The sequence below is a fragment of the Gimesia maris genome, assembly GCF_008298035.1.
Classification (GTDB): domain Bacteria; phylum Planctomycetota; class Planctomycetia; order Planctomycetales; family Planctomycetaceae; genus Gimesia; species Gimesia maris.
In genome coordinates this window covers 6488358-6546028 of record NZ_CP042910.1, presented here as the reverse complement: position 1 = coordinate 6546028, position 57671 = coordinate 6488358, and the positions used below count along the sequence as shown (strand labels likewise).

Annotated in this window: 51 protein-coding genes (1 of these 51 only partly in view); 22 read left to right on the top strand and 29 right to left on the bottom strand. The window is 49.7% G+C overall.

The annotated features are described in order from the left end of the window. Window positions 1-51 carry the end of a SufE family protein gene (locus GmarT_RS24395; RefSeq protein WP_002647128.1) on the top strand. The gene continues 420 nt to the left of window position 1, outside the view, so 51 of the gene's 471 nt are visible here — the last part of the coding sequence; its start codon lies beyond the left edge, outside the window; the stop codon is at window positions 49-51. A gap of 23 nt (window positions 52-74) precedes the next feature. Here the strand turns inward: GmarT_RS24395 and GmarT_RS24390 are convergent, their stop codons facing one another. After that, window positions 75-1430 (bottom strand): hypothetical protein, encoded by a 1356-nt coding sequence (locus GmarT_RS24390; protein WP_149303367.1) that lies wholly within the window; start codon window positions 1428-1430, stop codon window positions 75-77. 283 nt (window positions 1431-1713) lie between these two features. On the opposite strand from GmarT_RS24390, the gene GmarT_RS24385 reads away from it, so the two are divergent. Beyond that, window positions 1714-2898, top strand: a complete 1185-nt coding sequence (locus GmarT_RS24385) for a DUF1570 domain-containing protein (RefSeq protein WP_002647130.1) — start codon at window positions 1714-1716, stop codon at window positions 2896-2898. Here the strand turns inward: GmarT_RS24385 and GmarT_RS24380 are convergent. Both GmarT_RS24380 and GmarT_RS24375 read right to left on the bottom strand, forming a co-directional pair. After that, window positions 2895-3917 carry a disk-shape morphogenesis protein volactin gene (locus GmarT_RS24380; protein ID WP_002647131.1) on the bottom strand — a complete coding sequence of 341 codons (1023 nt, stop codon included), beginning with the start codon at window positions 3915-3917 and terminating at the stop codon, window positions 2895-2897. The two genes, GmarT_RS24385 and GmarT_RS24380, sit on opposite strands and share 4 nt — an antisense overlap. Continuing rightward, on the bottom strand, window positions 3914-5632 hold the full coding sequence (locus tag GmarT_RS24375) for a hypothetical protein (RefSeq protein WP_002647132.1): 1719 nt from the start codon (window positions 5630-5632) through the stop codon (window positions 3914-3916). The genes GmarT_RS24380 and GmarT_RS24375 overlap by 4 nt, the downstream gene beginning before the upstream one ends. A 432-nt stretch (window positions 5633-6064) precedes the next feature. Here GmarT_RS24375 and GmarT_RS24370 point away from each other — a divergent pair, with 432 nt between their 5' ends. Both GmarT_RS24370 and purB read left to right on the top strand, forming a co-directional pair. Then, window positions 6065-6745, top strand: a complete 681-nt coding sequence (locus tag GmarT_RS24370; RefSeq protein WP_044238478.1) for a metal-dependent transcriptional regulator — start codon at window positions 6065-6067, stop codon at window positions 6743-6745. A gap of 76 nt (window positions 6746-6821) precedes the next feature. Then, window positions 6822-8252, top strand: coding sequence for an adenylosuccinate lyase (gene purB, locus GmarT_RS24365; RefSeq protein WP_044238538.1), 1431 nt, complete (start codon window positions 6822-6824; stop codon window positions 8250-8252). 95 nt (window positions 8253-8347) lie between these two features. Here the strand turns inward: purB and GmarT_RS24360 are convergent, their stop codons facing one another. From GmarT_RS24360 to GmarT_RS24355, 3 genes are read right to left on the bottom strand one after another with little or no spacing between them, the layout of a single operon-like run. Further along, complete coding sequence (locus GmarT_RS24360; protein ID WP_002647135.1) at window positions 8348-9787, bottom strand: DUF1501 domain-containing protein; 1440 nt, start codon at window positions 9785-9787, stop codon at window positions 8348-8350. A 4-nt stretch (window positions 9788-9791) separates the two neighbouring features. Beyond that, window positions 9792-9986, bottom strand: a complete 195-nt coding sequence (locus GmarT_RS29760; protein WP_002647136.1) for a hypothetical protein — start codon at window positions 9984-9986, stop codon at window positions 9792-9794. Next, the gene (locus tag GmarT_RS24355; protein ID WP_198139423.1) at window positions 9965-12178 is read right to left on the bottom strand and encodes a PSD1 and planctomycete cytochrome C domain-containing protein; all 2214 of its coding nucleotides are present in this window, start codon (window positions 12176-12178) and stop codon (window positions 9965-9967) included. Before GmarT_RS24355 ends, GmarT_RS29760 begins: the two co-directional genes overlap by 22 nt. 381 nt (window positions 12179-12559) lie before the next feature. On the opposite strand from GmarT_RS24355, the gene GmarT_RS24350 reads away from it, so the two are divergent. From GmarT_RS24350 to GmarT_RS24330, 5 genes are all read left to right on the top strand, one after another. Further along, window positions 12560-13540: a threonine ammonia-lyase gene (locus GmarT_RS24350; RefSeq protein WP_002647138.1), complete on the top strand. Its 981-nt coding sequence runs from the start codon at window positions 12560-12562 to the stop codon at window positions 13538-13540. Between the two features lie 271 nt (window positions 13541-13811). After that, entirely contained in the window at window positions 13812-14579 is a 768-nt protein-coding gene (locus GmarT_RS24345) for a glucose 1-dehydrogenase (protein ID WP_044238540.1), read from the top strand. An 83-nt stretch (window positions 14580-14662) separates the two neighbouring features. After that, on the top strand, window positions 14663-15427 hold the full coding sequence (locus tag GmarT_RS24340) for a 3-keto-disaccharide hydrolase (RefSeq protein ID WP_002647140.1): 765 nt from the start codon (window positions 14663-14665) through the stop codon (window positions 15425-15427). A gap of 74 nt (window positions 15428-15501) precedes the next feature. After that, entirely contained in the window at window positions 15502-17034 is a 1533-nt protein-coding gene (gene xylB, locus GmarT_RS24335; protein ID WP_002647141.1) for a xylulokinase, read from the top strand. A gap of 461 nt (window positions 17035-17495) precedes the next feature. After that, window positions 17496-18659 carry a sulfotransferase family protein gene (locus GmarT_RS24330; protein ID WP_002647142.1) on the top strand — a complete coding sequence of 388 codons (1164 nt, stop codon included), beginning with the start codon at window positions 17496-17498 and terminating at the stop codon, window positions 18657-18659. A 19-nt stretch (window positions 18660-18678) separates the two neighbouring features. Here GmarT_RS24330 and GmarT_RS24325 read toward each other — a convergent pair whose 3' ends face one another. The 5 genes from GmarT_RS24325 to GmarT_RS24305 all read right to left on the bottom strand — a co-directional run bounded on the left by GmarT_RS24325 (window position 18679) and on the right by GmarT_RS24305 (window position 23682). Next, entirely contained in the window at window positions 18679-19074 is a 396-nt protein-coding gene (locus GmarT_RS24325) for a hypothetical protein (protein ID WP_149303364.1), read from the bottom strand. 337 nt (window positions 19075-19411) lie between these two features. Continuing rightward, window positions 19412-20452, bottom strand: a complete 1041-nt coding sequence (cydB, locus tag GmarT_RS24320) for a cytochrome d ubiquinol oxidase subunit II (protein WP_002647144.1) — start codon at window positions 20450-20452, stop codon at window positions 19412-19414. Between the two features lies 1 nt (window position 20453). After that, window positions 20454-21806 carry a cytochrome ubiquinol oxidase subunit I gene (locus GmarT_RS24315; RefSeq protein ID WP_002647145.1) on the bottom strand — a complete coding sequence of 451 codons (1353 nt, stop codon included), beginning with the start codon at window positions 21804-21806 and terminating at the stop codon, window positions 20454-20456. A gap of 69 nt (window positions 21807-21875) precedes the next feature. Beyond that, on the bottom strand, window positions 21876-22823 hold the full coding sequence (locus GmarT_RS24310; RefSeq protein ID WP_002647146.1) for a M28 family peptidase: 948 nt from the start codon (window positions 22821-22823) through the stop codon (window positions 21876-21878). A 55-nt stretch (window positions 22824-22878) separates the two neighbouring features. Continuing rightward, entirely contained in the window at window positions 22879-23682 is an 804-nt protein-coding gene (locus GmarT_RS24305) for a sulfite exporter TauE/SafE family protein (protein ID WP_002647147.1), read from the bottom strand. Between the two features lie 310 nt (window positions 23683-23992). Between GmarT_RS24305 and GmarT_RS24300 the strand changes: the two genes are divergently transcribed. Further along, entirely contained in the window at window positions 23993-24520 is a 528-nt protein-coding gene (locus GmarT_RS24300) for a TlpA family protein disulfide reductase (protein ID WP_157158960.1), read from the top strand. Here the strand turns inward: GmarT_RS24300 and GmarT_RS24295 are convergent. Continuing rightward, a complete protein-coding gene (locus GmarT_RS24295) occupies window positions 24510-25262 on the bottom strand; it encodes a DUF1614 domain-containing protein (RefSeq protein ID WP_149303361.1) in 753 nt (250 codons plus the stop codon). The genes GmarT_RS24300 and GmarT_RS24295 overlap by 11 nt on opposite strands. A 228-nt stretch (window positions 25263-25490) precedes the next feature. Here GmarT_RS24295 and aroC point away from each other — a divergent pair, with 228 nt between their 5' ends. Both aroC and GmarT_RS24285 read left to right on the top strand, forming a co-directional pair. Further along, on the top strand, window positions 25491-26639 hold the full coding sequence (gene aroC, locus GmarT_RS24290) for a chorismate synthase (RefSeq protein ID WP_002647150.1): 1149 nt from the start codon (window positions 25491-25493) through the stop codon (window positions 26637-26639). Between the two features lie 14 nt (window positions 26640-26653). Continuing rightward, window positions 26654-27073, top strand: a complete 420-nt coding sequence (locus tag GmarT_RS24285) for a secondary thiamine-phosphate synthase enzyme YjbQ (protein ID WP_002647151.1) — start codon at window positions 26654-26656, stop codon at window positions 27071-27073. 27 nt (window positions 27074-27100) lie between these two features. Here the strand turns inward: GmarT_RS24285 and GmarT_RS24280 are convergent, their stop codons facing one another. From GmarT_RS24280 to groL (GmarT_RS24225), 12 genes are all read right to left on the bottom strand, one after another. After that, the gene (locus GmarT_RS24280; protein WP_002647152.1) at window positions 27101-28459 is read right to left on the bottom strand and encodes an outer membrane protein assembly factor BamB family protein; all 1359 of its coding nucleotides are present in this window, start codon (window positions 28457-28459) and stop codon (window positions 27101-27103) included. 159 nt (window positions 28460-28618) lie between these two features. Next, complete coding sequence (locus GmarT_RS24275; RefSeq protein ID WP_052301257.1) at window positions 28619-29323, bottom strand: EF-hand domain-containing protein; 705 nt, start codon at window positions 29321-29323, stop codon at window positions 28619-28621. Between the two features lie 352 nt (window positions 29324-29675). Continuing rightward, window positions 29676-31007 (bottom strand): Gfo/Idh/MocA family protein, encoded by a 1332-nt coding sequence (locus GmarT_RS24270; RefSeq protein WP_002647154.1) that lies wholly within the window; start codon window positions 31005-31007, stop codon window positions 29676-29678. Between the two features lie 143 nt (window positions 31008-31150). Next, entirely contained in the window at window positions 31151-31783 is a 633-nt protein-coding gene (locus GmarT_RS24265; RefSeq protein WP_002647155.1) for a gamma carbonic anhydrase family protein, read from the bottom strand. Beyond that, a complete protein-coding gene (locus GmarT_RS24260) occupies window positions 31773-32861 on the bottom strand; it encodes a DMT family transporter (RefSeq protein WP_002647156.1) in 1089 nt (362 codons plus the stop codon). Before GmarT_RS24260 ends, GmarT_RS24265 begins: the two co-directional genes overlap by 11 nt. Next, the gene (locus GmarT_RS24255; RefSeq protein WP_044238489.1) at window positions 32848-33054 is read right to left on the bottom strand and encodes a DNA gyrase inhibitor YacG; all 207 of its coding nucleotides are present in this window, start codon (window positions 33052-33054) and stop codon (window positions 32848-32850) included. Before GmarT_RS24255 ends, GmarT_RS24260 begins: the two co-directional genes overlap by 14 nt. A gap of 79 nt (window positions 33055-33133) precedes the next feature. Continuing rightward, on the bottom strand, window positions 33134-33430 hold the full coding sequence (locus tag GmarT_RS24250; RefSeq protein WP_002647158.1) for an FmdB family zinc ribbon protein: 297 nt from the start codon (window positions 33428-33430) through the stop codon (window positions 33134-33136). 37 nt (window positions 33431-33467) lie between these two features. Beyond that, the gene (gene grpE / locus GmarT_RS24245; RefSeq protein ID WP_002647159.1) at window positions 33468-34016 is read right to left on the bottom strand and encodes a nucleotide exchange factor GrpE; all 549 of its coding nucleotides are present in this window, start codon (window positions 34014-34016) and stop codon (window positions 33468-33470) included. Between the two features lie 94 nt (window positions 34017-34110). Further along, entirely contained in the window at window positions 34111-35241 is a 1131-nt protein-coding gene (gene dnaJ, locus GmarT_RS24240) for a molecular chaperone DnaJ (RefSeq protein ID WP_002647160.1), read from the bottom strand. Between the two features lie 181 nt (window positions 35242-35422). Next, window positions 35423-37042, bottom strand: coding sequence for a chaperonin GroEL (groL, locus tag GmarT_RS24235; protein ID WP_002647161.1), 1620 nt, complete (start codon window positions 37040-37042; stop codon window positions 35423-35425). A 160-nt stretch (window positions 37043-37202) separates the two neighbouring features. Next, window positions 37203-37493: a co-chaperone GroES gene (locus GmarT_RS24230; RefSeq protein WP_002647162.1), complete on the bottom strand. Its 291-nt coding sequence runs from the start codon at window positions 37491-37493 to the stop codon at window positions 37203-37205. A 153-nt stretch (window positions 37494-37646) separates the two neighbouring features. Then, on the bottom strand, window positions 37647-39356 hold the full coding sequence (gene groL, locus GmarT_RS24225) for a chaperonin GroEL (protein ID WP_044238496.1): 1710 nt from the start codon (window positions 39354-39356) through the stop codon (window positions 37647-37649). Window positions 39357-40070: 714 nt separating this feature from the next. Between groL (GmarT_RS24225) and GmarT_RS24220 the strand changes: the two genes are divergently transcribed. Both GmarT_RS24220 and glpK read left to right on the top strand, forming a co-directional pair. Then, window positions 40071-41444, top strand: a complete 1374-nt coding sequence (locus tag GmarT_RS24220) for an ammonium transporter (protein WP_002647164.1) — start codon at window positions 40071-40073, stop codon at window positions 41442-41444. Window positions 41445-41717: 273 nt separating this feature from the next. Then, window positions 41718-43205 carry a glycerol kinase GlpK gene (gene glpK, locus GmarT_RS24215; protein WP_002647165.1) on the top strand — a complete coding sequence of 496 codons (1488 nt, stop codon included), beginning with the start codon at window positions 41718-41720 and terminating at the stop codon, window positions 43203-43205. 27 nt (window positions 43206-43232) lie between these two features. Here glpK and GmarT_RS24210 read toward each other — a convergent pair whose 3' ends face one another. Next, window positions 43233-43922 (bottom strand): potassium channel family protein, encoded by a 690-nt coding sequence (locus GmarT_RS24210; RefSeq protein ID WP_002647166.1) that lies wholly within the window; start codon window positions 43920-43922, stop codon window positions 43233-43235. 76 nt (window positions 43923-43998) lie between these two features. After that, a complete protein-coding gene (locus tag GmarT_RS24205; RefSeq protein ID WP_002647167.1) occupies window positions 43999-45822 on the bottom strand; it encodes a TrkH family potassium uptake protein in 1824 nt (607 codons plus the stop codon). A 164-nt stretch (window positions 45823-45986) separates the two neighbouring features. On the opposite strand from GmarT_RS24205, the gene GmarT_RS24200 reads away from it, so the two are divergent. The 5 genes from GmarT_RS24200 to GmarT_RS24180 all read left to right on the top strand — a co-directional run bounded on the left by GmarT_RS24200 (window position 45987) and on the right by GmarT_RS24180 (window position 50720). Continuing rightward, on the top strand, window positions 45987-47315 hold the full coding sequence (locus GmarT_RS24200; protein WP_230682420.1) for an HD domain-containing protein: 1329 nt from the start codon (window positions 45987-45989) through the stop codon (window positions 47313-47315). Between the two features lie 301 nt (window positions 47316-47616). Beyond that, window positions 47617-47907: a hypothetical protein gene (locus GmarT_RS24195; RefSeq protein WP_002647169.1), complete on the top strand. Its 291-nt coding sequence runs from the start codon at window positions 47617-47619 to the stop codon at window positions 47905-47907. Window positions 47908-48272: 365 nt separating this feature from the next. Next, a complete protein-coding gene (locus GmarT_RS29615; RefSeq protein ID WP_155367793.1) occupies window positions 48273-48725 on the top strand; it encodes a hypothetical protein in 453 nt (150 codons plus the stop codon). Between the two features lie 380 nt (window positions 48726-49105). Beyond that, window positions 49106-49996 carry a dihydropteroate synthase gene (gene folP / locus GmarT_RS24185; protein ID WP_230682421.1) on the top strand — a complete coding sequence of 297 codons (891 nt, stop codon included), beginning with the start codon at window positions 49106-49108 and terminating at the stop codon, window positions 49994-49996. Window positions 49997-50036: 40 nt separating this feature from the next. Then, complete coding sequence (locus GmarT_RS24180; protein WP_002649693.1) at window positions 50037-50720, top strand: SGNH/GDSL hydrolase family protein; 684 nt, start codon at window positions 50037-50039, stop codon at window positions 50718-50720. Window positions 50721-50747: 27 nt separating this feature from the next. On the opposite strand, the gene GmarT_RS24175 is transcribed toward GmarT_RS24180, so the two are convergent. Then, window positions 50748-51710 carry a carbohydrate kinase family protein gene (locus tag GmarT_RS24175; RefSeq protein WP_002649694.1) on the bottom strand — a complete coding sequence of 321 codons (963 nt, stop codon included), beginning with the start codon at window positions 51708-51710 and terminating at the stop codon, window positions 50748-50750. Between the two features lie 78 nt (window positions 51711-51788). Next, entirely contained in the window at window positions 51789-52340 is a 552-nt protein-coding gene (locus GmarT_RS24170) for a DUF2062 domain-containing protein (protein ID WP_157159013.1), read from the bottom strand. A gap of 564 nt (window positions 52341-52904) precedes the next feature. Here GmarT_RS24170 and GmarT_RS24165 point away from each other — a divergent pair. The 3 genes from GmarT_RS24165 to GmarT_RS24155 are packed head-to-tail and all read left to right on the top strand — an operon-like array spanning window position 52905 to window position 55137. Next, a complete protein-coding gene (locus GmarT_RS24165; protein WP_002649696.1) occupies window positions 52905-53276 on the top strand; it encodes an STAS domain-containing protein in 372 nt (123 codons plus the stop codon). 34 nt (window positions 53277-53310) lie between these two features. Continuing rightward, window positions 53311-54117 (top strand): biotin--[acetyl-CoA-carboxylase] ligase, encoded by an 807-nt coding sequence (locus tag GmarT_RS24160; protein ID WP_002649697.1) that lies wholly within the window; start codon window positions 53311-53313, stop codon window positions 54115-54117. A 15-nt stretch (window positions 54118-54132) separates the two neighbouring features. Continuing rightward, window positions 54133-55137 carry a D-2-hydroxyacid dehydrogenase gene (locus GmarT_RS24155; RefSeq protein WP_002649698.1) on the top strand — a complete coding sequence of 335 codons (1005 nt, stop codon included), beginning with the start codon at window positions 54133-54135 and terminating at the stop codon, window positions 55135-55137. Window positions 55138-55876: 739 nt separating this feature from the next. Here GmarT_RS24155 and GmarT_RS24150 read toward each other — a convergent pair. Beyond that, the gene (locus GmarT_RS24150; RefSeq protein ID WP_002649699.1) at window positions 55877-57244 is read right to left on the bottom strand and encodes an IS4 family transposase; all 1368 of its coding nucleotides are present in this window, start codon (window positions 57242-57244) and stop codon (window positions 55877-55879) included. Window positions 57245-57671: the final 427 nt, after the last annotated feature.

Genomic DNA, 57671 nt, shown 5'->3' with positions numbered 1-57671 from the left:
ATGGTGGAACGTGTCCAGAGTGAAGCGAGGCAGGTGGTTGAAAGAAACTGATCTGGATTCCCAGGTTGTGGAAATCACGGTGTGTTTTTATCACCGTCCGCCGGGAGTTTGAGTTTCTCGAAACGAAAACTGATCGGTGCAGCTGTGATCAGTGTGGGAGCGAGATAAGTAAACCGCAGGCTGTTCTGTCGCAGAGGCAGATCTGTGAATTGATACGAAACTCCGATCTTACCCGCGCTTTCCAGCGTTGTGTGCGAAGCGCCGTTCAGCCAGTACTTTTGACCTTCCGGGTTTTCCAGGTACGCCCGATTGTGATAGATCCAGGTGCGGTGAGATTCAAATGCAGGGCCGCCATAGTCATAACTTAGAGCGATTCTCACATTGCAAGTCTGACTGGTGAGAAGATTTTTCTGCTCCACATTGACGAGTTCAACGGAAACATTTCCCCGTCGGCGAATCGCGCCTTTTGATTCCAGTAGATTATCAAACGTGATCGGAAGAGTCTCCGCCGCGAGTTCCATCTGCATTGTTCCCTGGATATTGAACGTCGAATGCTTCTGCTCGTTGTTGAGGACCCACGTCATCGTGAAATTGACGTTTTTTCCCCCTTCTCCTAAAGGGAGTTCCAGGTTTGCCTGTGGGGTAAATGGAGAGAGCTTTTTGGATTGACTGGTACTGCAATGGATCTCTCTGGCTGCATAGCTGAGAAACAGCGGTCGCAGGCGGGGTTCTACTTCGACTTGAAATTTCACAGACAGTAAGTCTTTGTTTGAACTTCCTCGCAAGGGACGATTCTGGATGTCCAGAATGGTAATTTTGAAGGGGCCATCATAGCAGGTCTTTAGATCTTTACTGGAGCGGGACGAATTGTCTTCAGTATTCAGCTGAAACTGCATTGAGTCGCTGGAACCATCAATCTGATATGTGAGAGGCAGTTTTTGACACAGTTCATCGATGGCCTGCCAGAAGGGAGTCTTTGCAAATTCCACCTGAATTTTTCGGTTAAGTGTTTCATCGGTTATTTTGTGCAGACCAAACGTGTTTCCGGACTGACTGGAAATATGCTGCAGGATCGATTTAAGGGAATAACTCCCTTCGAGAGAAATCAGTGATGAGTGTAATGAATCCAGAGCCGCCTGTTTCTCAATCTGGAGTTTCACGCGTATTAAAGCTTCGCGTACTGAAGCAGTCGTCACAAGTTCGGGGGGGGGGAGCAGAGAGAGCACAGGGGTTCCCAACTCAATCAGTTTGCTTTCCGCCTGCTCTCTGACCCGACGCTGGTTATCGTCGAGTTGAGTGATGAGCGTTTCCACCTGGCGTTTCAGGTCTGTCTGTTTCTGAACCGGATTCGGTTCAACTGCAGATACTTGCAGATGATTGTGCGTGAGAGTCACAATCATCATTGCTGTAAATTGCAAGAGTCGTATCACAAATCGATCCCGTTCAGATTCCAAGGAATTCGTGGTAAAATAAAACACCTGACATGTCCATTGTAACTGTTCAATGTGCCAGGAAAACACCCTGTGTTTCTGCTTCATCGATAAATCTATTGATTATAACCGTTATGTTCCCTGCGTTTCCTGTTACCCGACGCCTGGATCGAACTCTGTCAGCGATTTCAGAAGCCGGACTCTGAAACGGCGGTTAGACTATCTATAGAGATAAACTTCTCCAAGAACCAGAGATCCCGCCACACGATTCGAGGTCGTCCCGATGCTGACCTGCCTGCGCCTGATTCCGCTCTCCCTGTTAGGGGCCAGTCTGTTCTGGCTGACTTGCGAGCCTGTCTGCGCAAAACCACCTTCACTGATTGAGATGAAAACCGATAATACGGTGTTCGTGGGGAAATCGATTGCGCACAATGATGATGTTTGCTGGATGATGGATCAGTCGGGGATGTTATCGGAAGTCTCGTTAAAGAAAGTCAAATCCTTTCGAAAAGTGGCTTCAGAATTTCAAAAGCTTCCCTTAAATAAAATGAAGTTGCAGCTGCAGAACGAATTCGGCCCGCTATACGAAATTATCGCGACTCGACACTATCTGATTTGTGCCCCGCGCGGGAAAGCCAAAGCGTATGGCGGTGTATTTGAAGATCTCTATGAGTCGTTTTCACACTATTTTGCCTTACGTGGCTATCAGGTGAAGGCACCTGAATTTCTGATGGTCGCAGTCATTTTTCCCGACCAGGCGCAATTCTTTGACTATTGTAAAAAAGATGGCGTCCGCGCCGGCCAGGGTTTACTGGGATATTATCACCCGCATACCAATCGAACCGCTTTGTTCGATCAGGGGGCGGCGACTGCTTTACAGGAAACCAATCCGCATCAGAATGAGACACAGTTGAGCTATGCGCGGGTTTCCGCGGGTGGTAAAAACATGGCAGAAGCATTGCGTGATACGATGATTCACGAAGCCACTCACCAGGTTGCTTTTAATACCGGACTGCATACCCGGATCGGTGAAAATCCACGTTGGGTCGTTGAAGGGCTGGCAACCACTTTTGAATCTGATGAGCTGCGGACTCATACGGGAGGCAGCACAAATTCTCTCTCCCGAATCAATCGAGATCGATTGATCTGGTTTGTGAATTATTCCCGTACCCGACGAAAGAAGGGATCACTACGAACTTTCATTCGAGACGATTCACAGTTTCGATCTTCGACTCTGGATGCTTATGCTGAAGCCTGGGCGCTCACGTTTTTTCTGGTGGAGACTCAGCCTGCCCGTTATGCCCGCTATCTGAAATCAGTCTCGGAGCGCGATCCTCTGCTGGAATACTCTGCCGATGCCAGGGAGCAGGACTTCAAGAAAGCGTTTAAAACCAATATCCAGACGCTTGAAGTTGATTATCTGAAGTTCGTAGAGCAACTGACGGCAGAACTGGTTCAGCAGAATTAAGCTGCCCGCATCGCAGCTTCCTCTTCCATGGCGGCGATGACAAGAGTGCCTCGCGTAATAGCAGATTGTTCATCCGGAACCAGGGTCACTTCACCTTGATTGAAGGGGATTTTGCGGTTTACAAGATTCTGGCTGAGCAGTTCGTTGAAACCGGCTGTCTGTGCGAGATCTCCCAGGCAGACAACCGGTAACAGTTTCAGCGTGGCGATGTAGGGTTGGATTGTTTCCAGTTGAGTCGCAAATTCATCCAGCAGGCTGTCCAGTAATGATTCATACCAGGATGTCACCACCGAATGATGTGATAGATAAGGACTCAGACTGATTTGCGGGCTGAGCCGTTTCTCCTTTGCCTGTTTTGGATCGATCAGTGGTTTTCCCTCTGGACCGTTCTTAAACATTTTCCAGGCATGTGCCAGTTGTTCGTCCATCCACTCGCTTCCAAATGGTACCGAATGTCGTGCGACGACTCGGCTCTGGTGGACCAGTCCGATTTCGGAATGCGAATGCCCCAGGTAGATCACATAGCCGGAATAGCGGGTTGCTGCCGGAAAGGCTGACAGACCCGCAGCCAGAGTGATTGTAGTGGCAAAAGGAGTAAACCCCTGTAAAGAGATTAGTTGTGCTGTCAACTTGTTAAGTGGTGACTGCGGAGTATTACCCGGCACAATGAAGGCACAGTATTCTCCATCGGCTTTCGCCCTGGGGAGTACAGACTGAATCAATGTTGAGAGCAACTGACGGTGCACCGGATCGTTCAATACCAGTTCACCATTCGTAAACAGTGGATAAAGCGGTACTTTTGAAAAACGTGAAATCTGAGCGGCGTTTTCGCCGGGGATGATCAGTGTTTCTTCAGAATTGAGAAACGGGACACCAATTTTCTGCAGCATCGATCGGTTTTCACTGTTGTCTTCCAGGATCGTATACAATGCTTCGATGGAACGCCGTGTCAGTTTGTGACTCGCATCATTTTGTAATGTCCGGAGACAGGTTGAGTCAATCTGGAGTGCAGTGCTCATTTAGGTAATACTCCCTGTACTGCCTGCAGCACTCGGTCGAGAATTGTGTAATGTCCCTTCTTCTCTGACTGGCTGGTATGTCCCAGACGTGATGAATCAGTAGGGGGTTGCTTTGCTTCGTCCGACTTTGAAGAGTCCTGGTGTGAACGGTCAAAGCGGAAAGCAGGTTGCTTCCGTTTCTTTTCAGGTGGTTTCTCTGGAGCTATGACTGTTCCCGCGCTGGAGAATTCCGGTTGCTCCGGAGTTTTTGATTCACGATTGGACCTCTGGTTAAAGTGAGGACCCTTCAGAGTTGGCTCTGCTTTGTCGACGCGCAGGGAACGTGACTGATGACGTCCATAAATGAAAGCCTGTGTTGGTATTTGAGCTGTTTCATCAATCACGGGTATCTGGTTTTCGAGAATCTGTTCCAGCAATGATTTTTCCGGCAGCGGAGGCAGCTTCTCCCATTGAGTGATAATTGTAGCGTCATTGTCGCGTTCCGTTTGCGCCCGTGAAGCGTTTACCTGCTTGCGAGGTTTTTTATGCAGATATTTCCAGAGCAGAAACGCAATTCCTGCGAGCAGAATATAAGCAGTTCCCGGGGGCCAGAACGATGATTCAGCTGACTCATCTGTCTCTTCATATTTTGACAGGTCTTCATCGAAACGGGCGTCAATGGATTCCACAGGAGGTGCGGGAGCTGCTTTCAGGTCCAGATCAGGAACTGAAGCAGAATCTGCCTGCAATTGAGTCTTCTCATCAGGTTTCTCATTCGGAAGAGTGGAATTTCCTTCCTCTGAATGAGGATGCACCGGATTGGGTACCTCTGCTAAGCTGGCGGCAGTCTGCTGCAGCATTGGTCCTCTCAGCAGCGGCGGATTGGTTTCTACTTTCAGGGAAGCATCTTCAGATGGCGATGAGGCTTCTTCTGGATGCGTCACCTTCTGCAACTCTGGAGCTTGTTCTCCATTGAGAGAACCGGTTTTATCCAGAATTCCAGGTGCTGACGTTTCCTGAAAAGGATTCGAATTCGTACTCTGTGCGGGGCGCAATCGTCGTGGAGCTGGCAGGGAGTGTGGAACCATGGACAGGTTCAAAACCTGCGGAGAATTTAAGACGATGACTGTTCCTGAGGTGAATCTGGATGTCAGTTTTCTCGATTTGAAATCGGAATTACCCCGGCTGCGATAGGGGGGAATAATTTTGATAGACTCTGCCAGGTTTGCATATTGCTCCAGGGGTTGTCTCAGGCATTTCAAGATGCCGGCCAGGTCTGCCATTTCAGGCCGTACCCCAAATATTACAGGGCGATCCAGCAGGTTGAGAATGGCGATCTGAATTAATTCAGAGTTGGATGACTTCTGCAATTGTGCAGTCTGAGCCGATGTGCTGAATGAGACATTCATGACATTCGCTGACGATTTCAATGCAATCAGGACATCGCCATGCATGAGCGGAAAGTCGACATCAGGGTTAAAGAACAGATCCTGACTGCTGCGACCACCTCGTATCACACGGATGACACCAGAAAAATCAGGGGTCAGACCACCTGCTCCCGAGACAACCTCACTGAGTCGCAGTTCCTGATTTGAGAGCTCGTAGGCGGCACAGCGATTGAATTCGCCCAGCAGTCCGACAACGGCAGTTTGCCGGACCTGTTCTTGCTGTAAGCCAATTTCACGAACAACCGTTTGCGCATGGGCACCCTGAAATGTTCCTGTGAGCAGGAACATTATCAGTAACCTGATACCAGTCTGGTGCCAGCAATCCATCCGGCCTTCCTTACGACTATATTGAAAAGTGAAAATGTGAGTGGATGAGAGGAAACCGTATAATCACTAAAATCGGCAGATTCTAACATTCGACATGATTCAAACTGACAGTTTTTTCAAAAAAGGAATGATTCAATGCGATCGAATTAAATATCAGTAAGTGTTTATCTCAAGATCACTTGAGTAAGTTAGACATAGAGGGAGGGAACACTTCGCTATCTCGAAATGCCGTTGATTTCGAGTGTGGTATTGATTCCAAGTGAATTACGATGTTGCTAGGATAAACAGGCATTGGCTTGCTGAATATGTTGTCCTGGTCCGGTCCTGTGCAGTTTGTGCTCAAGGTAACTTAGATCCGACCAGAGTGATCTGTCTGAAGAAGCAGGAAATCTTGTGAACGTAACTAGTTTGACCGTTGAGAATTATCTGAAGGCGATTTTGCAGATCAGTCTGCAATCCGGGTCAGAATGGATCAGTACGGGCGAATTAGCCAGGTATATGAATGTGGCACCCGGTACAGTTACCAGTATGCTGAAAACCCTGAAACAGTCTAAGCTGGTCGAGTATCGCCCGTATGAAGGGGCCAGTTTAACGGACGCAGGTAAACACTCTGCCATCCGTGTATTACGACGGCATCGACTGATCGAACTGTTCCTGTTTCAAACGTTGAAACTCTCCTGGGACCAGATCCATGCGGAAGCGGAAAATATGGAACACGCGGTGAGTGATTTCCTCGTGGATCATATCGATGAGTACCTGGGATTTCCTGAAACCGATCCACATGGCGATCCTATCCCTTCTATTGATGGACAGATGCGGCGAGCCTACCCTAATCTGACGACCCTGGCTGCCTGTCCAGACGGAGTCAATTTGCGGATCGTACAGGTGACCGATCAGGAACCGGAATTTTTGCGGTTTCTCTCCCGCACCGGTCTGGAGATCGGTTCAGTGGGACGGGTCACCGAAAAGAATATCGAAGCCGGGATTGTGATCTCCGAATGGAGTGGCCAGCAGATCTCCATGGGCATCCATGTCGCAGAGAACATGAAGGTTGTTCCGATTCCCGATAATTAGTATCTCATATCTGAGGTACTGTCATTAATTCTGTGTGAAATGCGTTTCACCTGTCGTGCTGAAGAAAGAGAAGAAATTGAGTCACCTTATTTATAAAAATCCGTTGATTGGTCGTTACGCATCTCAGGAAATGAGCCAGATCTGGTCGGCACAGAAGAAACATTCCACCTGGCGCAGACTGTGGGTGGCGCTGGCGGAATCGCAGCATGAAATGGGACTGCCTGTAACAGCGGCACAGGTTGAGTCTTTGAGAGCCGCCATTGATGATATTGATTTTGAACTGGCTGCAAAAGCAGAAAAGGATCTAAGACATGACGTGATGGCACACGTGCATACATACGGTGAGCGTTGTCCTGATGCCAAAGCGATTATCCACCTGGGGGCCACCAGTTGTTTTGTGACCGATAACAGCGAACTGGTGATGATACGCGAAAGTCTGCAGCATGTACGCGCGAGGCTGGTTTCCGTAATCGATCATCTGGCGAAGTTTGCGAATGAGTATCGCGATTTACCCTGTCTGGGATTCACACACCTTCAACCAGCCCAACCAACGACTGTCGGAAAACGAGCGACCCTCTGGTGCTATGATCTGATTCTGGATCTGGAAGAAATTGAGTATCGACTGGAAAAACTCCGATTTCGCGGTGTTAAAGGAACGACAGGAACTCAGGCCACTTTTCTGCAACTGTTTCAAGGTGATCATGCGAAAGTGGATGAGCTGGATCGACGTGTGACTGAGAAGATGGGTTTCGCTGATCGTTACGCGGTCACGGGGCAAACCTATTCACGCAAAGTTGATGCTCAGGTCTTGTCGGCATTAAGTGGCATTGGCCAGTCCGCTCATAAAGCAGGGAATGATATTCGAATACTGCAAAGCCGCAAGGAACTCGAAGAACCATTCGAGAAGAACCAGATTGGTTCTTCGGCAATGGCTTACAAGCGCAACCCGATGCGATCAGAACGGATGTGTTCACTGGCCCGGTTTGCGATCAGCCTGACCGCGAATGCTGAAGATACTGCAGCAACGCAGTGGATGGAACGCACGCTGGACGACAGTGCGAATCGGCGTTTGTCACTGCCTCAGTCATTCCTGGCAATCGATGCGGTCCTGATTCTGTATCGTAATATTGTGGATGGTATGGTTGTTTATCCGAAAGTCATTGAGAAACATTTGAATGAAGAGCTGCCTTTCATGGCGACCGAAGAATTTCTCATGGCAGGAGTGGAAGCGGGCGGTGATCGTCAGGAATTGCATGAACTGATTCGCGTTCACAGTCAGGCGGCTGGAGCTGAAGTCAAGGTGCAAGGCGGAAAGAATGACCTGATTGACCGTCTGCAGAAAGACCCCGCTTTCAAGGACTGTGATCTGAACAGTGCGCTCGATGCCCGCAAATATATTGGCCGGGCACCGGAACAGGTCGATGCGTTTATTGCTGAGATCATAGAGCCGGTACGACAAAAGTATCAGGATGCTCTACAGCAGTCTGCAGAAGATCTGAAAGTATAACTTCTTTCAGTTGCACAAGTTCCCGATACAGCAGAAAAAGAAAACGCCCCGATGAAAGTTCATCGGGGCGCTTCTCAGGGACTTCTAGTGCCATGCTACGTCAGTATCTGATCGATGACGTGTGCTTCTTCGACACCCGTGAGTCTGGTATCCAAACCCTGGAATTCGACACTGAATTGATGATGGTTGATTCCCAGCAAATGCAGCATCGTGGCATGCAGATCACGAACGTGTACAATATTCTCTACTGAATTATAGCCCAGTTCATCGGTTTCGCCATAGGTAATTCCACCTTTTATTCCACCCCCGGCCATCCACATGGAAAAACCCTTAATATGGTGGTCACGACCTGCTCCCCCTTTCCCCTGGAACATGGGAGTTCTGCCAAATTCCCCTCCCCAGATCACGAGGGTTTCGTCCAGCATGCCCCGTTGTTTGAGATCATTGATCAAAGCCCAGGTCGGTTTATCAGTTAATCCGCAACAGGTATTCATGTAGCGAACCAGGTCTCCATGGTGGTCCCAGCCACGGTGATACAGGTGAATAAATCGGGAACCCCGTTCGGCCAGTCGCCGTGCCAAGAGGCAGTTATTCGCATAACTGCCCGAACCGGGTTCAGCACCATACATCTCCAGGGTCTGCCTGGTTTCCCCGGAAAGATCCATCAGTTCGGGGACCGAGGTCTGCATCATGAAGGCCATTTCATAGGCGGCAATTCGAGTGTCGATTTCCGGATTGGTGACACGTTCATTTCGATAGCGATCCAGTTTCTGGATAGTTTCAATCAATTGTTTCTGTTGGGAATTGCTGATGCCTTCCGGATTCTTGAGGTAGTTTACTGGATCGCCGGTCGAGTTGAACTGGACGCCCTGGTAGCGACTGGGAAGAAACCCTGTGCCCCACTGTCGCGATGCAATCGGTTGTGGGTTTCGTCCTCCGACACTGGTGAGAACGACAAAGCCTGGCAGTTCTTCTGTTTCGCTCCCCAGACCGTAAGTGATCCAGGAACCCATTGAAGGTCGACCGCTGATTGCGGTACCCGTGTTGAGAAATGTGTGCGCAGGGTCATGATTAATCTGTTCGGTTACCATCGAACGGATAATGCAAATGTCGTCAGCAATCTTTGCGGTCCAGGGAAGGAAGTCACTGATCTCCTGGCCATTGCGTCCATACTTACGAAATCTGGTTAAAGGCCCCTGGCATTTGAGTTCTTTTCCCTGCAGCTGCGCGATTGGCTGCCCTTTGGTAAAGCTTTCAGGGAACGGTTTTCCATCCATTTCTGCCAGTTTGGGTTTGTAGTCGAATGTCTCCAGGTGAGTCGGACCGCCAGCCATACAGAGAAAAATAACCCGCTTAGCTTTAGGGGCGATATGTGGTAATCCCGGAAGTCCTCCCATTGCAGCCTGTTTTTTTGCTGCGAGCAGGTTCTCACTTTTCAGAAGGCTTCCCAGCGCAGCCGCACCCAGGCCAACCCCGGTATTATTCAGGAAGGTCCGACGATTTAATCCGGTTTGAAATTGGTTCCAGTTCAGCATAGTTTCAGTTCCTCGTCACCACTTCATTCAGATTTAACAGCGCTCGCGCGACTTCAGTCCACGCTGCCAGTTCAATCGTATCCAGATTTGAGTTTGTCGTTGCCAGTCCGGTGTGAGTCAATGATTTGGCGGAAGTGGGCTTTGCAGAAAATGCGGTCCGGTTGGAATTCAATAAAGTCAGCAGAACCTCCAGCTCCATTTTCTCTGGTTGGCGCGACGTTGCTTTAATAAATGCGTATTGAATTTTTGCAGAGTCTGATTTTCCGCCGTTCGGACAATATCTTCAGCAAATTTCCGGGAGGATTCTACAAAAGTCGGATCGTTAAGCAGTGTCATTGCTGCAATCGGTGTGTTGGAGCGGGGGCGTTGTGCCGTACATTCTTCTCGACTCGGGGCATCAAATGCTTTGAGCATCGGATGCAGGAATTGACGTTGCCAATGCACATACAGTCCACGTCTCCATTGGCGGTCATCAGTATCTGCCACATATTTTCGTTTGGGAAAATTCAAGTGCCGATAATAGCCAGCTGGCTGGTAAGGCTTCACACTGGGACCGCCAATCTCCGTCACTAATAATCCACTCACGGCGAGTGCGTTATCGCGAATCATTTCTGCCGGCAGGCGAAAACGGGCCTGTCGATTAAGCCAGTGGTTAAAAGGGTCTGCAGTTCTCTGTTCGGTTGACTCAATGGATGATTGACGATACGCACGGCTCATGACGATGAACTTGACCATCTGCTTCATATCCCACTGATCATTCAGGAATTTGATCGCCAGTTGATCGAGCAGTTCAGGATAATGTGGGGGACCACCCTGTCCGCCAAAATCATCCAGTACAGGAGCAATTCCACGACCAAAGAAGAGATACCAGAAGCGGTTCGCCATCACGCGTGCCATCAAAGGTCCGTAGCCTTGTCTATCGGAGAGCCAGTCTGCCAGATCCAGACGAGTCAGTCGAGCGTGATCACTTTTCAACGTTCCCAGGAATTCGGGGATCGCAGGTTGTACGACGGGGCCTGTTTCATCCAGCCAGTTGCCGCGAGGGAGAATACGAATTTCCCGGGGCTTGATTGATACCGTGATCATCGTTTTCATCGCACTGCGATCAATTGCTCCTCGCGATTTTTTCAGCTTCTCCAGTTCCTGTTTGAGTTGCTGCTTTTCCTGTTTCTGCTCTGTCGATTTCAATGAAATCTCGATAGTTCTGATTCTGGATTCGATTTGAGCGATCTGTGCATTTTCCTGGTCTGTATAAAGAAAGATTTCCGGTTCACGGATGGTGGGAATTCGGTCGGCACCGCGTCTTAAGTGCTGGTCCTCATCGATATCTGCAAAAAATGAGACCATCGAATAAAAGTCTTTAATGGTATAGGGATCGTACTTATGATCGTGGCACTGGCAACACCCCATAGTGGCACCCATGAAAACAGCGGAAAAGTTTCGGATTCGGTCGGCAGCATAAATCGCCAGATATTCCTTGCGCTGGACACCCCCTTCATGTGAAGTCTGGAGCACGCGGTTGTATCCGGTTGCTATTTTCTGCTGCAGAGTCGGTTCCGGTAACAAATCACCGGCCAGTTGCTCCCGGACGAATTGATCATAAGACAGGTTTTGATTAAAGGCGTCTATCACGTAATCCCGGTAAGGTGAGATGTGGTGGTCCTGATCGCCGTGGTAACCGACCGTATCGGCAAAGCGAACCAGATCCAGCCAGTAAATCGCCATCCGCTCGCCATAGTGCGGAGAGGCCAGCAGTCGATCCACGAGTTTTTCGTAGGCAGCAGGACTGGGATCATCGACGAAGCGTTTTACTTCTGCCGGTGTGGGTGGCAGTCCTGTCAGATCGAAACTCAGCCGACGGATGAGCGTGACCTTATCGGCCTCCTCGGCGGGCTTCAGATTTTCTGCTTCCAGTCGAGACAGGATGAAGTTATCGATCCAGTTAACGGGCCAACTCTGATCTTTGATGGTTGGAGTTTTGACTGGCTGTGGTTTTACATACGACCAGTGTTGAGACCAGGGAGAACCTTCCGCAATCCATTGTCGAATCAGATTGACTTCAGTTGGTTTCAGCTTTTTCCCCGAATCTGCGGGGGGCATGACCAGATCGGGATCCTTGCTGGAAACTCGCTCAAACAGTACGCTTTGATCTGGTTGTCCGGGATGGATTATCGCTGATGCGTCTGTTGCTTTCAGGCCCTGCTCCCTGTCGAGCCGCAGGTCTGCTTCGCGGTGAGTGGCATCAGGGCCGTGACAATGAAAACAGTTTCGGGAGAGAATCGGTCTGATATCCCGGTTGAAGTCCACTTTGCCAGCAGCCGCTTCGGGTGGAAGGCACAGACTCAGAACGGCGAGGCAGCATATCAGTGATCGAAGTATTACCCAAGGCATTTTAAATCGCCCTCAGTTGAGGACGCGTGAGAAGCACCAGGGGTATGGATTTCTTCTTGGAATTCCTGGTACATCAAACGCGTTGAAAACTGTTTGGTGATACCGGTCCGTAACGAATTGTGTTAACGGTAGCTGAACTCCCAAAGTTCAGCAGGCAGGTTCATCAATGCTGGCTGAAGTTCGTATCAGCGGCAGCGGTCTCAAATCAAATCATAGCAGGCGTATAGAGCAGATGCAAGAACCTGCGATCCGGGCAGAACCTGAAAACAGGGCTTTACTTACTTGACAATCAGGGGCCAGCTAACGAACTTCAAAGGCAGAAATGTGTCACAATTTTCGTGAAACGTTCTTCTCGTCAAACTCCAGCTTCAGGTATTGATTATGCGAGCTCCGACTTATCAGGATATCCAGGATGCCCTGCCCCGTATTCACAGTATTTTGCCGCCGACTCCGCTGATTGAATGGCCCGGTTTGAGCCGACTGACCGGAACACAGCTTTTTCTGAAGCATGAGAACCACCAGCCAGTAGGCGCATTCAAAGTGCGTGGCGGCATCAATCTGGTAAGTACTCTTTCTGAAGAAGAACGGCAGGCAGGAATCATGGGGTGTTCCACAGGCAACCATGGCCAGTCACTGGCATTTGCGGCACGCAAGTATGGAGTGAAATGTACGATCGTAGTTCCCCGCAATAACAATCCGGATAAAGTCGAAGCGATTCGTATGCTGGGGGCAGAGATCATTGAGGCGGGAGAAGACTTCAATGAAGCCAAGCAGTATCTCGAAGAGCAACTGATCGATGGTAAACGGCGCTACGTTCATTCAGCCAATGAACCAAAGCTGATTGCCGGTGTAGGCACGCAGGGGATCGAAATATTCGACACGCTTCCCAACCCGGATGTGATCCTGGTCCCCGTAGGCATGGGGAGTGGCGTCTGTGGAACGGGAATTGTAGCCCGGTACATGCGGCCTCAAACGGAAGTGATTGGCGTGCAGGCTGAAAATGCTCCGGCGAATCAACTGTCCTGGAAAGCGGGAACCGCAATCACGACGCCAACCGCATCAACCTGGGCAGAAGGGGTCGCGACGCGTGCCGGCGCGGAATTCACACAGCAAATCATGCAGTCAGTATTAGATGACTTTCTGCTGGTCAGCGAAGAGGAGATGCGCATTGCCGCTTACCATATTTTAAAGCAGACTCACAATCTGGCAGAAGGAGCCGGTGCGGCGGCGCTGGCTGCGGTCTTGAAAAACCCGGCGCGATTTGCAGGCAAGAAAGTGGTTGCTGTTCTCAGCGGTGGAAATCTGAATCTGGCAGAGTTGCCTGATATCTTACGCATTGGTTCTGAACAGGCATCTTATTAGAGCGCGTCACATTTAATCAACGTGTCTCTCAATCTATTATGCCCGGTCCAAATGTTGTTGGAGATGCTGCAGTAAAACTGAAAACAGTCTAAATTCGTTACAATCAGTACACAGAAAAAATAAACCACATTTATTAAGTCGAGTCCCCTCGATTCGAAACAGCGTTGGATTGGAATTCCCTCCCGGTAATTGTTACCGTAAATGGCGAACTGGAACATTTCCAATATTGGTTCCCAGTTTGATCCTGCAAGTTAAATCCGTTGAGGGAACTATGAGATTTCAAGATCGTGTCGTGATTGTCACTGGCGGCAGTAAAGGTATCGGCGAAGGCTGCTCACGTGTGTTTTGTGCAGAGGGGGGCCATGTAGCAATTCTCGCACGAGGATTGCATGCCGGACAGGATCTGGCACGTGAGCTTAATGAGACAGGACCGGGTAAAGCGATGTTCGTGCAATGCGATGTGGGCGAGCATGAACAGATTCGCTCGGCGATCGATCTGGTCGTGGAACAGTTCGGCAGACTGGACTGCATCATCAATAATGCCGGCGTGCATCCCCCGGCAATGTCTCTGGAAGAAACCAGCATTGAGGAAATGGAACAGTTGATGCGAGTCAACTTCCTGAGTACGTTTGCCGGCGCGAAATATGCCCTGCCCCATCTGCGAAAAACCAAAGGGACGATTATTAACATGTCGTCCATGACAGCCGTGCTGGGGCAACATCATTCGACGGCTTACTGTTCGACAAAAGGGGCGCAGGTCAGTTTTACCAAGTCACTGGCAATCGAACTGGGGGAAGCGGGAGTGCGCGTAAATGCGATCCTGCCGAGCAATATCGATACGCCACTTATGCGTGACTGGGCAGCGTCCCTGCCTGATGCTGAGAATGCATTGAAAACGGTCTCCGACCTGCAGGTTTTCAAACGCATGGGAACGATCGAAGAGATGGGGAAACTGGCCTTATTTCTTGCGACCGATGATTCCAGTTTTCTGACAGGGCAGGCGATTGAAGCCGAAGGGGGCGCCAGCCTCGATTACTGATCCTTCAGTCTGATTGCTGCTGAATCATCATGCTCACTTCATATTTTAATTCAAGCATAAATATAATACGGGAGAATATTATTATGACAGGTTTACATAAAGCGTTTCGGATTCTGGTAATCACTGTTTTTCTGGGAACCGCTTATCACACCTATGGAAATCTGGTCGAAGAATACAAAAATGGTTTGATCTGGAAAGAGCCTGAAGTCGTACAGACGCCTCCTCATCAGCCTCCCTCCGATGCGATCGTCCTGTTTGACGGAAAAAATCTCGACAAGTGGAAAAACGGGGATCAGTGGAAAATCAAAGACGGGTATGCGATTACTACTAAAAAAGATATCGAAACCAGGCAGTCATTCGGGGACTGCCAACTGCATATTGAATGGGCGACACCGAAGAAGGTGAAAGGGAATGGCCAGGGACGCGGCAATAGTGGCGTCTTTCTGATGGGGAAGTATGAAGTTCAGATTCTGGATTCCTACGAAAATAAAACGTACTTTGATGGCCAGGCTGGCTCTATCTATAAGCAGTACCCCCCCCTCGTGAATGCCTGTAGAAAACCTGGAGAATGGCAGACTTATGATATTATTTTTACCGCACCTCGCTTTAACGAATACGGACAGCTGGTAAAACCTGCATATGTCACTGTGATTCAAAATGGTGTTGTCGTTCAGAACCACACTGAACTGCAGGGGGCGACCTTCTATCATCAGCCGCCTTTCTATACGGCTCATGAAGAAAAACTGCCGATTCGACTCCAGTTTCATAGAAATGATACACAGTTTCGTAATATCTGGGTGCGTGAACTCTCTGAAATCCAGCCGATAGGTTGTGTCTGCCCTGAATAAGTGACGGAATGAATTCCTGTCTGGTTTCTGTTTGCTGCAATTGAGTGACTTACTTTGAGAGAAGGATCTGAGCTATGGCCGTTTTTCTGGGAGTGGATGTCGGAACCAGCGGGACAAAAACACTGGCGATGCAGGAAGATGGAACTATTCTGTCTTCTGCTACCGTTGAATATCCCCTTTACAGTCCGCATCCTGGCTGGTCGGAACAGAACCCGGAGGACTGGTGGCAGGCAACGATCAAGAGTATCCGCAAGGTCTTAAAAGCGGGTAAAATCAAACCCGCTGATGTCAAAGGCATTGGTCTGAGCGGTCAGATGCATGGCAGTGTGTTTCTCAATAAGAAACATGAAGTCATTCGCCCCGCTCTACTCTGGAACGATCAGCGGACTGCCGCGGAATGTGCCGAGATCGAGCAACGGGCCGGCGGTCGAAAAAAACTGATCGGCATGGTAGCCAACCCCGCTTTGACCGGTTTCACGGCTCCCAAGATTCTCTGGTTGCGCAATCATGAACCAAAGAATTTTGACAAAACGGTTCAGGTGCTCTTGCCCAAAGATTACATTCGTTTTCGCCTGACGGGGGAATTCGCAACGGAAGTCAGTGATGCCTCAGGCACCTTATTACTGAATGTCAGGCAACGAAAATGGAGTCGTCCTCTTTTGAACAAGTTGGAACTAGACGAATCTTTATTGCCCGCAGTTCATGAATCAGAGGATGTCAGCGGGCATTTAACTGAGGCTTCTGCGAGTCTGCTGGGATTACCCTCCGGCGTGGCGGTCGTGGGGGGAGGCGGTGATCAGGCTGCCGGCGCTATCGGAAACGGGATTGTAAAACGAGGCGTCATCTCTGCGACGATGGGCACCAGTGGTGTGGTGTTCGCCCACAGTGATGAAGTTCAGATTGATCCCGAAGGCCGCGTGCATACTTTCTGTCATGCTGTTCGTGATAAGTGGCATGTAATGGGCGTTGTGCTGTCGGCCGGGGGAAGTCTGCAGTGGTATCGTAATCAACTCTGTGAGCAGCAGGTCGCTGCAGCCAGGAAGCAGAAAGTGGATCCATATCAACTGATTACCGCTCAGGCAGCAGAAGCGCCAGCAGGCAGCGAAGGTCTGTTCTTTTTACCTTATCTGACAGGCGAACGAACACCGCATGCTGATCCTTTTGCGCGGGCCGCATGGATTGGTTTAAGTTTGAGGCACGGACGATCTCACCTGAGTCGCGCGGTGATCGAAGGGGCAACCTATGCCATGCGAGATTCTCTGGAGATCATTCAGGAACTGAATATTCCGGTGAAAGAGATCCGCCTGTCTGGTGGAGGCGCCCGGAGTCCATTCTGGCGTCAGGTTCAGGCGGATACCTACGGACAAAAAGTCGTGACCATCAATGCCGAAGAGGGGCCTGCTTATGGAGTTGCGCTACTGGCTGCCGCGGGGACCGGTGCTTACAAGGATGTGGTCGAAGCCTGTACTGCGACCATTCGGGTCGTCGAAAGTACCAGCGTCAATTCAAAAGATAAAAAAGTCTACAATCAGGCATTTCCCGTGTATCAAAAGCTTTACTCATCATTAAAGTCTGATTTCCAGCAGATATGTGGTCTGGTGGATTAGAGTGAATCTCTCTCTGATTCCACGACCGACTGATGGATACAAGGTTTCACTATCATCTTGATCTAGGCTGGTGTGAAACAATTTTTTCTGCTGTCAATTGTGTAACTGGGGGTAAACAGTTAATTTAAACGGGGTAAGGATGCGCGTCTTTTGCGGTGTCAGGCTCATTGTATTAAGTATTCGCGTTGAACCAGCAGAGTTCATCGAAGTCTGATAAGTGGGATGCCGAAATAAATACATTATGGGTCCGGTGATTCGGATCAGTTCAAATTTGGATATTGTGGTAGAAAAACAAACCCATAGCAGCTATTCTACTCTGCCTGCCCGAAGACAATCTCATATTTATCGAGTATAATATTGACCATCAAGCTGTGTTGAATTGATCAACGATGCTGAAAACGGGCATTCGTTTGCTAGTCGGGCTATGAAGTGTGTAGATAAAAGCAGGACAGTCTCCCCAGATGACTAAACCCCAGGAAAAGAACAGTGGATCGACTCAAGGCCCTTTTTGTGTCTGGTCTGGAATCGGATTCACAAATTTTGTCAAACTGATGAGCCTGCGACCCAGGATTCGCTGGTCAGGTCTGGGGCGACTCATATCTTCGGGTATCTTGAGCGTGTCCAATTCCTTTTTCAGCATGCTGGAAAACCTGATCTACAGTCGCAAAGTCAAAAAGACGCAACTCGAGCCCCCCGTATTTATCATTGGGCACTGGCGGAGTGGGACAACATTACTCCATAACCTGATGTCCAAGGACGATCAGTTTATTTATCCGAATATGGGAGCGATGCTGTTTCCCTCACACTTTCTGTTAACTGAGCGGGTACTGAAGCACGTCGTAAAACATCTGCTGCCAAAACAGCGGCCCATGGATAATATGCCTGTGACCTGGGATCTGCCCCAGGAAGATGAAACGTCTATCATGCTGCTGCATCTGATGTCACCATACCTGGCTATCACATTCAGTGATCAACCGGAAGTCTATAACCGTTATTACGAACTGGACCAGTTGACTCCCCGGGAAACATCAATCTGGAAAAAAACGTTTCTGTATTTCATGAAGAAGCTGACATACAAAGCGGGTGCCAACAAACATATTCTGTTGAAGTCACCAACACATACTTTCCGGATTCCGTTTCTACTGGAAATGTTCCCTGATGCACGGTTTGTATATATCTATCGTGATCCCTATAAAGTTTATAATTCGACACTGCATCTGCGGAAAACCATGTTTGGTGATAATGGTTTTGCTCCACTGGATATGGAGAAACTGGAAGAGGACATGTCGAATATTTATGTGAATCACCTGAATGTTTACGAGCGCGATCGAAAAATCGTGCCTGAAGGCCAGTTGCATGAGGTCCGATTTGAAGACCTGGAAGAAGATCCGGTAGGTGAGCTCAGAAAAGTTTATGAGCATCTGAATCTCTCAGGCTTTGAAGGGCTTGAGCAGAATATGCAGCCGTATTTGAAGGATCAGAAATCCTACAAGAAAAACAAGTACGAAATGGACGCCGCCCAGGAGAAGAAAATCTACGAACGCTGGCAAAAAGCATTCGAGATGTTTGGATACGAGCGACTTCCCTCGGAGTCTCTGGTGCAGAAAGCACGTGTGGCCTCCTGATCAGCCTGCTCAACAGGATTCAATTCTCCTGGTCAGAAGGCGTTTTTGAATCTTCGTCCGCTGATTTCTGATGATTCTTCCGCATTTCCATCAGCTGTTGTTCCAGTAGTCGCTGTTGATCATGAACGCGTGAAATCAGCCTAGTTGATCGGATACGCGAGGCGCTCATGTCCCCGATCGCACACAGGATCACCCAGAATGCGATCAGCAGGATCCCTCCCCAGTAAGCCGCGAATAATCCGGGATAGGACTTCCAAGGCATATAGGGTGAATCGCCAATCACAATCAGAAAACCGATCACCATCAACAGGCTAGATGTTTGCATCCGACGTCGGTACTGTTTAGCAAAAAACTGGTAGTCATCGTCACCCAGTTCATCATCGTGCTGTCGATGGAACCACGAGGTACGATGCAATTGGATCAGTCCTGCTCCAAATAGCACAAGAAGTGTACCAACGATTATGCCCGGGATCGTGTCTGTCACTATTGCTGCGTCCTTGAGTGATGGTGGGGGGAATCCCTTTGCCTGCTGAAATGTTAACATTTCAAACTGCCAGTCCTCTCGTTTTCAGTCTAACAAATTCCGTTTCAGATGAAACGTGTGTGATGGAATTTATTTTGCATGCGGAATAAGAGACGGGAACAGAGCAGTTTTGTTTGCTTTTCAGGATTCCTTTATTTCAGGGTAAACTGAAATGAATGAACGGGAATGGTGTTTTTTCTCAACACTCAACACTCAACAGACGCCAGATCTAATGGTCGTCTTCTGAACTGGCAGAAATCACGGCAGGCAGGGATCGGAACAGGATCGTGAAATAAACGCCCACCAGCAGAATACCGGGAATCCACCAGTACAAAGTGGTGGTCAGTTTTTCGGGTCCAGGCGAAGTATTATAGATTGTGAGATGATGTTCAGGATTTAATCCGGGCAGGATATTGGGGTAAATCGCCATGGCTCCTGAGAAAATTACGAGGTAAATAAACAGGCCCGAACTCAAAAAGGCCGGCATGTTTTTATTTTTCCAGCGAAGATAACCAGATGCAAGCAAAGACAGGACTGCAGCCAGTGGCAGAATGATTTTCCAGGGTGTCTCCGAGAAGCTTGTCCGGGCAAGAGGTTGTACATACCAGCTGGCAATGAATATGACGAGGGTCAGGCCGATTGAACCAGTCCAGAGCCACGTGGCTGCCTGACGCGCGTGTTGCTGGACTCTGCCATCCGTTTTGGCCACAAGCCAGAGTGCACCGTGATGCAGGAGGAACGTCGCAGAGGTGACACCACTCAGGATTGTGTACCAGTCCAGAATTCCCGTTGGCGGACCAATACGAAAATTTGTCCACAGGGGTTCAAAAAAAGAACCTGTCGCATCCAGGGGGACACCCCGATAAATATTCGCCATGGCGGCCCCCAGGATGATGATCAGTAATCCACTGGCAACAAACAGCATCAGGTTCCAGAAATGGATCCACAATGAATCTGAGAGGTAGTGTGGCAGTTCAATACTGATCGCCCGAAAGATCAGCAGCCAGACCACCATGGTCAATGGCAGATAAAATCCGCTGAACATGGAACTGAGAAATCCGGGGAATGCCATCATCATTGTGCCACCTGCGGCAATCAGCCAGACTTCATTCCCATCCCAGACCGGGGCGATCGACTGTATGATCTGTTTCTGTTCCGAACGATCGCGGGCAATCAGCAGGTGCAGGACTCCGACTCCCAGGTCAAAACCATCAAGGACGATGTAAGTCGCGATCATCAGAACCAGCAGGATCAACCAGACCGTTTCCATTTTATGCTACCCCTTCAGTCTCGGTTTCTGGTTGATTGATGAGTTCAGGTCCCTTTCCGATGATTCGAGTCACCAGGAAAAAATACAAAACTGACAATAACAGATAAAGTCCCATAAACCCGAGGAGAGTAAACATGACATTTCCCTGCGAAATGTTATTCGATGCGCCATCCGCCGTCTTCATCAGGTTATAGATCAACCAGGGCTGCCGTCCGATTTCAGTAGTGAACCAGCCCGCGGTATTGGCAATAAAAGGAAATGGCAGGGAAAGCATTAACAGCCAGAGAATGAAGCGACTGGTGTGCAGCTTTCTTTTTAAGACAAGTACCAGGCTGATTCCCATCAATGCGATAAACAGCGTTCCTAAGCCTGCCATGATGTGATAGGAAAAATACAGTAGCTCAATATTATCAGGCCAGAGATCTCGATCATATTCGGTGAGTCCCTTCACTCGCGCATTCCAGCTGGCGTGGGTCAGAAACGAGAGTGCTTTCGGTATTATGATCGGGTTATCGATTTTCATTTCCTGAAGATTGGGTTGGCCAAGGATGACCAGGCCGGCACCATCCTCCGTATGAAAGTGACCTTCCATCGCTGCGAATTTGACTGGCTGATGCTGTTGGACCTGTTTGGCTTCCCAGTCGCCGGTCGGCATGGCAGCAATCATGCTGGCGGGAAAACCGACCAGCACTGCCACCGACAGATAACGGCGGGAAATGTCCTGGTGCTGCTGTTTCAGTAAATGGAAGGCGGCAATCGATGCCATAGTGAAACATCCGGTTATGACGGCGCCGGTCATGGTATGCAGATATTGTTTGATCGCCCAGGGATTGCTGAGTAACGCCCAGATACTGGTCAGCTGGTAGATGCCATCTTCTCCGATCCGGTAGCCGACTGGATGCTGCAGAAAGGCATTCGTACAAATGATGAAATATCCGCTTAACCAGGTACCTGCAAACAGGAGGAAAGAGACCAGGCAATGCAATCGTTTTCCCAGTTTCTTCTCACCAAAGATCAGCAGATAGAGAAAGGTGGACTCCAGGAAAAATGCAAAGATCCCTTCCATCGCCAGGGTTTGTCCCAGGATCGATCCCGTCGATTTTACAAGTTGCGCCCAGTTGGTTCCAAACTGGAATTCGAGTGGAATGCCTGTGACGACTCCCATCAGGAAAGTGAGTCCAAATATCTTTAACCAGAACCGCGCGGCGGCATCGGCCCAGGGATTGCCACGTAAGCCTATGCATTTCAGGATGAAAATTAATAGCGCCAGTCCCATCGTCAACTGGGGAAACAGATAATGAAAGGAAGCCGTGAAAGCAAACTGCACGCGATGTAACAGCAGTGAATCAATCATGCCTCTGATTCCATTTCGTAGCGGGCGGTAATCGTTGAATCGGGCAATACATACATGAAAAACGTTCTTTCACTCTGGCAGGTTCTGCAGCCAGTAGATGAGCACGGTTCCCACTTTTTCCAGACTGGCTCCAGAACAGTAACGGGGAATATCGCGGGTCGTGTGCCAGGCCGGGTAATCAAAATCAATAATATCACATGTCGGGATGCCGGCAATTTCATTCAGGGGGAGATGGTCATCCCTGATTTCGTATTTGGCTTGAGCAAAAAACTCCCGCACCCCGGTTTTGCGAGCTGCATCCCAGATGCTGTGTGTTAACTGCGGCGCATACTTCAGACTGTTTTTCTCCATGTAGATTCCGAGATTCCTGTCGGCGATCATATCCAGCAGGACGCCGTAGACATATTCGAATTCACGCGGTTCATTTTTGTACTGCTCGGCAAAATATTTCGAACCCAGAAAATAAGGATCATTCTGACGGTAGACCAGTTCCTCGCCATCAAAGAAGACGAAATCAACTCCGTAGCCGTGGCTGACTTTCAAAGTCGGCATTACGTTTCCCAGCTCCATGAGAAAGGCGACGCCACTACCGCCATCGTTTGCTCCAATGAATAAACCCCGGGGATTATTTCGATCACGATCGGGAAACGGCCTTGTATCATAGTGACAGGCCAGCAGAATACGTTTTTTGGCATCCGGATTCCAGCTGACAATCATATTATTCATCCGCACCGGGTTCCCGGTAATCGGGTGCGGGGCATCGAAAGACTGGAACTGGACTTTTGCTTTGAGTTCCTTGAAATGGTCCAGAATGAGTTTCTGCTGCGCCGCCATGCCGGGAGAACCACTGATACGTGATTTGAGGCGACAGATTCTGGTCAGATAGTCAAACGAGCGTTTTGCGTCAAATGCAGTTCTGATTTCAGGATCATCTGCAATGCCGCCGGTCAGGGAAACCGTTCCCACCAGAATCAACAGGGACAGATAAACCACCGTTTGTTTCAGTCGCCACAACATGGAAACCCGTTTCATGATCTGAAAAAGACAATCATCCAAAAATGAACGATTGCTGTTACATAAATAGTAGTTTGATCGACATGCAGACAAGGGCAATATATAAAACTGTGCGGATGAATGCATCCCCTTTATTAACGGCCAGATTTGATCCAATCCAGCCGCCAATCGACATTCCGATCATCAGGATCAATCCGGTAAGCCACCAGATTTGCCCTTGCCATGCAAAGATTCCGATCGCTGCGATCGTATAGACGGCTACGATAAACACCTTATGCATATTGGTTCGTACTAAATCAATATTCATCAAATTATGAATAATGGCTATCAGAATAAAACCGACACCCGCCTGAATAAATCCTCCATAAAATCCTGCCAGAACCATCAACAGATAACCGGTGACGGATACCGAAGGTTCAGAAACCGTGGTTTCGGAAAGATTCCCATCGATTGATGAACTGATTGAAGTTTCTTCCTCTTTCGGTTCTGGTTTTTTCTTTTTACGATTACCAAGAATCATTGTTACCAGAACTCCCAACATGATAATTGCCAGGACGCGATTAAACCAGGCATTGCTGAGTTTAGTGCCTAAAAAAGCGCCAATGACAGTACCGGGCAGTGCGCACAGCGCCAGGGTCAGGCTGAGGCGGTAATCAGAAAAGCCTTTTTGTTTAAAACCGGCGACTGCCGTCAGGTTCTGACCTAAAATCGCGATACGTACAGTACCATTTGTGACGGCTCCGGGAATATCCAGAAACACCATGATGGGCATCAGTATAAGTGAGCCCCCCCCTGCCAGAACATTCAGGATACCGGCAATACAGCCAACACCCGCCAGTAATAAATAATGCCACCAGACCAACGGGTTCTACTTTCCTTCAGAAATGGATTGGGATGTTCGGAACTGTCCCACAGGGTGGGGATCAAAATTGATTCAGAGTTTAAGATAAATGCTGTCTGAACCTCGCGTCTCTATTACTAATCTGTTCGTTTTCAGCACAGTTTAGTAAACTTGAACGTAGATTAGAGTGTAAAGCTTTCTATGACAGAGTACCAAGAGAATGAAGTTCAATTTACGACAAACATTCACAATCTTTTTTCAAGAAAAGCAAATCCTGCTCCCCGTGATTTGTGCGACACTTTTATTTCTGCTTTCGGGGTGTGGGGCTGATGTGAATGAATCAAACGAGTCAGGCAGTGTGAGTGGTATACCGGTTGTGAAACCCACGCTGAAAATTGCTGACTGGCGCTATGTTGAGCAGTTCATCGCAGAAAATCAGGGGAAAGTTGTGGTCGTTGATCTCTGGTCAACATCCTGTCCTCCCTGTCTGCGTGAATTTCCGGATCTTGTTTCTTTACAGAATCAGTACCCGAACGAGGTTGTTTGTGTTTCTTTCAATTGTGATTACTTCGGAGGCAAGAATTATCCACCCGAGTATTATAAAAAACCGGTCGAAAAGTTTCTCACTAAACACAAGGCTTATATGACGAATATCGTCAGTAATGTGCCCGCAGAGGAACTGTTTCCCACACTGGATCTGGCTTCAATGCCGGCGACTTATGTTTATGATCGGCAGGGCAAGCAGGCGAAACGATTTGACAATGAACGCCGAGAATACGGCAAAGAAGGATACACCTACAAGCGGGATGTAATCCCTTTTGTAGAGAGCCTGTTGAAAACAGAAACCCTCAAACAATAAGTGCGGCGATCATGCCTGAGAGGACGATTCCGTCCCAGGTCCCGGCACCGCCGATACTGATCGATGGGGAATCCAGTTTTTTGAAATCGTTCCAGTGAAACAGGTCGGCTCCTATCAGCGGACCGGAAATACCAATCACAAAGGCAATCGGGGCATACAAAGCCTGGTAATTCATATCCGCATTACCGGTCAGCGGTCCGATGATCCCAAAGCCGAGAATCGTTGCGATGACCGACACCAGGGGCGGGATGAAGACCGGCATGGCAATCCCCATTCCCGGTACCAGCCGTGAGGTACGATAACAGACCATGGTATTCAGGCAGATCCCCACGATTGTTACCAGAACCGGTGTGATGCCCCCTCCAATAATAAAGCGAGACAGCCAGATCGCCAGTAAAACGGGAATCACGCAACCTCCCAGATTGACGGCAATAACTGCTTCCTGCCTCAAGCGTTGCATCTTCGGCATCAGTTGCATACCGGCCAGAGACTCAAACACGGGAACATTTACTTCCCGGTCAAGGGGAAACCTTGCGATGGGGAAGTTGATCAGAGAGCCAAAGATCATTCCAAATAGAACCAGGATGGCAGCCTGTGGACTGAGGTGCAGATTTCGTAAGGCAGTCTCTGCAAGATCGACAAAGATCAATGGGAGCATGCAGCCCATAAAAATCATCAGACTCAGTATCATGCAACCTGAAACGGGAGGCGTCTGAAATTGCTGGGGTGGCTGTGTCGACACGGTCAAACATCTTTCTATTCTGGTACTTTACCGGCCCTGCTGGTTCGATACATTTACACAGGGCTGGTTCAGGAAACCCTGTTTAGCCCGGGTATTTTAGCGGGCAGCACCAGTTCCTGCAGGTTTGTAGCGGGAATATTCGGAACAATTCCTACCTTCTCGCTGAATTCATACCGTGGAGACAGCCGGGAAGGATGAAATTCCTTGAAGTCCCGCTACAATCAGGGTATGGCAGGAAACAGTTTTGGACAAGCATTTCGGATTACAACAGCAGGCGAAAGCCACGGTCCGGGCAATGTCGTGATTATAGATGGCGTTCCGCCAGGGATTCCAATCAGCGTGGAAGATCTGCTGGTTGATCTCAATCGCCGCAAACCGGGACAAAGCAAGATTGTCACGCAGCGTAAAGAAGCAGATCATCCCGAGATCCTTTCCGGCGTGTTTGAGGGAATCACAACAGGAACCAGTCTGGCGATTCTCATCCGTAATGAGGACCAGCGGAGTAAAGACTATAGCGATATCAAAGACAAATATCGCCCGGGGCATGCGGACTACACCTATGACGCCAAATACGGTTTTCGCGATTACCGTGGCGGTGGACGTTCCAGTGCACGTGAAACGAATGTCCGTGTTGCAGCGGGTGTGGTCGCCAAAAAAATTCTGAATGCCGCATTCGGTGGACGCATCATCGGATATGTGACCCAGGTCGGACATCTCAAGGCAAAAATCTCCGATCCGACTTCGATCACAGCAGCACAGGTCGAGACATTTTCGGATGGCAGTTTGAACCCGGTCCGCTGTCCCGATCATGATCTGGCGCGTCAGATGTTCGACTTCATCGATTCTGTCAGAAAAGATGGCGATTCGATTGGTGGCGTCGCAGAAATTGCTGCCATCAATGTCCCCGCGGGACTGGGAGAACCGGTTTTCGACAAACTGAAAGCAGATATAGCCAAAGCCCTGTTCAGTATTCCCGCCGTTCTGGGAGTCGAATATGGCTCCGGGTTTGGCTGTGCGACCATGAGGGGCAGTGAAAATAACGATCACTTCATTGCTGAAGAGAGCGACGAAAGTGGGGAACCTGTAATTGGGACGGACACGAATCGTCATGGAGGCAATCTGGGTGGGATCTCCACGGGGCAACCCCTTGTCTTTCGAGCAGCGGTCAAGCCAACCAGCAGTCTGCTGATCGAACAGCCGACGGTTACCAGCCAGGGAGAGGCAACAACGATTCGCACAAAGGGGCGGCATGATCCCTGTCTGTTGCCTCGCTTCGTTCCCATCGCGGAAGCAATGATTGCCATCACGCTGGCCGACCATTGGTTACGCTGGCGGGCGCAATGTGCAGCGGCTCCGGATCGCACTCACAACGTTTGAAAGAGAAATCCATCATGGCCTGGATACAAAAGCAGATTCGTCTGCCTGCGTTTCGACGTGGTTTTCATATTGTCACTCAAGAAGTTCTCAGTGAAATTCCAGAACTCTCAACGATCAAGGTTGGCTTAATGCATGTCTTTATCATGCATACCTCCGCTTCACTTTCAATCAATGAAAATGCAGATCCGGATGTCCCCGTGGATCTGGAAATGTCATTTAACAAGATTGCACCGGAATCATTTCCTTACGTGCATACCTGTGAAGGACCCGATGATATGCCCGCACATGTCAAAGCGTCGCTGATTGGAAATTCGTTGACGATCCCGATCAGCGAAGGGCGCCTCTGTCTGGGAACCTGGCAGGGAATCTATTTGTGTGAGCATCGCAATCATGGCGGCAGTCGCAGACTGGTCGTAACGATTCAAGGCGAATAGATCGATTTGATTCTGCTTTCACAGTCTTTATTTACCCACGCAATACAGGTGTTTGTCTGAGCGGATAAAGAGGTCTCCATCGCTGATCGCAGGTGATGCGCTGAAATCTTCATTTTCATCGGTCAGACGATTCACAGAGATCTGTTCCAGTTGAGCGCTGGCCTTGATGACATAGGTTTCACCCGAGCGGGATGTGAAATAGACTTTACCATCTGCGATGACCGGTGAAGAATAATCACTGCCACGAAAACCGCCACCGCCACCTCGACCAGAACGTCCGCCGAAGCGGTTGCCGCCCGCTTCCTCTTCCCGGTCGTCCGTGGCAACTGAATCTCCTGATTCCAGTCGACCACGGAAGATCCGTTCTCCAGTTTTGGCGTCGATACAATTGACGATACCGCGTGAGAAGAAATAAATTCGTCCCTGGTACATTACCGGCGTTTCAATCCGGTTGGCATCACGTCCCGTCCAGAGTATGTTTGTTTTAGTGACGTTGCCTTTTCCACCTGCTTTGACAGCAATGGATCCGCCGCCCCGCCCTTCAATGCCATAGACAATACCGTTCTCAGCGATCACGCTGGAACAATAGGTGTCTGTGTCCATGGCTTCGCAGTACCAGCGTAGTTTGCCATTCTCTGGATTCATGCCCCATATTTCATAAGGAACACCCAGAACCAGGTCTGTCTCACCATCACTCCCTTTGACCAGAACGGGTGTGCCCCAGGTCGCATTAAAGCCCGTCGATTCCTGTCGCCAGACTTCTTTGCCGGTCTTTTTATCGAGCCCCACCAGGGCTTCACTTTCTGCCGTTGCTGTTACGATCAACAGGTCTTTGTAGAGAATCGGGCTGGAAGAAGAACCCCATCTACGGGGATCCAGTTCATCGCCGACGATGGTCTGCCACAGCTTGTTTCCATCCAGATCGTAAGCGACTGCTCCCGATTTACCGAAATAGGCATAGACGTTTTTTCCGTCAGAAGTGGGGGTATGGGAGGCATAACCGTGCTCGGCGAACATGCCGGTATAGATGTCTTCCGGAAGTACTGGATCTACTGTTTTGTCCCAGAGAATTTTTCCTGATTTTCGGTCCAGGCAGACCAGGTGCCTGCGCAGATCCTTTTGATCTCCGGGATCATTGCGAGTCATCCCATAGCCCGACCAGCAGGTGACAAAAACTTTATCACCTACGATAATCGGGCTGGATGAGCCATGACCTGGCAGAGCCACTTTCCATTTGAGGTTCTGTTGAGGACTCCATCTATCAGGAGTGGCCTGTTTTTCATCTGAAACCCCTGATCCGTTTGGTCCACGAAACCTCATCCAGTCTGCCTGAACGCTTGAGGAAATGAACATCAACAAAGCGAAGACAGCAATTTTGGGCTGCATGGCATATTCCCTGAAACTGAATGCGTTAATAAACCAAACGGATAACAGTGAGTTTCAAAATACAGGCTAGTCTGTGTCACAGTTTTACTGTAACGTCTCCAGGGCTGTTTGACTCGAGTATACGAGATTGAGAGACGCTACATTTAAATGTGATGCACACTAGTTATCAGATTCGGGACGCTTGGGGCGATCCCCGTCTGAGTTACGACCACCGCGTTCGCCACGGTCTCTGCCACCGGATCGATTGCGGGAGTTGAACTGTTCTGCCATTTTAGTCAGTTCGGCTTTATCAATTTCCTTGTCTTTGTTGGCATCCACCCGATCAAACATGGACTGCATTCTTTCAGGCAGTTCTTCTTTGGTGAGTTTGCCGTCTTTATTCTTGTCGTTAGCCATCATTCGTTCGACAAAATCGCCGCCTCGACCACCACGGCCGCCTTCACCACGTCCAAATGCACCAGGGCCTCCCGGTCCACGACGGTCTCCGTCACGACGGCCAAAACCACCAAAATCGGGACGCAATTCATCTTCGGTCAGTTTTCCGTTTTTGTCTTTGTCCAGTTTCTGGAGTGCGACGGTGGCGTTTTCAATCTCTTCTTTCGAGAGTTCGCCGTCCTTGTTTACGTCCAGAGTAATGAAGATCGGTAACATCAACATGAAATTAGGACGTCCACCAGGACCTCCTCTGCCATCACGGGGACCACCTTCCCGAGGGCCGCGGTCGCGGTCGCCACGTTCACGTCCTTCAGGACGATCGCCTCTTTCCGGACGGTCTTTCCCTTCTGGAGGCTGTGCTGATACAAGTGTGGTGGCGCTGATGGCAAGCAGGGCAGCACCAGTTGAAAATAAACGTGACATACGCATTTGAGGGTCTCCGGGAATGTGATTCAGAAATGTTAAGTGTCCTAAACCAGTGGGTTTACAACACTGGTTGTATATTAAATTGAAATAAGGTTTTACAGTCTGTTTTCACTGAATTAACACCGGTTGTGAAGAATTGCTGTATGAGTGGAAGCGACTGTGTACCTCAATCACATTTAAGCTACAAATATCAAACCCGGGAGACGAGAAAATGTTTCGGAAAACTCAATAATCTCAGAGAATTTCTACGAACAGAATAATATGGTAATGCGACAGTTTGTCCAAAAAAAAACGTCTGCAGGAAAACTGCAGACGTTTTGAAATTGGCTGATGTAGGACTTCGGTCAATCAGCTTCTATTTGAACGCTGTGATACCGGGCATGGCGACCGGCGGAACAGGAATCGGCCCCCACTCATAACTGGCCGGGGTCAGGTCTTCTTTTGAATTCATGGCTTCGTCCCATGTGATTGATTTACCCGTGTAAGCAGCCATACGCCCCATGATCGCCAGCATGGTACTCTTCGTCATGTAGTCGCCATTATTAATGGGTTCGCCAGAGCGAATGCTTGCGAAGAATTCATCATGTTCCACCTGATACATGTTTTTACTTTTACCCCGGAAGTCCCAGGTCTTTTCGCCTTTCGGATCATAAATACGATGTTTAAAGACATCGACACGTCCCTTGGTACCAAAGACATGGTCGGAAACATCGACGGCGCATCCATCCTGCTGTCGACAGCGGCTGAAACCTTTCACGCCATTCGGGTATTCATAAACGATGGCAAAGTGATCAAAGACATTGCCGTACTCTTTCCCGGTTCTGGTCTGTCGACCGCCGGTTCCACTACAGGCCAGGGGGGTCTGATCCTTCATGGTCCAGGCCATTTTATCCAGGCTGTGGACATGCTGCTCGGTATTGAAATCCCCGGAAAGCCAGGTGAAGTACAGCCAGTTGCGCATCTGCCATTCCATGTCGCTCCATTCGGGCTGCCGCTCAAACATCCATAATCCACGGGTGTTGTAACTGCATTGAATGGCCATTACATCGCCGACTGCACCATCATGAATCTGCTTAAACGTTTCCCGCATCCCTTCGTGATACCGCCAGCAGAGTCCGGAGACGATCGAAAGGTTCTTTTGTTTTGCCAGCTTGCAGGTTTCCAGAACGGATCGTACGCCGGGGGCATCAACGGCAACCGGCTTTTCAGCGAAGACATGTTTGCCAGCTTCAATGGCGGCCCGCAGTTGCATGGGACGGAAGTGGGGCGGTGTCGTCAGCAGCACGACGTCGACACAGTCAATCACTTTCTGATACGAATCGAAGCCGACAAATTTGTGATCGGTGTCTACCTGAACCTGCTCAGCTACGGGATTCTTTTTCAGGTTCTGAAAGCTCTTGTCGAGGTGGTCGTAAAATGTATCACCCATGGCGACCAGTTTGGCGTTGGGGTCGGCTGCCAGTGCCTGAGCGGCGGCTCCGGTTCCCCGTCCACCACAGCCAACCAGGCCTACGCGAATCACATCACTGCCTCCGGCAAACAGACTGGATTGCAGCGCCGTCAGCGGAGCGGAACCAGCGAATGCGACACTTGATAATGAAGAAGCGGCTGCGACAGCTGCCGTGCCGTTTTTAATAAATTCACGTCGCGTCGTTGAGGGAGAACTCTGAGGTCGGTCGGTATTCATTCGATAATCCTGAATTAATTAGTTTCATTGAAAAACTGATTCCTTAGGATACCATACACAACCTACTGTTTTCGAGGCAAAAAGCAGATCTGGTAACAGGTTTTTGCAAGAGTGCTTGGACCTGTGAACAGGTCTGCTGAGAGTTAAATCTCAGTTATTAACGCGTCGATATGATCTCTACCAAAGCGTTGCAGACTGGCTGCTCCCAGATTCACGTAGTGTTGCCAGGTTGCTTTGAGACGTTCCTGCTGCTGATCTGTGAGTACTTTAATCTGCCGGGCGGGACAGCCTGCCCAGAGTGTCCCCGGCGGTACGTGGATACCTTCCCGTACCAGGGCACCTGCTGCGATTAATGCACCTTTTCCGATCACGCAGCGGCTGAGAACCGTGGCACCGATGGCGATCATGGCGTCATCTTCCACAATCGAGCCGTGTACGATGGCAGCGTGTCCCAGTGTCACGCGATCACCGAGAATACAGGGGTGCTGATAATCGGTATGCAGGATTGAACCATCCTGCACGTTGGTCTCTTCTCCCACTTCAATATACTCCAGATCGCCGCGCAACACACACTGATGCCAGACTGTACTACGCGCTTTGAGACGCACTCTTCCGGTGACAATCGCATCCGGTGTCACCCAGGCTGTCGGATCGATGATTGGCGAAGAATGGAGTGCCTGCCAGTCACAGTCTACTTCCGGATAAGGGAATTCGGGAGGAGCGGGAATCTCCGCTTGTCTATGTGGCCAGTCAGGTGAAGCGGAGTCATGATTCATCAGAAGGACCTTTTTCTTGCTGTGTTGAAATTCCGGTTGTCTGAGTCAGGCTGCTGTTCGGAATGGTGGCTCGTTTTTTTTCCATCAGGAATAAACCGCCGATTGTGAGGGCGGTACCACATAACAGCCAGACGGTTAACTGTTCACCAAAACAAAGTACGCCAGCGAAGGCGGCCATTGCCGTCTGAGATGCATTTAACAGGTTGACGCGGGTGACCGTCAGATATTTCATGGAGGCACCAATGGCGAAAAACGCAATCGCATTCATGATGCCTCCGACCAGCATCACCAGATACTGCCAGGGAGTCGTGATCCAGAAGATTGAGATTCCCAGCCGATAAACGGCGACACCCGTCAGACAGATCAGTCCTGTGGTGCTGATCAAAACCAGAGTGGCCGAGATGGATGTTTCCCCTCGGACCGAACCACGAATGACCGCACCTCCTGCCCCGTAAGAACAGCCGGCAAACCCTGCCACAAAGATGGTAAGTGCCACAGTCGCCATTGAGCTGGAATGGTGTTCCATATTTTCAAAAACGGATACTTCAGCCTGATGGGCGCCCAGGCTCAGGATCACAATCGCCGCAGTCAGAATGATCATGGAGGCGAACATGCGCGGGGTGATGGCCTCCTCCAGGAAAATTCGTCCCAGTAGAGCCCCCGTCGTCAACAGTGTGGCGAAGCAAAGGGGAACGGTAAAAGCCAACCCTCCCAGGCTGAGCGACCATTGAAACATGACGTTTCCACCAAACTGCATGACAAGCCCGGTTAAAATTAAAGGGAGGACGAGTCGTCTCGGAGGCAGTGCAGGCAGTCCCTGCGATCCGCGGTAAGCAACCAGGGCCCAGCCAACGATAGTGGCGGGGACCGATTTAAGAGCAGAGATCCAGATGGCCCAGTCGGCATTGTTGTCCACAGCTGCTTCGCGCAGTGCGATATTGGCAGCAGTATAAGCTAACGCGGATAACAGTCCATATAACGTGCCCTTCACGGTGGGGGAAAGTCCACCAGTAAGTTCGCTTTCGGAGCTTTCAGGCAAAGCAGGAGCGTCCGATGAAGTCTCTTTAATCGTCTTCACCCTCTTGCTCCAGTTGCTGCAACTCGATGATGCGCGGGTCGAGTTCTTCTACAATCGCATAACGGCCATCTGACCAGCGAAAGAAGTCAACGTCACGGCATTTTTGGCTGCAGAATGGAAACGGGGATTGATCATCACTTGCCTGGAAGGTGACAACCTTGCGACAAATGGGACATGTTTGTGGTTGGATCATCGGATCCTCAGACAAAAAGGGGAGCGAAATCGGGGTCTGATTCTCTTATAGATCATTCCAGTGGAAATATCAAAGGTAATCAGGAATCCGCTGACCCACTCTTACTGGAAGAACCTGAATCACCGCTGCTTTTTGAATCGGAACTCGGTGACTGTGTCTTGGTATCAGCGGCAGCATCTTTTTTGTAAGAGCTGCTCCGGTAATCAGTTTGGTAAAAACCAGAACCTTTGAAGATGATTCCGCCGCCTGCGCCGATGACGCGTTTTGCTTTCAGCTTTCCGCATTCAGGACACTTTCTGAGCGGCTTTGCAGTAATGGACTGAAATTCTTCCCATTTATGACCACACTGGGAACATTCATAATCATAAGTTGGCATCGATTAAGACTCACAATGAAAAGGCAATGAGAAGTAATTAACCTTCGGCAGGACCCGAAGAAACAATGACTTTGGTGGGGCGAACCACCCGGTCATTGAGAATAAAACCCTGTTCCAGTTCCTGGATGACGGTCATCGGTGGATGCTCATCGGAGGGCATCTGCTGCAGTGCTTCATGCAGGTTCGGATCGAACGGTTTTCCCAGGGCATCAATGGGTGTCACATTATGTTTGGAGAGCACGTCAAGAAGCTGTTTTGCCACCATTTCGACGCCCTGTTTAAGGTCACCGACCTGGTCAGCACTTTCAGCGGCATCGACGGCCCGTTTCAGATTATCCAGGGCTGGTAATAAATCCTGGATAAAGGGCGCTGCAGCGTACTGGCGGAGCAGTTCCATTTCTTTCTGATGCCGTTTGCGAACGTTGTCCAGTTCAGCCTGCGAACGCAGAAAACGATCCTGGTTCTCATCTCGCTCAGAAATCGCGGACTGTAGCTGTTCTTCGACTGTCGGCGCTTCGTCTGTCACTTCACTCTCCTCAACCGGAATTTCTTCGGTCTGGTTTTGAATCTCTTCTGGTTGTTCCATATCTGCCATTTTTCTGACCTGCTACGCTGTTTCAAACTGTTTTGAATATGAAAACAAAAAAAACGGAATGCTTCCTGACACACGTTCACATCGATTAATCGGAATGTGTGAAGTACTCCTTCAATTTGTCAAAAAACGAATTACGATTCGGGCTGCGGTGAGAAGAGACTTCCGCGTGTTCAATTTCTGCCAGTTCACGCAACAACTCTTCTTCGCGCTCTGAGATCTTCTTGGGAACATCAATCTGTACGACGACATGCAGGTCGCCGCGTCGGCCCCCATGAGGATTGGGCATGCCCAGCCCTTTCAGTCGGAAGACTTCACCTGGCTGAGTTCCCGAAGGAACTTTCAGATCGTGTCGTCCTTCCAAAGTTGGTATCTCGATATTGGCTCCTAAAGCAGCCTGTGTATATGTGATCGGAACATGACAGCTCAGTTCCTGCTCCTGGCGTCGGAACAGGGGATGCTCATCAACGCCGATGACGACATACAAGTCACCTCGCGGTCCCCCATTGGCGCCCGGATTTCCTTCGCCTCTCAAGCAGAGTTGCATACCATTGTCGATGCCGGCAGGGACTTTGATTTCCAGAGTCGTTTCTTGTGCGATACGACCCTCTCCACGGCAGTCCGAACATTTTTCGACGATGACTTTGCCGGCCCCTCGGCACCGGGGACAGGTTGTCTGTACCCGGAAAAACCCTTGTGACTGCACGACCTGGCCGGCGCCGCCACAGTAATCACATTCATCTGGTTCTGTACCTGGTCTGGCACCTGTGCCATGGCAGGTATCGCAGGTTTCCTGGCGATTGATATGGATTTCACGGTCGCAGCCAGCTGCAGCATCCAGTAGATCAATCTGAAGGCTGGTTCTCAGGCTTTCACCCTGTCGCGGACGATTGCCGCCGCGTTGCGATGAATTTCGAAAACCAAAGCCCTCAAACAGATCGCCAAACGCACTGAAGATATCGGAAACATCATGGAACTGACTGGCGCCTGCGCCGAAATCAGCGTGCCCATAGCGATCATAGTGGGCACGTTTTTTATCGTCACCCAGAACTTCAAATGCTTCAGCGGCTTCTTTGAAACGTTTGATGGCTTCTTCATCACCCGGGTTGCGATCCGGGTGATTGGCCAGCGCCAGCTTCTTGTACGCTTTTTTAATTTCAACGGTGGTCACTTCGCGCGATACGCCGAGAATTTCATAATAATCGCGTTTCGATGCCATAAATCACAACTCGTCGTATATCTAAAAGGTTTTGAATCAGACCATGTCCGCACTGGTCAGATTCTTGCTATTCTCGTTCTAATCAGAACTGAAAAAAACGGGCCACCATTTTACGGCGGCCCGTCTGTTATCACAATGTTTCTCCTGAATTCCTGTCATAGAACCCAGGTTGTGTCAGAAACTATCGAACACTACCTTCGACGTCAGCCAGCTTGTTACCTTCGGTGCTGTCACTGCGGGTGACAAGTACCTGGGTGGTCAGCATCAGGCCAGCAATCGAGGCGGCATTTTTCAGGGCGTTTTTCACGACCTTGGCCGGATCAATAATTCCTGCTTTGAACATGTCGACGTATTCGCCGCTGTTGGCATTATAACCTTTGGAGCCAGTCAACTGCTTGACTTCATCGGCGACAACGGCACCATCCGTTCCACAGTTTTCTGCGATCTGTCGAATGGGGCCTTCAAGAGCACGGGCAACGATGCTGATGCCAATTTTCTCGTCGTCGTTTTTGCCTTTGACTTTTTCAACGGCTTCGATAGATCGCAGCAGGGCAACGCCCCCACCGGGGAGAATGCCTTCTTCGACAGCAGCACGTGTGGCATGCAGAGCATCTTCCATACGGGCTTTGGTCTGCTTCATTTCAGCTTCAGTTGCTGCACCGACAGAAATGATGGCAACGCCGCCAGTCAGTTTTGCCAGGCGTTCCTGGTATTTTTCACGATCATATTCGCTCTCAGTTTTCTGCAACTGTCCGCGGATCTGAGCGACCCGAGCCTGCAGAGCATCTGTTTTTCCGGCACCTTCAATCAGGGTACAGGAATCTTTCGTAATCTCAATCTGCTTGGCCTGACCCAGTTGAGCCAGTTCCACTGATTCGAGCTTGATCCCCAGGTCTTCAGAAATGACGGTCCCGCCGGTCAGCACAGCGATGTCTGCCAGCATGGCTTTACGTCGATCACCAAAGCCAGGAGCTTTGACAGCAGCAATGTTAAGAACGCCACGAAGTTTATTGACGACCAGAGCGGTCAGTGGTTCGCCTTCAACGTCTTCAGCGATAATCAACAGTGGTTTTCCTGTCTGAGAAACTTTTTCCAGCAGAGGCACCAGATCACGCAGGGCAGAGATTTTGGATTCGTGAATCAGGATATAGCAGTCTTCCAGAATGCACTTCATCCCTTCTGTGTCAGTGACAAAGTAAGGTGAAATGTATCCTTTATCGAATTGCATCCCGTCTGCGAAAGACAAGGTTGTTTCATTTCCCTTGCCTTCTTCAACGGTGATCACTCCGTCACGACCCACTTTTTCAACGGCGTCGGCAATCAGATTGCCGATGACACTGTCATTATTAGCTGAGATCGCTCCAACCTGAGCAATTTCTGCCTTTTCAGTGACAGGCTTGGCCAGTGCTTCGATCGCAGAGACAGCAGCTTCAACGGCTTTGTCGATTCCCCGACGAACGATCATGGGGTTGGCTCCCAGAGACAAGCCGCGCAGGCCTTCCTGATAGATAGAGCGGGCTAAAACGGTAGCAGTCGTTGTACCATCACCGGCAACATCGCTGGTTTTGGTTGCAACTTCGTTGACCAGTTTAGCACCCATGTTTTCGAACGGGTCTTCGAGTTCAACTTCTTTACTGACTGTAACACCGTCTTTGGTCACCAGGGGGTTGCCAAAATTTTTATCGATGATCACGTTGCGTCCCGTGGGACCCATGGTGATGGCTACAGCGTCGCTGATAGTTTGCACGCCTTTTTGCAGCTTGGCACGTGCGCGATCTTCAAACAATAGTTGCTTTGCCACGCTTATAAACTCCTCTGTTTAACAGGAATGAACATTCAATCGGATTGCTCCGTTCTCCCCTGCGTGAATTGTGATTGATTAAAATTCTCGAAGCAGACAGAGACAGTGTTGAGTTATCCAATTACTATCTCTGTCCGAATGGTCCGATTCTGTACGTTCTTTACTTGATGATTTTAGCAAGAATGTCACTTTCCCGCAGGATCTTGACGTCTTTACCACTGACTTCGATATCGGTTCCGCCGTATTTGCCGTAGAGAACTTCATCACCGACTTCAACAGCAACCGGGCAACGCTCACCACTTTCCAGAAGACGCCCCGGTCCTACAGCGATTACAGTACCGCTCTGTGGTTTTTCCTGAGCTGTGTCAGGCAGAACAATCCCACCAGCAGTTGTTTCTTCTGCAACATTGGGTTCAATCACGATACGGTCATCAAGAGGATTCAGTTCCATTTTGTTAACTCCCAAGTATTCCAATTAGTCTGGTTGTATGTGTGAATCCGGGAGCATTTCCCGGAAGTAATTTGTCTTTATATTGTAACAGTCAGGATCCGGTGAAGGCCCTGTTGCCATGCTCTTGTATCAGAGGAGCATGGCGATGGTTTTTTAGAAGCCACCCATGCCGGGCATGCCGCCCATTCCAGGCATACCGCCACCCATTCCGGGCATGCCACCCATGCCACCCATGCCGCCCATGTCGTGGTGGTCATCGTGGTGGTGGTCGTCTTCTTCGTCTTTGGGTTCCTCGACAACAATGGAATCTGTTGTCATCAGCAGGCAGGCAACACTGGAGGCATTCTGCAGTGTGGAACGCACGACTTTAGCCGGGTCAACGACACCAAAGTCAAACATATCGCCATATCGATCATTCAGTGCATCATAACCAAATGAGCTGCTTTTATCTTTTTTGACACGATTGGCAACTACAGAACCATCCTGTCCTGCATTTTCGGCAATCGCCCGCAGTGGCATTTCCAGAACTTTCTGAATCAATGCCACTCCCAGGGCCTGATCGCCAGACAGCTTGAGGCTGTCGAGTGATTTGCTGGATCGCAGCAGGGCGATTCCACCGCCGGGGACAATGCCTTCTTCAATGGCAGCACGGGTCGCGGCCAGTGCGTCGTCGATCAGGTCTTTGCGTTCCTTCATTTCCGTTTCGGTGGCAGCACCTACGTTGATCTGAGCCACTCCCCCTGCCAGTTTGGCCAGGCGTTCCTGAAGTTTTTCGCGATCGTATTCACTGTCGGTGACTTCGATTTCAGCCCGGATCTGATCAGCACGGCCACTGACGGCAGCTTTATTTCCACCGCCGCTGACGATTGTTGTGTTGTCAGAGCTGACATGAATTTTCTTGGCCTGACCAAGATCTTTCAGTTCAACAGCTTCCAGCTTGATCCCCAGGTCTTTGAAAATGGCTTTGCCGCCAGTCAAGACTGCGATGTCTTCCAGCATGGCTTTGCGACGATCACCGTAGCCAGGTGCCTTAACTGCACAGACTTTGATGATGCCACGTAATTTGTTGACAACCAGGGTCGCCAGTGCTTCGCCTTCAATATCTTCTGCAATGATCAACAGTGGCGAACCGTCTTTGGAAACCTGTTCCAGCAGTGGTACCAGAGCCTGGGCTGAGCTGATCTTTTCTTCGTAGATCAGGATGCGCGCCCGTTCCATATCACAGGTCTGGTTATCTTCATCAGTGACAAAGTGTGGTGACAGGAATCCGCGTTCAAACTGCATCCCTTCAACCAGATCGACTTCTGTCGAGACGCCACGACCTTCTTCAACAGTGATTACGCCATCAGCGCCCACTTTTAACAGGGCGTCTGCAAGAATCTTACCGACTTCCGGATCATTGTTTCCGGCGATCGTAGCCACAGTCTCAATGGCTTTCTTGTCTTTGCCTTTGACTTCCTTGGAGATCTTTCCGATCTGCTCAACAACTGCCTCAACGGCTTTCTGAACTCCACGGCTCAAGGCCATTGGATCAGCGCCTGAAGCAATGTACTTCAGCCCTTCACGGAAAATGGCTTCTGCCAGAACCGTTGCTGTTGTGGTTCCATCGCCGGCAACATCATTTGTTTTTGAAGCAGCTTCTTTAACCAGCTGGACTCCCATGTTCTCAAAGGGATCTTCCAGTTCGATGTCTTCTGCTACAGTGACACCGTCCTTAGTTACCTTTGGTGTTCCCCAGCCTTTGTCCAAGACAGCATTTCGCCCTCGCGGCCCAAGCGTACTGCTTACGGCTCGCGACAATTTAGCGACTCCTGCCAATAAACTCTTCCTGGCCTCTTCGTCAAAGCTTAAAAGTTTTGCCACAGTCTCTCCTCAACCAGCAATAATGGCCAATAATGTTTGCCCATGACCACGATGATCTCTCACGCGCATGACAGATTCACTTGCATGCATTCTTTGTCGCGTGAGTACGTTTAGGTGTAATACAACAAAGTTGGCAGGGATTTATCTGGACCCCGACCACGGTGATCAGTAAATGCAATCGTCATGCCAATCAGACTGATGAATCGTAAGACGCTTTATTATAGGGGATTACGTTGATGGAGAGTTTCAGGTACCACAGTCAGGCTGCCAAGTTGGCAGCGAAGGGGAGCATGCCAAATAGCATTCCATCCATTGTGGGATCGATTGATGATTCGATGGTGCCTCCAGTCTAAAGTGTCCAGTCAAAATTGAAGGTTGGCGATTGCCAGAGAAATATTCAGACAGCCTGCTTAAACAGGAGGCAGATCAGCTGATTCATGCCTGATTTGTCTACATTGAAAATGTTGCAAAACGTAAAAAACATCAAATATGAATTTATTGTGATAGATTTTAAGTACTAATTAACAAACAGGATAAGTTCATGTTACCTCTTCCGGAAAATGATTGAGGCACATTGTTTGCATTAAGCCCCACTACCAAAGAAAGTGCTCAAATTATTGATTGGTATTTAGGGGCCCTAATCAGGATTAACGATTGTCAAAAATTGTAGAAGAAACAACGACTGATTAGACTCCGGGAAAGGTTTGCGACAAAATGAATTGGAAACATGCGCTCACAGGCTTAACGGCAAGCCTTGTCGTAGTATTAGCGTTCTCTCAACCCACTTTGGCTTTTGATGAAGCTGAACCGACAGAAAAGCCCGCAGCGGAAGCAACAGCGGAGACACAGGCTCCGGCTGAGGAAGCTCCTGTTGAAGAAGCCCCCCCACTTTCATTAACTGAAGTTTACTACGCACTTGATAACAGTATGCTGTTACTGTGTGCCGTGCTGGTGCTGTTCATGCAGGCCGGTTTCGCAATGGTTGAGTCAGGATTCAACTCATCCAAAAACACAATCAATATTCTCTTTAAGAACTTAATGGATGTCTGTGTCGGCGTATTGATCTATTTCGCCGTGGGTTACGGTCTTATGTATCCGGGTGATGCAGGAAATGGTTACTTCGGTTACGCCGGATTTGGAATCGGGGAAGCAGGAGATGCCGGTCCTGGTGTTCTGCACCCTCAAGTTGACTTCCTGTTCCAGGTTGCTTTTGCAGCGACTGCTGCCACCATCGTTTCTGGTGCTGTTGCCGGTCGACTGAAATTCAGCTCTTACCTGATCTATAGTGTTATCCTGACCGGTATTATTTACCCGATCAGTGGATACTGGAAGTGGGGCGGTGGCTGGTTGGACGCCATGGGATTCTATGACTTTGCTGGTTCAATTGTAGTGCATGCTGTCGGTGGTTTTGCCGGTCTGGCTGGTGCGATTGTCCTAGGACCCCGTATCGGTCGCTTTAAAGATGGTAAGTCTGTTCCCATCCCAGGGCACAACATTGCTCAGGCTACGCTGGGTGTCTTCATCCTGTGGGTCGGCTGGTATGGGTTTAACCCTGGTAGTCAGCTGGCATTTGCCGGAACCGATAATACAAACGCTGTCATGTTAATCGCCACCAACACGACTCTGGCTGCTGCAGCCGGTGGTTTTGCGGCTATGGTTCTGGGCTGGATCATGTATGGTAAGCCTGATATTTCCATGGCACTAAACGGTGTTCTCGCAGGTCTGGTCGGTATTACTGCCAACTGTGACAGTGTCACCAACATTGAAGCTCTGATTATCGGAGTCGTTGCAGGTCTGCTGGTTGTCTTCGGCATCCTTGCACTGGAAAAACTGAAAATCGACGATCCAGTTGGTGCTTTCCCTGTCCACGGACTTTGTGGTATCTGGGGTGGCGTTGCTACTGGAATCTTCGGCGGGTTTGATATCGGCGTTCAGATTCTGGGGTCAGTTGTGATTCCTGTTTATGCCTTTGTCACCATGTTCATTCTCTTCACAATCTTGAAGGTAATCGGACAGCTGAGAGTATCTGAAGAAGACGAGTTGAAAGGTCTGGACCTGTCTGAGCACGGAATGCAAGCATACCACTAGGACAGACTGCTGATACACTGGTACTTTGCAGGAGGTACCATTAAGTGTGACTGACTGATGGCTTGAGAAATGATTTCTCTCGCCATCAGTTTTTTTATGCGCACTCCCCAAACAGGGCTCCAGTTCTGAACTGCTGCCTGAGATCCTCAGAAGATCTCTCTTCAAGATTTCTCCGGAATTCCTTGTGTACCAGGCTTCGCTTACTTAATGTAACAGGATGTAAGCATTTAAGTATTTCGCTTTGAAGTTCGTGTTCGCCTCAAGGAGTATGATATGGCTAAGTATGTTTTGGCTTTAGATCAGGGAACGACGTCCAGCCGCTCGATACTGTTTAACCATCAGGGAAAAATTGAGGCAACCGCTCAGCAGGAATTTGAACAGATCTTTCCCTCGCCCGGGCTGGTAGAACACGATCCTGATGCCATCTGGGATTCGCAACTCTCAACCGCACAAAGGGTGATTGAGCAGTCCGGTGTCAGTCTCTCGGAGATTGCAGCAATCGGCATTACCAATCAGCGTGAAACCATCGTTCTCTGGGATCGGAATACAGGGAAACCGGTCTCCAATGCCATAGTCTGGCAGAGCCGCTTGACCGCAAAACGCTGTGATCAGTTGAAAGCGGAAGGATACGAAAAACTGTTCCGTGAGAAAACAGGACTGGTCCTCGATGCCTATTTTTCCGGTACCAAAATTGAGTATCTGTTGAACGAGATTGAAGGACTCAGGGAAAAGGCCGCAAAAGGAGAAGTGCTGTTTGGGACCATCGACTCTTTTCTCATCTGGAGGCTGACGGGGGGGGAAGTCCATGTTACCGACCCCACCAATGCTTGTCGAACACTGTTATATAACATCCATACTCATGACTGGGATGATGAACTGCTGCAGGTCTTTGATATTCCACGTAGCATGCTGCCGGAAGTAAAAAGTTCCAGTGAGGTCTATGGAGAAACGGCGCCTGAACTCTTTGGTGCGTCGATTAAAATTGCTGGAATTGCCGGTGATCAGCAGGCTGCAACGTTCGGGCAGGGCTGTTTTGAAACAGGTTCTGCTAAGAATACCTATGGAACCGGCTGCTTCATGCTGATGAATACGGGAGACAAACCGGTTCCCTCCACGACCGGACTGTTGACCACAATTGGCTGGAGTATTAATGGCAAGGTTACTTATTGTCTGGAAGGATCCGTATTTATTGCTGGTGCTGCGATTCAGTGGCTGCGGGATGGTCTGCAGATTATTCAATCGTCAGAAGAAGTAGAAGGTTTAGCATCCCAGGTAGAAGATTCAGGCGACGTATTCTTTGTACCTGCATTCGTGGGGCTGGGAGCTCCTTACTGGAATCAGAACGCACGGGGGACATTAATCGGATTAACGCGTGGCTCTACGAAAGCACATGTAGCGAGAGCTGTTCTGGAATCGCTGGCTTATCAGAGTTGTGATGTATTGCATGCCATGGAAGAGGATTCCGGGATCAAACTGAAAAATCTGAAAGTGGATGGGGGAGCCGCGGCAAATCAACTGTTGATGCAGTTTCAGGCGGACATGCTGGATGTCCCCGCACAAAGACCAGTCGTACACGAGACCACAGCTCTGGGAGCCGCCTATCTGGCAGGGCTGGCGGTCGGCTTCTGGCATGATCAGAACGAAGTGACAAAAAACTGGGCTCTAGATGTTGAGTTTCAGCCTGCCATGGATGAACAGCGGAGAACGCATCTGTATCAACGCTGGAAAAAAGCTATCGAACGATCCAGAGACTGGGTCTGACCTGCAGACTCTGTCGGTCTGATCAGTTCATGTATTGCTGGTGGGGAGCCGCAGCAGGTTCTGGTCTGTTCCGATGATTAACAGAATATCTGATTCCTGAATCTGGTAGTCCGGGTGAGGAACACAGTCCGTCGTGTAAAGCTTACCGGTTTTCTCCTCCACTTCAGGAGAATTCCGTTTGCGAATCGCGACAACGTTCACCGAGTAAGTAGATCGCAGGGAAAGTTCCGTCAGATTTTTCCCGATGAATTCTTTCGGTGTAATTAATTCGATCATGGTATAACCGTCGCCCACCTGGATATAGTCTTCCAGGTGAGGATTCGCCAGCAGTCGTGCCAGGTGTGCGCCGGCCTGAACTTCAGGTTGAATGACATCGGTGGCGCCGACCTGAGTAAAAATTTCCGCGTGGAACTTGGTCTGAGCGCGGCAGATGATTTTAGGGACTCCCAGTTTTTTGAGTATGACAGTTGTCAGTAGAGCCGCTTCAAAATTTTCGCCGATGGAGATCACGCAGGCATCCACCTTGTCAATGTCCTGGCTTTTCAATGCCAGCTCATCCGTCGCGTTCAGGCGGACCGCAATGGCAACATCATCTTTGACTTCATTGACCAGCTTGTCGGAATTATCGATGGCGATGACTTCAACCTGGCTGGCACCGAGTCGTTTTGCCAGTTCCGTTCCGAATCGTCCTAAACCGATGACAGCTACTTTTATCACTGGATCATTACTCCCTTGGGGATGAAATAAATGTATGCCGGATGAAACAGTATTTTAACGTATTCTGCTACAGGGATTAACCCAGGTTCACACTTTCATCCGGGTATCGGTATCGGTAGGAGGGCCCACGATTCGACAAAGCAATCAGAGCTGTCAAAGGTCCAACTCTACCAATCAGCATGGTAAAAATAATCACCCAGTGTGAGGGGGTTGTTAATTTTGCGGTAATCCCTGTTGAAACGCCGACTGTTGCAAAGGCACTGGTTGTTTCAAACAGGTGGTCCAGAAATATATCCTGTCGATTTTCAAATAACACGACCAGCAGAGTAGATGTCATCAGCACCAGCATTCCCAGTGAAATGATGGTTAATGACCTGTGAATCAGAGCTGGCGGAATCGTTCTCCCCATGATTTCCACGCGGTCTCTGCCTTTGAGCAGGGCCCAGACTGACAGGATCGACAAGGCGAAAACAGTTGTTTTGACGCCTCCGCCGGTGGAACCGGGTGAGGCACCCACAAACATCAACAACACAGAAAACAGTTTGGATTGAGGTTGGAATTCTCCCAGGTCAACTGTATTAAAGCCTGCGGTTCTCATTGTCACCGATTGAAACCACGCCTGGTTCAGTCGCTCCCAGAAGGGGATTTCGTGGTTACCATGGATCGACTCTAAAAAGTAAATTCCAATGGTCCCCCCCAGCAGCAGAAAAAGTGTCGTGAAAAAAACCAGGCGTGATGAAATCGTCAGCCTGACTTTCTGGGTCGGATGGTGAAACAGGGGCTTACGTACCGTCAAATTGGAAAAGTGAGTGATACCGTACAACATGAAATTGTAGTTCACGGCAAAGCCCAGTCCTCCAATGATGATCAATGCCGGCATCACGCCCCAGACCTGCCAGTGATGGCCCATACCCAGCAGATTGTCGTCCATCAGGCTGAAGCCAGCATTACAGTAGGCACTGATTGAGTGGAACAGGCTGAAGAAGATTCGTTCCTGCCAGGGATGTTCCGGCCATAACCCAGAAAGACAGACGGCTCCTGCCAGCTCGGTGAAAATAGTAATCCCCAGGATCGCCAGCAGCAGTCGTCGCATATCGCCACGCTGATGAGATTCGAGCATTTCACCAAATGTGACACTCTCGCGTATTTGCATCGACCTTCCAAATGCTGCCGCGAAGAAGGCACCAAAAGTCAGAATTCCCAGTCCGCCAATCTGAAACAGGAACATGATGATGGTTTGCCCTGTTCTGCTCCAGTAAGTGCCCGTGGGAACGATTATCAGACCTGTCACACAACTGGCGCTGGTAGAGGTAAACAAAGCAGTCAAAAAGGGAGCGCCTTCTGTATTCACGGAGGTGGGGTCCTGAACACGGGCTGAGGGGAACATCAGCAGGATCGTTCCAACGGAAATCAGAACCAGGAATGAAGAGACGACAATCAACGCCGGATTCCAGCCGCGCGAAGAGACACGCCGTATCAGGAGTATCGATTCATAGAGGCTCCGCAGAATGACACAGAATTCTGAAGCTCCCAGGATCAGAAGCAGTCGATCAGGTGCAGAGTCTGGTAGAAGATCCTGAAAAATGACGATCAGGGCTACACTGCTGGTCCAGAAGCCCGATAGAAACACATATACGGCATGCTTGCGAAGGAACTCTTTGCGGGAGAGGTGCCAGATATAGCGAAACCCCAGGCTCAGTGTGAAGTACAGCATTGCTGCAAAGATAATCACGCCTAGTTCCCAGTGGACGATAGTGGTAATCTTCAGCAGGCCATGTAAAATAACAGTGGCTATCAGAGCAACGAGCAATGCCAGGATTTCATAACGTCGCAGCAGACGGCATCGGCGGGGATGATGTGTCTGGAACTGAATCCGGCTGGGAAGATGTGACAACGTCATAAGAATATAAGCTGCAACAAAAAAAGGATTTATGAAAACCTGTTCAGATTCTATTCGCTATTTAATCCAATTGAAACAGTGAGATAATGGTACGCGATTTTATTTCCGAAAGTTTGGCTCACGATCCGATCCATGGCTATATTCCGTTTACATCAAGGACGGGAATGCCTGATGAGGAAAACTCAGAACAGGAGATCATCGATCATCCCTGGGTTCAGCGGTTAAGGCACATCCATCAGTTGCAGACAGCATGGTGGGTGTTTCCCTCGGCAGAACATATGCGGTTTCAGCATGTGCTGGGGGCGATGCATCTGGCATCAGTCGCCATCCATGCCTGGTATGATTCACTCAATAGTGCCTGTCGCAATGTCCCTTCACTGCCTTATGTGGAAAGCCTGGTGCGTCTCGCTGCGCTGCTGCATGATGTCGGCCATGGACCTTTTGGTCATTTCTTTGATGATCATTATCTGGATCAGTACGGTTTAACCCATGAAGATATCGGGGCTCATATTATCGAGCATGAACTGGGGGATCTGATCCGCGGGATCCGCAGGAATCCCAATGGTCGGTTGAAACCTCTGGAAGAACTGGATCCGAAACAGGTTGGCTGGCTGATTTGCCGTCCCTCGGGAGATCAGCAGAGCGAAGCAGGAAACCCGGACTGGCTCTGTAAACTTCGCGCCATGTTCAGTGGGATTTATACCGTGGATAATATGGATTTTGTCCTGCGTGATGCTTATATGTCAGGTTACAATATTCGAGCCGTCGATGTATCCCGGTTAATCCACTACAGCTTCTTTACGGCAGAAGGTTTAACAATTCACGGACGTGGATTACAGGCGCTCGTCAATTTTATTGAAACCCGGGCCAATCTGTTTCGTACGATTTATTATCACCGTACGGTTCGCGCGCTCGATCTGGCCCTGGAAGAAATCTTTGCAGAAACCATGCAGCACCTGTTTCATGGGAACCCTCTGGAGCACCTGGACGAGTATCTGGGATTCACGGAATCCTCTTTTCTGGTTGATGTGGGGCGTTTTAAAAAGAGTTCGGACCCGGCGGTTCAGGATCTGGGAGAACGCTGGCAGGGAATTCTTTCACGGAATGTTGAGTGGAAAATGGCCTGCGAACGCTCACTCAATTTTCATTCCGGCACCGCCGTACACACATCGATTTTTTCAGAGCCGGAACTCGTGGAAAAACGGGTTCGAGCGAAACTGCCCGCGAAACTAAAACAGATCCCCCTGCGCATCGACGTTGCCAGGCACTATCATCGCCCCAGTGGCCGTCTGCCCGCGGGAGGCCAGAACTTCCTGCTGGATCAGGGGACTGAAAAGACACAGGAACTGCACGATGATGAGTTGTTCCGCGCACTTCCGGTCAGTTTTCTGATCTTCCGGATTTATACCCGCGACCATCTGCATGATTTTGAGATGACCAATGCACTCAATGCTGCGTTGGGTGAGGTCTCTGATTCCAAGACCAATATGTAGTCCAGCCCATCCGGATGAACTCATCACGGATTACTGATGCGGTCGTGTGAACTCTTGTAAATCACTCCCGTCTGCCGATTGGAATCTCAGTCAGTTTGTTTCGGAAAATCTTGAGTTGTTTTCGTCGATTTTTTGCCTGGAGGGGTAAGACAGTGGTCCTGTTATGTCGGTCGTGTCGGCAAAGCGAATTCCATAACACTGGATTAGGTGCCGTGTCGATAACTACAACATGATAGATTTTGAACAGGAACAGATGCTGGAAAACCCCGAGTGGTGTCTTGTTTTGAGGCACTACAGCCAAATGCAGGTTCAAGTTAAAGAGCAGGATCCGGAGTCAGATGGCTGGGTCATCCGCCAGAATGAAGTGGATGGTGTTGTCGTCGAACATCTGCCTCGTATTCATGGCAAATTAATCGCCTTTGATCTGCTCAAGTTCCAGATTGCGGGACGTGATTCGGGAGTCTTCTATAAAGTCACCAATGCAGGGAATAAAATGCTTCCCAGGCTGGAGAAAAAACTCCGCAAACTTCTCTCAGCACAAAATGCTGAACAAGTAGAGCCGCTCGAACAGGACTACGCAAAATCTGCCTGAATTCTTGGAACGCGAATGCATATCCTGCTCTCCCTACGCGGCTCCCATTCGAGTGTATCTGGCCAAATCGCTCCCTGCATTTCAGACGGGAAATAAAAAACGGCCCCGATTGCTTAAAGCAATGGGACCGTTTGAATTCATCGATGCTCCGAAAGGAGCTCATTCTGCATTAGGCTTTCTTAGGAGCTGGTGCAGGAGCTTTCTTTGGAGGAGCTGGTGCTTCTTCTACTTTAGGAGCAGGTGAAGCTGGTGTTGCAGGAGCACAGCTTGAGCAAGGAGCTGGTGCACAGGCAGGAGCTGGTGCACAGCAAGTTGGGGCTGGAGCACAAGCAGGAGCTGGTGCACAGCACTTTACTGGAGCTGGCTTGCAGCAACGTACGCGTTCTGGCTTGCAGCAACGTACTCGTTCTGGCTTGCAGCAACGTACTTTTTTGGGCTTGCAGCAACGTACTCGTTCTGGTTTGCAGCATTTTACGCGTTCTGGCTTGCAGCAACGGTTACGGAAACCGAATGCTTCAGCGTCAGAAACGCTGAAAGAAGCAGCGATCATTGTCAGAACAGCGACCAAAGAAAGTGTGACAGTTTTTCGAATCATGGTGTACTCCTCAGATTCAATAAATAAAAGTGGTTCCACTTCGCTGAAAGATGAGTCACTACTTCACCCCCCCGCGATGTCCCCAAGCCTACGCACTTGGGGAAAACAGGTCTGTTTTTCTGGTTTGGTAAGATTTGCCGGTTACGGCAAATACGCTGATTACAATACCAGAACGAAATGCGATGTCAAAGTAAAGACAACACTAAAAATAAAGTTTCTCTAAAAATCCTTTGTTTCCTGAAGTCTCAAACAATGCCTGTTTTTACTTGATTTTCAAGCAGTTATGACTACACATCAATCGCCCAGACCTGAAGACTCTGTTTGAAGCATAGGTTATAAATTTGTCCTGTGATAAAGTTTGATCATTGTTCTTCGAATAGCACGCTGTACATGTCTTCCAGCGGCTTCTTACTGCTAAATTCCTTGCAACCCGCATTCCCGATTAGTAAAACCAATACATGATCCGGCCCTGTTTCTCGCTGGGAAATTCTTTCAGCAAAACGCGACTGTTTCACTGACTGAGATTTCTGTGCACCGTTCATCCTGAGTGAAATCTTCAGCCGGATGAATTAAACCACAACACGTTATTGAGTAGTTCGCATTGTGAATATACCTTCTCCAGATTCCCCACCCCGTCAATCCAAATCGCAGCGAATCTGGAAGTGTGCTTCTGAAACACTGGTCTTTAGCCAGTTACCACTTCTAATGGGAATTTTGAATGTCACTCCAGACAGTTTTTCTGATGGAGGCGAAGCCACTGAAGTAGAGTCCGCTGTCAGAAAGGGGTTACAACTGGTTCAAGATGGTGCAGACATTCTGGATATTGGGGGAGAATCCACCAGGCCTGGCGCTGATCCTGTTCCCCTGGAGGAAGAGCTTCGTCGGGTTGTCCCCGTGATTGAAGCACTCTCTGCTCAGACGAAAACTCCCATTTCGATTGATACCACCAAAGCAGAAGTCGCACGACAGGCGCTGCAGGCAGGTGCTGTCATTATCAATGATATTTCCGGTCTGACTTTTGATTCCGCGATGATTCCGCTGGCTGCTGAATCAAAGGCCGGCGTGATTTGTATGCACATCCAGGGAACGCCGCAAACGATGCAGGAAAATCCGGTATACGATAATGTCGTTGCTGATCTGAAAAGCTGGTTTCAAATGCGGGTACAGGCACTCCTGGAAGCAGGTGTGGAACCGGAGCGGATTGTCCTCGACCCTGGCGTCGGCTTCGGCAAGACCGCAGATCATAATCTGCAGATTCTCTCTCAGATTTCGTCTTTTCAAGAACTCGGGTTTCCCGTGTTGATCGGGCATTCCCGCAAGCGTTTTTTATCAAAACTGCTCGGTCGCTCGCTCGAAGAACGGCTGGCCGGTACCATCGGCGTTTCTGTGGCTCTCGCAAATCAGGGGGTCGAAATCTTAAGGCTGCACGATATCGCCGCCAACCGGGATGCCATCGCTGCCTGGCAGGCTGTGACTTCCCGAGGCACAACATAATTCAATCAGACTAATTAAGTATTAAGTATAAGGAATCGATATGAATCTGAATCTCTTCTCGCGAACCATGGCTTTGGCACTGTTGACACTGCTGACGGTCAGCACCCATGCTGCTGAAAAAACGGAACACAATTTTGAACGCTGGGAAAAATCGATCTCTCAGTTTGAAAAGCAGGATCAGGATCAGGGAATCAAAAAAGGAGGAAACCTGTTTGTCGGCAGTTCCAGTATCCGTATGTGGGATCTGGATAAATACTTCCCCGAGCAACACGTACTCAACCGCGGTTTTGGTGGTTCAGAAATTGTCGATTCCACCCACTTCGCTGATCGAATTATCATCAAACATGAACCAGAAGTGATCTTCCTGTACGCCGGCGATAACGATCTCGCACGCAAGAAAACCGCGGAAGAAGTCGTTAAAGATTTCAAAAAATTTGTCGCAAAGGTTCATAAAAGTCTGCCCGAAACCCGCATTGTCTTCATCGCCATTAAGCCCAGTCTCAGTCGCTGGAAACTGGCGGATACCATCCAGCAAGCCAATAAACTCATCGCCGCGCAGTGCGCCAAAAATGATTTGCTTGAATTCGCCGACGTCTGGGAACCCATGTTGGGTGAAGAGGGAAAACCGCGACCGGAACTGTTCAAATCCGATGGTCTGCATATGGAACACCCCGGCTACTTGATCTGGAAAAAAGCCGTACAGCCTTATATGGTTAAGAAATAATGGACCAGTCGCATTTCTGCCTGCAGGTCAGATCGTTCTGACTTGCAGGTCGTGCGCCCCGACAAAATCATGTAACTCTCCACGCGTGAAAATACCCGCTGTCGCGCCGGTCGCCCGTACACAACTGTGTCCCAGGGCTGATCCAAATTTCAGACATTCCTCCGGGCTCGCTCCTTCGAGTAAGCCATGAATGAATCCCGCGACAAACGCATCACCGCTCCCCGTTCCGTCGACCAGGTTGACCGGGTAAATTTCAGATTGAAAGGTCTGTTCGGCGTTCATCAGGATACTCCCCTCTCCGCCGCAGGTAATAATGACGTTTTTTGCACCCGCTTTGCGGAACGCGCGGGCCTGTGCGAGGGGATCTGCTTCACCCGTGATCAGCTCACCCTCGTCATTGTTAGGGAGAAAATAATCGCTCAAAGGCAATACCGACTCCAGCATTTTCCAGTAGTCTGCCGGTTTAGGAGTTACCACATCCAGAACCGTCGTTACTCCCGCCTCTTTCGCCATCCGAAACATCTCCGCCACATTTTCTGGTGACAGTTCTTCGGACAGACAATAGCCCCCCAGGTACAGGATGCGGCTCGACTCAATCTGCTCGCGTGTGACCGTTTCGCCTGTAAACAGGGCATTCGCTGCAACAGAATGAATGAAGCGGCGATCTTCTCCCTGCACATTGATGACAAAGGAACCGCTGGTCGGCAGTTCCTCCGACTTCATCAGGTAATCGCAGTGCACTCCTGATTGAATCAGGCGCTCTTCCACATAACAGCCGAAGACATCCTGTCCGACAATGCCCGCAATCGCTACCTGCCTGTCGAGTCGGGCGAGATCAGAAGCCACGTTAGAGGCACAGCCGCCAATCGTCAGTTCCATCTGGTCAGTCAGTACCAGTTCTCCCGGTCGGGGCAGATGATCGATGGCTTGACACACATGATCTGCAACAATGATGCCCGCACATAAACAGTCATAGCTGGGAGACGACATTCGAATACCTTTTTTCTCGATACAGTCGGATTTTTTACGAACTGATTATTATGCGAGAGTGCAGGTAGAGATCAACACCTAACTGGAATGTAGATGCACAGATTTTAAGTTCTGCCCCGGGTCGGTTGCTTGAGAGGGAAGCACAGTCTGTGTTTCCGGATCGTCCGGGCTGTCGGCTGGTTTCTGCTTTTTGAAATGCATCAACAGGCGGAGCATGATCGGGTAGGTCATCAGCGAGAAAAAAGTGGCCACAATCAGCGATCCGATGATCAGGGGAGAGCCGACTTCCAGCAGCAACTGCTTCACCGTTTCCCACCAGCCGCTGAATCCCTCAAATTCCAGAATCCGCGCGAAATCTTTCTGGGTCATCGAACCGCCTACATAGTAGGTTCCAATTTTATAATCGAACCAGTAAATCGGCACGATCGTCAGTGGATTCGAAACGTAGACGGTGATCAGGGATGCGACCTGATTGAATTTAAAGAAGGGGCGGGTCAGAAAAGCCACGCAGAGCACCATCAGCATTTGAATACCAACTGTAGGTGTCAACGCGATAAACATCCCGATGGCCGTCCCCAACGCAATCGAATGGGCACTGTCATCCAGCATTAAAATTGAACGCAGCAGCATTCGCGGACTGTATTTCCAGGCTGGTTTCGGTGGTGACATATCGCTATTTCAACAGGCTTTTTCTATGAGTCTCTTCCAGTCTGGGGCCAGCCTGGAAATGGGACCACGATTTTACTTAATCGGTGTCATAGGATTATTTTATCGGTCAGAACCGGGCAAAATTCCGCTACTTTATGAAATGTTCGGCTGATGCGGTCGTATTCCCCAGGGAGGTTGTGACAGTCAGTCCGATTATACAATTTCGCAGCGGCACCGCCGGAATGGTTCGTCTAAAATTAACAGTCTGCTTCTATTCTAGTTAAGCGATTTCCTGTTAGGCAACTGATAACATCAGTCCAATCTCCAACCGCAGTAAACTCCTGTCGTTGAAAACTACCCTTCACATCCGTCACCTGCGCTTTATGTACACTTTTCTGGAAACGGTATGTTTTTTTGTGTCAGAGCCTGAAATTTCAATTCAGGTTGGTTATGCTCTGCTTTAAGATCAGGTAACGCTCAGCATACCCTGTTCTTTTTTTTTGACGTTTTCAGCTCATACTGATTAGTACGCAAACGGGATTGATAATGGTAGATAATCTGGAAATTTTCGAGGTCGAACTGTCTGCACCAAATCTGGTTGTCATTCCACAGGGGTCCACTCTGCAGTTTTTGTACAGTAATGTCCAGACTGAATCCAACAAAGTACTCAGGCTCTTTGATGCGCCGGAAATCAAGAATGTCATTATTGATCTCTCCAAGGTCGATTATCTCGATTCCATCATCATCGGCTCCATCATCCGGCTTCTGCAGCGCGCCAGACAGACCGGCGGCCAGGCCGTCTTCTGTAATGCCTGTGAAAATATGCAGAATATCTTAAAATGTATCAAAGTCGGCAGCCTCTGGCCTCTGTATGAGACCCGGGAAGCTGCCGTGACTGCCATTAATACGAATTCATAACCCTCCTTTCTTACCTGATTGCAATGAGCCTGGAATGCTGCCGTTCACAGCCGACGATTTGAAAGCAATCCAGACCGAAACCTTTATCGAGCATCTGGACTACTTCGAAAGCCTGGCCTCCACCAACTCCTGGGCCCTCAGCACACATTGTATCCCCGTCGGATCTTCTACCCTCCGCGAAACCAGCCACCCCAGCCTGGTCCTCACCGGAAATCAGACGGCCGGCCGCGGGCGAGGCAGCAATTCCTGGTGGTCCCCGGAAGGGGGGCTCACTTTCTCCCTGGTGGTCGATACCCGTGTATTGCAGATTCAACTCGAACAGCAATCCCTGATTGCACTCGCCACCGGCCTTGCAGTCTGTGAAACCCTGGAAAAACATCTGCCCGATTACTCGCTGCAGCTCAAGTGGCCCAACGATGTCTATCTGCAGCAGAAAAAAGTTGCCGGTATCCTCGTTGAAACCGCAGCCAGTCAACCCGGGCTTGTCGTCATTGGTGTCGGCGTGAATCTCAATAACTCCTTCCTCTCAGCCGAAGCAGAACTCCAGTCACGGGGCACTTCTCTCTACGAAACCACCGGTCAAAAATTTTCTCTGCCCTCCACCCTCATCGATCTGATTAATGGTATCGAAAACCGTCTTTATGATGTTACCGGCAAGACCAGTTCCTTCATGGCTGACTGGCGACGCTTTTGCCTGCTCACCGGTCGTGCCATTCGCATCAATACCGGACTCGAAGTCAAACAGGGAACCTGCCTCGAAATCGACGACCAGGGATACCTCATTCTCCAGACCGAAACCGGTCTCGAACGCATCATCAGTGGCACCATCGAACACTTCTGATTAAGATAATGTGTTATGAAAAAATTACTCATCTATCCCGCCATTGATGACACGCGGCTCGCACGAATACAAGAGGTCTCGAACCAGCTCACCGTCTGTAATGCCCGTGACCTCTCGCAGGCATTGAGCGAAATCAAAGATGCCGACGCCTTCTTCGGCAAGATCACTCCCGAACTCCTGGCTGCTGCGGAAAACCTCCAGTGGGTCCAGTCCCCCACCGCCAGCCTTGAACATTATGTCTTCCCCGAACTGGTCGAACATCCCTGCCAGCTCACCAACATGCGCGGCCTGTTCTACGATGTCATCGCCGACCATGTGCTCGGCTTCGTTCTCTGCTTCGCCCGCAATCTGCATCGCTACATCCGCCAGCAGTATGAAGCAGAATGGCAACCTATCGGCGGAGTCGCCGGCAAACCCGATTTTGTCACCGGACCCGGACAGGTCAGCGAAGTCGATCGCAGCCATCTGCATCTTTCCGACTGTACCCTCGGTGTCGTGGGCGCCGGCTCCATCGGCGCGGAAGTCTGTCACCGCGCCGCTGCGTTCGGCATGACTGTTTACGCCGTCGATCCCCTCACCCGCGAAGTGCCCGGCATCGTCGATGACGTCTGGGACATCGACCGCCTGCCCGACCTCCTGGCCATCAGTGATTTTGTCGTCATCGCTGCTCCGCATACACCACAGACCGAAAAACTGTTTCGCACCAGACAGTTTCGCCAGATGAAATCTTCCGCATACCTGATCAACATCGGCCGCGGTGCCATCGTTGATCTGCAGGATCTCACCACCGCTTTGGAGCAGAAAGAGATCGCCGGCGCCGCACTCGACGTCTTCGAGATCGAACCGCTGCCAGCGAATCACCCGCTCTGGCAAATGGATAACGTGATCATCACCCCCCACATCGCCGCCGCCTCGACCCGTGTTCCCGAACGTCATCTGGAAACCCTCCTGGAAAATATTCGCTGCTTCATAAACGGCCAGCCCTTCCTGACTCTCGCCGACAAAAGTCTCTGGTTCTGAAACGACAGTTGTGAAAAACATCGACTGCTTTTCCGCGCACCACACATGCATTTCACTGCTCAACTTCCCCTTGACGCCGCCGCGCCAACGGCGATAAGCGCTGTTCTGAGTCGCGCGCGTGCCCAGTTTACAGAGCACTGAAACACGCGATACTTGTTCGTCATCTTCACCATAAAACAGGCCCTTTTTTCCAGATATTCAGTTTGCATAACTTCACATATTCCGCATGTATGCCTGCGGGTCGCCGCACTTCGCACAACATCGTCGCGAAACCGACCCGATATCGCCCCAGATCGGACCCATATCGACCTGTATCGCCACCCGATTCTGTTCATCCCCCCTTGACTCCCCCGAGCCCGTGCAGAGAATAATCCTGTTATCAACGAACACAGACTGATCCCGATTTCAGGTCTCTCACAAAACGCATGCTTGAGTAAAATTTGAAAACAATCCATCACTCCACCTCATTCCCTATTTCGTAAAATCATATGAAACGATCGAGTCGTTTCGTACTTTTCGTGGTAGAAAAAACAGAACCAGTCCAACCAGAAAAATTCCGTGTGGCACAGTTGGCTTGTCCAACTGTGCTGGTAAGACAATGACAATTCACGTATCGAGAAGCATTATAAATGAGATGCATCCCACTCCAGCAGATGAAAATCACGAACCACTAAACACAGTCAATGGGTAAGCCTCCACGAGATAAAAAATCAGCCGCAGGGCGTTAGCCTAATGGCACTTACTTTAGATCAGTGTGTTTCAATTTCTCTGGGGGCTTTTTTCTTTTTTCGAAATGGTCTCTCTTTGAACGTTTGGCGTAGCATTCTCTTTTTACGCTTCGGTTGGCAGCGCGATTGGGTAGTTTATCTTTGGTCGCGTAGAACAGTGCTCGCTCGAAGGATTCACGCCATGATTCTGGCTCAGTGTGCAGGTGCTTCAACAGGAACGTTTGGAATGTTGTCCAGGTTCGCTTAAAGCTCATCCGCCGCGGAGCAACCTGATTCAGTTCAGCTGCCTGTCTGCGGAATTGACCAACTAAATTGTAGGCGACCACTGACGTATACAGCTCTTTCAAAAACGTGTCTACCTTCTTGGCGCGAATGTTCTCGGTGTCCAATACGACCTTCAAGTTACGAATATCAACTTCGACATTGACCCTTTGATTGTAGAGGTTGCCCAGGGTGGCAGCGTCTTGCGGCAGGCTGGTAACGCAATACAGCGTCAAGGTTTCATTGACGATGATTTCGTGCAAAACAACAGCCAGCGAAGCGTCCCTGGGGAGCCCGGGTTGTGTTTTACGGTTTTTGGGGGTCGGAGTCCACTGGTGTTGGTAGGTCTTATGTTTTGGGCTTTGCGATACGAGTTTTGCTTTGGCTCGAAGTGACTCAAAGTTTAACTTCTTCATGCGTAGAAAAAAATCATGCCCCAGGAGTTGTGCCTGGTGAGCTACGCCAAAGATCCCAAATCCTGCATCAGCCATGATGATCGATTCGTCTGGCAGGCAGTGCATGCCATTTCGGGCAAGTTCCGTTTCGGAAACCGCTTCAGGTCCATACATGGCCCCCAGCTGTGGCAGCAAGGCACATCCACTACTGAGTTCGTGAAAAACGGTCAGATTGACAACAGGCCAGACACTTTCACCGTGCTGATTTGAGGCGGGCGGAAATTTCGTTTGTAATTCTTTTTCCGGTGCTAATGTGATCGTGGTTCCATCGAGTAAAAATATTTGACGACCGTCCAGCAGGGTTTCAGATTGCCCGACGATGGCACGAGTGATTTCATTGGAAAACCATTTCACAACATCCAACGGCAGTTCGCTGCGAGCCCGGCTGTATGCTGCACTGTTGGACGAGAGTGTACCCTGGCTTAATCGTTTGTTTTCAGGAAGGTAGTCAGGTTGATTTTCAATCAGATGCTTCACCGCCGCTTCGAGTGAGGCATCTGGTTTGAGGCGTTGAAAAATCAACATCCACAGCACAACGCAGGCGGTATAGATTGCATTGGGTCGCCTGGGATGCAGCTGATCGGCTTGGCGTAAGTCCACCAAATCTTTAAGTTGTTCGAAGGCACGATCGAATTCAAGAATCTGTTCCGGTGATTGTTTCACTGCGTGGTTACTCCTGGCAAATTGGCAGTCTATTTTCAAGAATAGAATCCTGCGCAAATCCCATACCAAACGGCAGGGGTAACCAACTTAATTTAAAGTAAGTGCCATTAGGCGTTAGCCCCGGTTAAGTCCCAACCTGCAGAAACCGCAGCAATTACCGTATGGCTAATGGTGAAAGACGGGTAGCCCCGGATGCAATCCGGGGTTGTCGCAGACAACAGGAAACCGACAGAGCAGTCAGGCAATTCAGAGTAACAAAACCGACCTCCTTCGTAGGGGCGCGACCCAAGTGTCCGCCCACCTGGCGAGTATCACACCAGTATCAAGCTAAAACGGAAACCAATGAAACGCTCGAACTGAAATTTCCTACCACGAAAAACACGAAATGACACGAAAGTAAAAGTGGGTAAGCCCGGATGCAATCCGG

Coding starts and splice junctions, on each gene's coding strand:
- GmarT_RS24385 (WP_002647130.1), top strand. CDS start 1,714: ATGCTGACCTGCCTGCGCCTGATTCCGCTCTCCCTGTTAGGGGCCAGT.
- GmarT_RS24380 (WP_002647131.1), bottom strand. CDS start 3,917: ATGAGCACTGCACTCCAGATTGACTCAACCTGTCTCCGGACATTACAA.
- GmarT_RS24375 (WP_002647132.1), bottom strand. CDS start 5,632: ATGTTCCTGCTCACAGGAACATTTCAGGGTGCCCATGCGCAAACGGTT.
- GmarT_RS24360 (WP_002647135.1), bottom strand. CDS start 9,787: ATGCTGAACTGGAACCAATTTCAAACCGGATTAAATCGTCGGACCTTC.
- GmarT_RS29760 (WP_002647136.1), bottom strand. CDS start 9,986: ATGGAGCTGGAGGTTCTGCTGACTTTATTGAATTCCAACCGGACCGCA.
- GmarT_RS24355 (WP_198139423.1), bottom strand. CDS start 12,178: ATGCCTTGGGTAATACTTCGATCACTGATATGCTGCCTCGCCGTTCTG.
- GmarT_RS24350 (WP_002647138.1), top strand. CDS start 12,560: ATGCGAGCTCCGACTTATCAGGATATCCAGGATGCCCTGCCCCGTATT.
- GmarT_RS24345 (WP_044238540.1), top strand. CDS start 13,812: ATGAGATTTCAAGATCGTGTCGTGATTGTCACTGGCGGCAGTAAAGGT.
- GmarT_RS24340 (WP_002647140.1), top strand. CDS start 14,663: ATGACAGGTTTACATAAAGCGTTTCGGATTCTGGTAATCACTGTTTTT.
- xylB (WP_002647141.1), top strand. CDS start 15,502: ATGGCCGTTTTTCTGGGAGTGGATGTCGGAACCAGCGGGACAAAAACA.
- GmarT_RS24330 (WP_002647142.1), top strand. CDS start 17,496: ATGACTAAACCCCAGGAAAAGAACAGTGGATCGACTCAAGGCCCTTTT.
- cydB (WP_002647144.1), bottom strand. CDS start 20,452: ATGGAAACGGTCTGGTTGATCCTGCTGGTTCTGATGATCGCGACTTAC.
- GmarT_RS24315 (WP_002647145.1), bottom strand. CDS start 21,806: ATGATTGATTCACTGCTGTTACATCGCGTGCAGTTTGCTTTCACGGCT.
- GmarT_RS24310 (WP_002647146.1), bottom strand. CDS start 22,823: ATGTTGTGGCGACTGAAACAAACGGTGGTTTATCTGTCCCTGTTGATT.
- aroC (WP_002647150.1), top strand. CDS start 25,491: ATGGCAGGAAACAGTTTTGGACAAGCATTTCGGATTACAACAGCAGGC.
- GmarT_RS24285 (WP_002647151.1), top strand. CDS start 26,654: ATGGCCTGGATACAAAAGCAGATTCGTCTGCCTGCGTTTCGACGTGGT.
- GmarT_RS24280 (WP_002647152.1), bottom strand. CDS start 28,459: ATGCAGCCCAAAATTGCTGTCTTCGCTTTGTTGATGTTCATTTCCTCA.
- GmarT_RS24275 (WP_052301257.1), bottom strand. CDS start 29,323: ATGCGTATGTCACGTTTATTTTCAACTGGTGCTGCCCTGCTTGCCATC.
- GmarT_RS24270 (WP_002647154.1), bottom strand. CDS start 31,007: ATGAATACCGACCGACCTCAGAGTTCTCCCTCAACGACGCGACGTGAA.
- GmarT_RS24265 (WP_002647155.1), bottom strand. CDS start 31,783: ATGAATCATGACTCCGCTTCACCTGACTGGCCACATAGACAAGCGGAG.
- GmarT_RS24255 (WP_044238489.1), bottom strand. CDS start 33,054: ATGATCCAACCACAAACATGTCCCATTTGTCGCAAGGTTGTCACCTTC.
- GmarT_RS24250 (WP_002647158.1), bottom strand. CDS start 33,430: ATGCCAACTTATGATTATGAATGTTCCCAGTGTGGTCATAAATGGGAA.
- grpE (WP_002647159.1), bottom strand. CDS start 34,016: ATGGAACAACCAGAAGAGATTCAAAACCAGACCGAAGAAATTCCGGTT.
- dnaJ (WP_002647160.1), bottom strand. CDS start 35,241: ATGGCATCGAAACGCGATTATTATGAAATTCTCGGCGTATCGCGCGAA.
- GmarT_RS24230 (WP_002647162.1), bottom strand. CDS start 37,493: ATGGAACTGAATCCTCTTGATGACCGTATCGTGATTGAACCCAATGTT.
- GmarT_RS24220 (WP_002647164.1), top strand. CDS start 40,071: ATGAATTGGAAACATGCGCTCACAGGCTTAACGGCAAGCCTTGTCGTA.
- glpK (WP_002647165.1), top strand. CDS start 41,718: ATGGCTAAGTATGTTTTGGCTTTAGATCAGGGAACGACGTCCAGCCGC.
- GmarT_RS24205 (WP_002647167.1), bottom strand. CDS start 45,822: ATGACGTTGTCACATCTTCCCAGCCGGATTCAGTTCCAGACACATCAT.
- GmarT_RS24200 (WP_230682420.1), top strand. CDS start 45,987: ATGCCTGATGAGGAAAACTCAGAACAGGAGATCATCGATCATCCCTGG.
- GmarT_RS24195 (WP_002647169.1), top strand. CDS start 47,617: ATGCAGGTTCAAGTTAAAGAGCAGGATCCGGAGTCAGATGGCTGGGTC.
- GmarT_RS24180 (WP_002649693.1), top strand. CDS start 50,037: ATGAATCTGAATCTCTTCTCGCGAACCATGGCTTTGGCACTGTTGACA.
- GmarT_RS24175 (WP_002649694.1), bottom strand. CDS start 51,710: ATGTCGTCTCCCAGCTATGACTGTTTATGTGCGGGCATCATTGTTGCA.
- GmarT_RS24170 (WP_157159013.1), bottom strand. CDS start 52,340: ATGCTGCTGCGTTCAATTTTAATGCTGGATGACAGTGCCCATTCGATT.
- GmarT_RS24165 (WP_002649696.1), top strand. CDS start 52,905: ATGGTAGATAATCTGGAAATTTTCGAGGTCGAACTGTCTGCACCAAAT.
- GmarT_RS24160 (WP_002649697.1), top strand. CDS start 53,311: ATGCTGCCGTTCACAGCCGACGATTTGAAAGCAATCCAGACCGAAACC.
- GmarT_RS24155 (WP_002649698.1), top strand. CDS start 54,133: ATGAAAAAATTACTCATCTATCCCGCCATTGATGACACGCGGCTCGCA.